The sequence below is a fragment of the Geodermatophilus sp. SYSU D00684 genome (assembly GCF_054050455.1).
The window spans coordinates 110762-167434 of record NZ_JBJGZI010000008.1 but is presented as its reverse complement, the minus strand read 5'-3'; the positions used below and the strand labels follow the sequence as shown (position 1 = coordinate 167434).

At 76.6% G+C, this 56673-nt stretch carries 56 protein-coding genes and 1 tRNA gene (2 of these 57 only partly in view); 35 read left to right on the top strand and 22 right to left on the bottom strand.

Going from position 1 to position 56673, the window contains the following annotated elements; all coding sequences use genetic code 11:
- The 7 genes from pknB to ACI79L_RS08005 form a co-directional block, all read right to left on the bottom strand.
- Positions 1 to 879, bottom strand: the beginning of a protein-coding gene (gene pknB / locus ACI79L_RS08035) for a Stk1 family PASTA domain-containing Ser/Thr kinase (protein WP_456936271.1). It extends 1077 nt beyond the left edge of the window; only the first 879 of its 1956 coding nucleotides appear in the window; the start codon lies at positions 877 to 879; the stop codon falls past the left edge of the window.
- Between the two features lie 136 nt (positions 880 to 1015).
- Positions 1016 to 2830 (bottom strand): protein kinase domain-containing protein, encoded by a 1815-nt coding sequence (locus ACI79L_RS08030; protein ID WP_456936270.1) that lies wholly within the window; start codon positions 2828 to 2830, stop codon positions 1016 to 1018.
- A complete protein-coding gene (locus tag ACI79L_RS08025; RefSeq protein ID WP_456936269.1) occupies positions 2830 to 4272 on the bottom strand; it encodes a peptidoglycan D,D-transpeptidase FtsI family protein in 1443 nt (480 codons plus the stop codon). Before ACI79L_RS08025 ends, ACI79L_RS08030 begins: the two co-directional genes overlap by 1 nt.
- Complete coding sequence (locus tag ACI79L_RS08020; RefSeq protein WP_456936268.1) at positions 4269 to 5681, bottom strand: FtsW/RodA/SpoVE family cell cycle protein; 1413 nt, start codon at positions 5679 to 5681, stop codon at positions 4269 to 4271. Before ACI79L_RS08020 ends, ACI79L_RS08025 begins: the two co-directional genes overlap by 4 nt.
- Positions 5681 to 7102 carry a PP2C family protein-serine/threonine phosphatase gene (locus ACI79L_RS08015; RefSeq protein ID WP_456936267.1) on the bottom strand — a complete coding sequence of 474 codons (1422 nt, stop codon included), beginning with the start codon at positions 7100 to 7102 and terminating at the stop codon, positions 5681 to 5683. The genes ACI79L_RS08020 and ACI79L_RS08015 overlap by 1 nt, the downstream gene beginning before the upstream one ends.
- A 67-nt stretch (positions 7103 to 7169) precedes the next feature.
- Positions 7170 to 7631 carry an FHA domain-containing protein FhaB/FipA gene (locus tag ACI79L_RS08010; protein ID WP_387988658.1) on the bottom strand — a complete coding sequence of 154 codons (462 nt, stop codon included), beginning with the start codon at positions 7629 to 7631 and terminating at the stop codon, positions 7170 to 7172.
- A 13-nt stretch (positions 7632 to 7644) separates the two neighbouring features.
- Positions 7645 to 8466 (bottom strand): FhaA domain-containing protein, encoded by an 822-nt coding sequence (locus ACI79L_RS08005; protein WP_456936266.1) that lies wholly within the window; start codon positions 8464 to 8466, stop codon positions 7645 to 7647.
- A gap of 176 nt (positions 8467 to 8642) precedes the next feature.
- Between ACI79L_RS08005 and ACI79L_RS08000 the strand changes: the two genes are divergently transcribed.
- Positions 8643 to 8725: transfer RNA gene (locus ACI79L_RS08000), tRNA-Leu, on the top strand.
- A gap of 61 nt (positions 8726 to 8786) precedes the next feature.
- Here the strand turns inward: ACI79L_RS08000 and ACI79L_RS07995 are convergent.
- From ACI79L_RS07995 to ACI79L_RS07985, 3 genes are read right to left on the bottom strand one after another with little or no spacing between them, the layout of a single operon-like run.
- The gene (locus tag ACI79L_RS07995) at positions 8787 to 9425 is read right to left on the bottom strand and encodes a response regulator (protein WP_456936265.1); all 639 of its coding nucleotides are present in this window, start codon (positions 9423 to 9425) and stop codon (positions 8787 to 8789) included.
- 15 nt (positions 9426 to 9440) lie between these two features.
- Complete coding sequence (locus tag ACI79L_RS07990; protein WP_456936264.1) at positions 9441 to 11369, bottom strand: histidine kinase; 1929 nt, start codon at positions 11367 to 11369, stop codon at positions 9441 to 9443.
- Positions 11370 to 11404: 35 nt separating this feature from the next.
- Positions 11405 to 12121, bottom strand: coding sequence for a hypothetical protein (locus ACI79L_RS07985; protein WP_456936263.1), 717 nt, complete (start codon positions 12119 to 12121; stop codon positions 11405 to 11407).
- A 128-nt stretch (positions 12122 to 12249) separates the two neighbouring features.
- Here ACI79L_RS07985 and ACI79L_RS07980 point away from each other — a divergent pair, with 128 nt between their 5' ends.
- Entirely contained in the window at positions 12250 to 12468 is a 219-nt protein-coding gene (locus ACI79L_RS07980) for a hypothetical protein (protein WP_456936262.1), read from the top strand.
- Between the two features lie 18 nt (positions 12469 to 12486).
- On the opposite strand, the gene ACI79L_RS07975 is transcribed toward ACI79L_RS07980, so the two are convergent.
- The 3 genes from ACI79L_RS07975 to ACI79L_RS07965 form a co-directional block, all read right to left on the bottom strand.
- Positions 12487 to 12882 carry a nuclear transport factor 2 family protein gene (locus ACI79L_RS07975; protein WP_456936261.1) on the bottom strand — a complete coding sequence of 132 codons (396 nt, stop codon included), beginning with the start codon at positions 12880 to 12882 and terminating at the stop codon, positions 12487 to 12489.
- A gap of 71 nt (positions 12883 to 12953) precedes the next feature.
- Complete coding sequence (locus tag ACI79L_RS07970; RefSeq protein WP_456936260.1) at positions 12954 to 13391, bottom strand: DUF1707 SHOCT-like domain-containing protein; 438 nt, start codon at positions 13389 to 13391, stop codon at positions 12954 to 12956.
- Between the two features lie 96 nt (positions 13392 to 13487).
- Positions 13488 to 14651: an acyl-CoA dehydrogenase family protein gene (locus ACI79L_RS07965; RefSeq protein ID WP_456936259.1), complete on the bottom strand. Its 1164-nt coding sequence runs from the start codon at positions 14649 to 14651 to the stop codon at positions 13488 to 13490.
- Positions 14652 to 14749: 98 nt separating this feature from the next.
- Here ACI79L_RS07965 and ACI79L_RS07960 point away from each other — a divergent pair, with 98 nt between their 5' ends.
- Both ACI79L_RS07960 and ACI79L_RS07955 read left to right on the top strand, forming a co-directional pair.
- On the top strand, positions 14750 to 15337 hold the full coding sequence (locus ACI79L_RS07960; RefSeq protein WP_456936258.1) for a TetR/AcrR family transcriptional regulator: 588 nt from the start codon (positions 14750 to 14752) through the stop codon (positions 15335 to 15337).
- Positions 15334 to 15807 (top strand): GNAT family N-acetyltransferase, encoded by a 474-nt coding sequence (locus ACI79L_RS07955; protein WP_456936257.1) that lies wholly within the window; start codon positions 15334 to 15336, stop codon positions 15805 to 15807. The genes ACI79L_RS07960 and ACI79L_RS07955 overlap by 4 nt, the downstream gene beginning before the upstream one ends.
- A 357-nt stretch (positions 15808 to 16164) precedes the next feature.
- Here the strand turns inward: ACI79L_RS07955 and ACI79L_RS07950 are convergent, their stop codons facing one another.
- Entirely contained in the window at positions 16165 to 17343 is a 1179-nt protein-coding gene (locus tag ACI79L_RS07950; protein WP_456936256.1) for a DUF222 domain-containing protein, read from the bottom strand.
- A gap of 225 nt (positions 17344 to 17568) precedes the next feature.
- Here ACI79L_RS07950 and ACI79L_RS07945 point away from each other — a divergent pair, with 225 nt between their 5' ends.
- Positions 17569 to 18492 (top strand): aldose epimerase family protein, encoded by a 924-nt coding sequence (locus ACI79L_RS07945; protein WP_456936255.1) that lies wholly within the window; start codon positions 17569 to 17571, stop codon positions 18490 to 18492.
- A gap of 7 nt (positions 18493 to 18499) precedes the next feature.
- Positions 18500 to 19204, top strand: coding sequence for an MOSC domain-containing protein (locus ACI79L_RS07940; RefSeq protein ID WP_456936254.1), 705 nt, complete (start codon positions 18500 to 18502; stop codon positions 19202 to 19204).
- A gap of 26 nt (positions 19205 to 19230) precedes the next feature.
- Here ACI79L_RS07940 and ACI79L_RS07935 read toward each other — a convergent pair whose 3' ends face one another.
- On the bottom strand, positions 19231 to 19647 hold the full coding sequence (locus ACI79L_RS07935) for a hypothetical protein (RefSeq protein ID WP_456936253.1): 417 nt from the start codon (positions 19645 to 19647) through the stop codon (positions 19231 to 19233).
- 175 nt (positions 19648 to 19822) lie between these two features.
- Here ACI79L_RS07935 and ACI79L_RS07930 point away from each other — a divergent pair, with 175 nt between their 5' ends.
- From ACI79L_RS07930 to ACI79L_RS07915, 4 genes are read left to right on the top strand one after another with little or no spacing between them, the layout of a single operon-like run.
- Complete coding sequence (locus ACI79L_RS07930) at positions 19823 to 20038, top strand: RNA-binding S4 domain-containing protein (protein WP_456927759.1); 216 nt, start codon at positions 19823 to 19825, stop codon at positions 20036 to 20038.
- Positions 20035 to 21489: an RNB domain-containing ribonuclease gene (locus ACI79L_RS07925; protein WP_456936252.1), complete on the top strand. Its 1455-nt coding sequence runs from the start codon at positions 20035 to 20037 to the stop codon at positions 21487 to 21489. Before ACI79L_RS07930 ends, ACI79L_RS07925 begins: the two co-directional genes overlap by 4 nt.
- The gene (locus tag ACI79L_RS07920) at positions 21486 to 22682 is read left to right on the top strand and encodes a pyridoxal phosphate-dependent aminotransferase (protein WP_456936251.1); all 1197 of its coding nucleotides are present in this window, start codon (positions 21486 to 21488) and stop codon (positions 22680 to 22682) included. Before ACI79L_RS07925 ends, ACI79L_RS07920 begins: the two co-directional genes overlap by 4 nt.
- A 22-nt stretch (positions 22683 to 22704) precedes the next feature.
- Positions 22705 to 23466, top strand: a complete 762-nt coding sequence (locus tag ACI79L_RS07915; protein ID WP_456936250.1) for a nitrilase-related carbon-nitrogen hydrolase — start codon at positions 22705 to 22707, stop codon at positions 23464 to 23466.
- On the opposite strand, the gene ACI79L_RS07910 is transcribed toward ACI79L_RS07915, so the two are convergent.
- On the bottom strand, positions 23463 to 24413 hold the full coding sequence (locus ACI79L_RS07910) for a DUF2382 domain-containing protein (protein ID WP_456936249.1): 951 nt from the start codon (positions 24411 to 24413) through the stop codon (positions 23463 to 23465). The two genes, ACI79L_RS07915 and ACI79L_RS07910, sit on opposite strands and share 4 nt — an antisense overlap.
- Before the next feature lie 125 nt (positions 24414 to 24538).
- On the opposite strand from ACI79L_RS07910, the gene ACI79L_RS07905 reads away from it, so the two are divergent.
- The 6 genes from ACI79L_RS07905 (at position 24539) to ACI79L_RS07880 (ending at position 30401) form a co-directional block, all read left to right on the top strand.
- Positions 24539 to 26143, top strand: coding sequence for a CYTH and CHAD domain-containing protein (locus tag ACI79L_RS07905; protein WP_456936248.1), 1605 nt, complete (start codon positions 24539 to 24541; stop codon positions 26141 to 26143).
- A gap of 231 nt (positions 26144 to 26374) precedes the next feature.
- Entirely contained in the window at positions 26375 to 27496 is a 1122-nt protein-coding gene (locus ACI79L_RS07900) for a metallophosphoesterase (RefSeq protein ID WP_456936247.1), read from the top strand.
- 78 nt (positions 27497 to 27574) lie between these two features.
- The gene (locus ACI79L_RS07895) at positions 27575 to 28315 is read left to right on the top strand and encodes a GntR family transcriptional regulator (RefSeq protein WP_456936246.1); all 741 of its coding nucleotides are present in this window, start codon (positions 27575 to 27577) and stop codon (positions 28313 to 28315) included.
- A 43-nt stretch (positions 28316 to 28358) separates the two neighbouring features.
- Positions 28359 to 29273 carry an RNA polymerase sigma factor SigJ gene (sigJ, locus tag ACI79L_RS07890; RefSeq protein ID WP_456936245.1) on the top strand — a complete coding sequence of 305 codons (915 nt, stop codon included), beginning with the start codon at positions 28359 to 28361 and terminating at the stop codon, positions 29271 to 29273.
- A gap of 17 nt (positions 29274 to 29290) precedes the next feature.
- Positions 29291 to 30058 carry an SDR family oxidoreductase gene (locus tag ACI79L_RS07885; protein WP_456936244.1) on the top strand — a complete coding sequence of 256 codons (768 nt, stop codon included), beginning with the start codon at positions 29291 to 29293 and terminating at the stop codon, positions 30056 to 30058.
- A 10-nt stretch (positions 30059 to 30068) separates the two neighbouring features.
- Positions 30069 to 30401 (top strand): hypothetical protein, encoded by a 333-nt coding sequence (locus ACI79L_RS07880; RefSeq protein ID WP_456936243.1) that lies wholly within the window; start codon positions 30069 to 30071, stop codon positions 30399 to 30401.
- Between the two features lie 8 nt (positions 30402 to 30409).
- Here ACI79L_RS07880 and ACI79L_RS07875 read toward each other — a convergent pair whose 3' ends face one another.
- On the bottom strand, positions 30410 to 31543 hold the full coding sequence (locus ACI79L_RS07875; RefSeq protein WP_456936242.1) for a hypothetical protein: 1134 nt from the start codon (positions 31541 to 31543) through the stop codon (positions 30410 to 30412).
- A gap of 143 nt (positions 31544 to 31686) precedes the next feature.
- On the opposite strand from ACI79L_RS07875, the gene ACI79L_RS07870 reads away from it, so the two are divergent.
- The 3 genes from ACI79L_RS07870 to ACI79L_RS07860 all read left to right on the top strand — a co-directional run bounded on the left by ACI79L_RS07870 (position 31687) and on the right by ACI79L_RS07860 (position 32978).
- A complete protein-coding gene (locus tag ACI79L_RS07870) occupies positions 31687 to 32151 on the top strand; it encodes a MarR family winged helix-turn-helix transcriptional regulator (protein ID WP_456936241.1) in 465 nt (154 codons plus the stop codon).
- Complete coding sequence (locus tag ACI79L_RS07865; protein WP_456936240.1) at positions 32148 to 32612, top strand: SRPBCC family protein; 465 nt, start codon at positions 32148 to 32150, stop codon at positions 32610 to 32612. The genes ACI79L_RS07870 and ACI79L_RS07865 overlap by 4 nt, the downstream gene beginning before the upstream one ends.
- Positions 32613 to 32708: 96 nt before the next feature.
- Positions 32709 to 32978 (top strand): GlsB/YeaQ/YmgE family stress response membrane protein, encoded by a 270-nt coding sequence (locus ACI79L_RS07860; protein ID WP_456936239.1) that lies wholly within the window; start codon positions 32709 to 32711, stop codon positions 32976 to 32978.
- A 25-nt stretch (positions 32979 to 33003) separates the two neighbouring features.
- On the opposite strand, the gene ACI79L_RS07855 is transcribed toward ACI79L_RS07860, so the two are convergent.
- Positions 33004 to 33642, bottom strand: a complete 639-nt coding sequence (locus ACI79L_RS07855; protein ID WP_456936238.1) for an MBL fold metallo-hydrolase — start codon at positions 33640 to 33642, stop codon at positions 33004 to 33006.
- Between the two features lie 105 nt (positions 33643 to 33747).
- Between ACI79L_RS07855 and ACI79L_RS07850 the strand changes: the two genes are divergently transcribed.
- Positions 33748 to 33999, top strand: coding sequence for a hypothetical protein (locus ACI79L_RS07850; protein WP_456936237.1), 252 nt, complete (start codon positions 33748 to 33750; stop codon positions 33997 to 33999).
- Positions 34000 to 34092: 93 nt separating this feature from the next.
- Here ACI79L_RS07850 and ACI79L_RS07845 read toward each other — a convergent pair whose 3' ends face one another.
- Positions 34093 to 34884 (bottom strand): enoyl-CoA hydratase-related protein, encoded by a 792-nt coding sequence (locus ACI79L_RS07845; RefSeq protein WP_456936236.1) that lies wholly within the window; start codon positions 34882 to 34884, stop codon positions 34093 to 34095.
- 141 nt (positions 34885 to 35025) lie between these two features.
- Here ACI79L_RS07845 and efeU point away from each other — a divergent pair, with 141 nt between their 5' ends.
- The 5 genes from efeU (at position 35026) to ACI79L_RS07820 (ending at position 42086) form a co-directional block, all read left to right on the top strand.
- Complete coding sequence (gene efeU, locus ACI79L_RS07840; protein ID WP_456936235.1) at positions 35026 to 35970, top strand: iron uptake transporter permease EfeU; 945 nt, start codon at positions 35026 to 35028, stop codon at positions 35968 to 35970.
- Positions 35957 to 37111, top strand: coding sequence for an iron uptake system protein EfeO (efeO, locus tag ACI79L_RS07835; protein WP_456936234.1), 1155 nt, complete (start codon positions 35957 to 35959; stop codon positions 37109 to 37111). The genes efeU and efeO overlap by 14 nt, the downstream gene beginning before the upstream one ends.
- An 82-nt stretch (positions 37112 to 37193) precedes the next feature.
- Positions 37194 to 38513 carry an iron uptake transporter deferrochelatase/peroxidase subunit gene (gene efeB / locus ACI79L_RS07830; RefSeq protein WP_456936233.1) on the top strand — a complete coding sequence of 440 codons (1320 nt, stop codon included), beginning with the start codon at positions 37194 to 37196 and terminating at the stop codon, positions 38511 to 38513.
- 208 nt (positions 38514 to 38721) lie between these two features.
- Positions 38722 to 40476, top strand: coding sequence for a serine/threonine protein kinase (locus ACI79L_RS07825; RefSeq protein ID WP_456936232.1), 1755 nt, complete (start codon positions 38722 to 38724; stop codon positions 40474 to 40476).
- A gap of 20 nt (positions 40477 to 40496) precedes the next feature.
- A complete protein-coding gene (locus ACI79L_RS07820) occupies positions 40497 to 42086 on the top strand; it encodes a serine/threonine protein kinase (protein WP_456936231.1) in 1590 nt (529 codons plus the stop codon).
- A gap of 15 nt (positions 42087 to 42101) precedes the next feature.
- Here the strand turns inward: ACI79L_RS07820 and ACI79L_RS07815 are convergent, their stop codons facing one another.
- Positions 42102 to 42923, bottom strand: coding sequence for a hypothetical protein (locus ACI79L_RS07815; protein ID WP_456936230.1), 822 nt, complete (start codon positions 42921 to 42923; stop codon positions 42102 to 42104).
- A 166-nt stretch (positions 42924 to 43089) separates the two neighbouring features.
- Here ACI79L_RS07815 and ACI79L_RS07810 point away from each other — a divergent pair, with 166 nt between their 5' ends.
- From ACI79L_RS07810 to ACI79L_RS07780, 7 genes are all read left to right on the top strand, one after another.
- Positions 43090 to 44373, top strand: coding sequence for a competence/damage-inducible protein A (locus ACI79L_RS07810; protein ID WP_456936229.1), 1284 nt, complete (start codon positions 43090 to 43092; stop codon positions 44371 to 44373).
- Between the two features lie 55 nt (positions 44374 to 44428).
- Positions 44429 to 44848: an SRPBCC family protein gene (locus tag ACI79L_RS07805; RefSeq protein ID WP_456936228.1), complete on the top strand. Its 420-nt coding sequence runs from the start codon at positions 44429 to 44431 to the stop codon at positions 44846 to 44848.
- Between the two features lie 40 nt (positions 44849 to 44888).
- Positions 44889 to 46415, top strand: coding sequence for a DUF222 domain-containing protein (locus ACI79L_RS07800; protein ID WP_456936227.1), 1527 nt, complete (start codon positions 44889 to 44891; stop codon positions 46413 to 46415).
- A 122-nt stretch (positions 46416 to 46537) separates the two neighbouring features.
- Positions 46538 to 48166, top strand: coding sequence for an acyl-CoA dehydrogenase family protein (locus tag ACI79L_RS07795; protein ID WP_456936226.1), 1629 nt, complete (start codon positions 46538 to 46540; stop codon positions 48164 to 48166).
- A 123-nt stretch (positions 48167 to 48289) separates the two neighbouring features.
- Complete coding sequence (locus ACI79L_RS07790) at positions 48290 to 50389, top strand: putative bifunctional diguanylate cyclase/phosphodiesterase (protein ID WP_456936225.1); 2100 nt, start codon at positions 48290 to 48292, stop codon at positions 50387 to 50389.
- 219 nt (positions 50390 to 50608) lie between these two features.
- Positions 50609 to 51298 carry an NYN domain-containing protein gene (locus ACI79L_RS07785; protein WP_456927790.1) on the top strand — a complete coding sequence of 230 codons (690 nt, stop codon included), beginning with the start codon at positions 50609 to 50611 and terminating at the stop codon, positions 51296 to 51298.
- Between the two features lie 44 nt (positions 51299 to 51342).
- Positions 51343 to 51579 (top strand): hypothetical protein, encoded by a 237-nt coding sequence (locus ACI79L_RS07780; RefSeq protein WP_387988703.1) that lies wholly within the window; start codon positions 51343 to 51345, stop codon positions 51577 to 51579.
- Positions 51580 to 51589: 10 nt separating this feature from the next.
- Here the strand turns inward: ACI79L_RS07780 and ACI79L_RS07775 are convergent, their stop codons facing one another.
- Positions 51590 to 52048 (bottom strand): ATP-binding protein, encoded by a 459-nt coding sequence (locus tag ACI79L_RS07775; protein ID WP_456936224.1) that lies wholly within the window; start codon positions 52046 to 52048, stop codon positions 51590 to 51592.
- Between the two features lie 184 nt (positions 52049 to 52232).
- Here ACI79L_RS07775 and ACI79L_RS07770 point away from each other — a divergent pair, with 184 nt between their 5' ends.
- Positions 52233 to 52928: an ANTAR domain-containing protein gene (locus ACI79L_RS07770; RefSeq protein ID WP_456936223.1), complete on the top strand. Its 696-nt coding sequence runs from the start codon at positions 52233 to 52235 to the stop codon at positions 52926 to 52928.
- A gap of 21 nt (positions 52929 to 52949) precedes the next feature.
- On the opposite strand, the gene ACI79L_RS07765 is transcribed toward ACI79L_RS07770, so the two are convergent.
- The gene (locus tag ACI79L_RS07765) at positions 52950 to 53909 is read right to left on the bottom strand and encodes a nucleoside hydrolase (RefSeq protein ID WP_456936222.1); all 960 of its coding nucleotides are present in this window, start codon (positions 53907 to 53909) and stop codon (positions 52950 to 52952) included.
- A 505-nt stretch (positions 53910 to 54414) separates the two neighbouring features.
- On the opposite strand from ACI79L_RS07765, the gene ACI79L_RS07760 reads away from it, so the two are divergent.
- Positions 54415 to 55230: a hypothetical protein gene (locus ACI79L_RS07760; RefSeq protein ID WP_456936221.1), complete on the top strand. Its 816-nt coding sequence runs from the start codon at positions 54415 to 54417 to the stop codon at positions 55228 to 55230.
- Positions 55231 to 56048: 818 nt separating this feature from the next.
- A protein-coding gene (locus ACI79L_RS07755) for a trypsin-like serine protease (protein WP_456936220.1) crosses the window boundary here: on the top strand, positions 56049 to 56673 show its 5' portion. Its footprint extends 245 nt past the window's final position; the window shows 625 of its 870 coding nt (coding positions 1-625); it begins with the start codon at positions 56049 to 56051; its stop codon lies beyond the right edge, outside the window.

Here is a 56673-nt window from a genome sequence, read left to right as displayed (position 1 = left end):
CTTCTCCTCGTCGCCCATGACCGGGGTGGCCTCGACCCGCTGACCGGCCAGGGCCCGGAGCAGGTCGTTGCGCATCTCGGCGGCCGACTGGTACCGGTTCGCCGGGTTCTTGCTCATCGCCTTCATGAGGATGGCGTCGAGCTCCGGCGGCACGGCCGGGTTGATCGAGGACGGCAGCCGCGGGTCCTCGCGCACGTGCTGGTAGGCGACCGAGACCGGCGAGTCGCCGGTGAACGGCGGTGCGCCGCAGACCAGCTCGTAGAGCAGGCAGCCCAGGGAGTAGACGTCCGAGCGGGCGTCGACGGCCTCGCCGCGGGCCTGCTCGGGGGAGAGGTACTGCGCGGTGCCGATGACCGCGGCGGTCGAGGTCATCGTGGCGGCCGAGTCCGACACCGCCCGGGCGATGCCGAAGTCCATCACCTTGACGGTCCCCTGGGGCGTGATCATGACGTTCCCGGGCTTCACGTCGCGGTGCACGATGCCGTTGCGGTGGCTGAAGTCCAGGGCGGCGCAGATGTCGGCGGCCAGGCTCATCGCCCGCTCCGGCTGCAGCACACCCTCGCGGCGCAGCACGTCGCGCAGCGTCTCGCCCTCGACGTACTCCATGACGATGTACGGCGTCGCGCCGCTGGTCGTCCGGTCCTCGCCGGTGTCGTACACCGCGACGATCGACGGGTGGTTCAGCGAGGCCGCCGCCTGCGCCTCCCGCCGGAAGCGCACCTGGAACGAGGGGTCGCGGGCCAGGTCGCTGCGCAGCACCTTGACCGCCACCTCGCGGCCCAGCCGCAGGTCGCGCCCGCGGTGCACCTCCGCCATCCCGCCGCGGCCGAGCACCCCGCCGATCTCGTAGCGCTCGCCGAGCACCTGGGGGGTGGTCATGCGTGGTCCTCTCGGGCGGTGCTCTGGTGGGTCGCGGGCGTCCCCGGGCAGCAGGGAACGCCGGGAGCGCGCCCGGTTCCGGCGGTCACCCTAACGGGCGACGCCGCCCGGTCCCGGGCGGCGCGAGGGAGCGGCGTCACGCCGGCGGGTCCTGGGCGACCACGTTCGCGGCGCCGGGCGGCTGCAGGCCCTGCCCGTTCGTCGAGGCCCCGGCCTCCTCGCTGACCGTCGGCTCGGTCACCGGCGGCGGCGGTGCGGTGGTGCCGGGCTGGGTCACCGGCGGGCTGTCCGTCGTCGGCTCGGGCGCCTGCGTCGTGGTGGTCGGTGCGGGCGCCTGGGTGGTGGTGGTCGGTGCGGGCGCCTGGGTGGTGGTGGTCGGCGCGGGGGTGTCCTCGTCGCCGGAGCCGCCGTCGTCCTGGCCGCCGGAGTCGTCGCCGGTGTCCTCGGGCTCCTGCTCCGGGGTGTAGTCCTCCTGAGCCACGTACAGGGTGACGGTGGAGCCGCGGGGGACCGGGATGCCGTTGGGGTCGACGGCGGCGACGTCGCCGGCGCGGAGCTCGACGCCCGCGGCCGCCAGCTGGTCGGCGTCGGCGTCGGCCCGGGTCACCTCGAGGCCGGCCTCCTCCAGCTCGGCCTGCACGTCGTCGGCATCCGCGCCGATGTACTGCGACGCGGCGGGGATGTTGACCAGCTGCTGCGTCGCGCTGGCCGAGCCGCTGGCCGAGGACGTGCTCGCGGAGGGACCGGCGGTGGTGCCGTCGCGGTCGTCCCCGCCGCCCAGCAGCAGCCAGGCGCCGGTGACCAGCCCGGCGACCACCAGCAGGGAGACCAGCACCCACACCCACCGGCGGCTGCCCCGGCGCGACGCGGCGCCGTCGTCCCACCGCTGCTCGTCGCCGTCGACGGGCGGGCCCTGCAGCGGGGGCATGCTGCGCGCACCGGCCGCGTGCCGGCCCCCGGTGCGCGGGCCGGCGGCCGCGGCGCCGAGCGCGGCGCCCGCGGCCGCCCCGGTGAGCGGGCCGCCGAGGACGCGGGTGCCCTCGCCGTCGACCTCGGGGATGACCTCGGTCCGCGCCGCGGCCATCGTCCCGGTGGCCGACGTCCCGGGCGCCGAGCCGCCGGAGGCGACCGAGCGGATCGCCGCGCCGAAGGCGGCGCCGTCGGTGAACCGGTCGGCCGGGTCCTTGGCCAGCGCGCGCTCGACGAGCAGCCGCACCGGCGGCGGGATGTCCCCGGGCAGGGGCGGCGGCGGGCGGTTGATGTGCGCCAGCGCGATGGCCACCTGCGAGGTGCCGTCGAACGGCCGCACGCCGGTGAGGCACTCGTAGCCGACGACGCCGAGGGAGTAGACGTCGGAGGCGGCGGTGACCTCCATGCCCTGGGCCTGCTCCGGCGACAGGTACTGCGCGGTGCCGACCACCATGCCCGTGCGGGTCAGCGGCGTGGTGTCGCGGGCGCGGGCGATGCCGAAGTCGGTCAGCTTCACCACGCCGTCGGGCCGGACGATGAGGTTGCCCGGCTTGATGTCGCGGTGCACCACCCCGGCGGCGTGCGCGGCCGACAGGCCGTCGGCGGCCTGGCCGAGGACGTGCAGCGTCCAGTCGACCGGCAGCCGCCCCTCCTCGTGGAGGATCGTCACCAGCGGCTTGCCCTCGACCAGCTCCATGACGAGGAAGGCCAACTGGCCGTTGCCGCCGTCGGCGCTGGTCTCGCCGTAGTCGTAGACCGAGGCGATGTTGGGGTGCGACAGGGCCGCGGTGTGCCGCGCCTCGTTGCGGAACCGGGCGACGAAGCTCGGGTCGCCCATGTACTCGCTGCGCAGCACCTTGGCGGCGACGACGCGGTCCAGGACACGGTCGCGCGCCCGCCAGACCTCACCCATGCCGCCCGTGGCGATCGGCTCGGTGATCTCGTAGCGGCCGGCCAGGATGGTGCCGGTGGACAGGGCCATCAGCCCCCCTGACCCTCGAGGTAGGCCTCGATCACGTCGCGCGCGATCGGGGCGGAGACGTCGCCGCCGGTACCCCCGCCGTTCGCCACGAACACCGCGACGGCGATCCGCGGGTCGTCGGCCGGGGCGAACCCGATGAACCAGTTGTGGTCGGGCCCGGCGTTCTGCGCCGTCCCGGTCTTGCCCGCGACCTCGACACCCGGCACCTGCGCGCGCCGGCCGCTGCCGTTCTCCACGACGCTGACCATCATCTCGGTGAGCTGGTCGGCGACCTCGGGCGTGACCGGCTGGGAGAACTCCTCCGGGTCCGACCGGTCGATGACGGTGAGGTCGGGGGCGCGCACCTGGTCGACGAGGTAGGGGGTCATCAGGGTCCCGTCGTTGGCCACGGCCGCGGCGATCATCGCCGCCTGCAGCGGGGTGGTCCGGACGTCGCGCTGGCCGATCGAGCTCTGGCCCAGCGCCGCCTCGCTCTCGATGTCGCCGACGCTGCTGCCGGCGACCTCCAGCGGGATCTCGATGCCGTCCCCGGTCATCCCGAACGCCTCGGCCATCTCCCGCACGCGGTCCTCGCCGAGGTCGATGCCCAGCTGCGCGAAGGCGGTGTTGCAGGAGATGGTCAGTGCGTCGATCAGCGACTGCTCCTGGCTGCTGCTGCAGGAGGACCCGTTGAAGTTCTCCAGCGTCGTCGACGTGTCCGGCAGGGTGAGCAGGTCGGGGGCGGGGACGACGGTGTCCGGGGTGTACTCGCCGGTCGCCAGCGCGGCCGCCGAGACGATCACCTTGAAGATCGAGCCGGGCGGGTAGTTGTCCTGGGTCGCCCGGTTCAGCCGCGGGTCGGTCTCCATCGCGTCCAGCTGGTCGGCGTAGGCGCGGATGGCGGCGGGGTCGTGGCTGGACAGCTGCCCGGGGTCGTAGGTGGGCGTGCTGGCCATGCCGAGCACCGCGCCGGTGGACGGGTCGAGCGCGACGACCGCGCCGGTCACGCCCTCGAGCCCGGCCATCGCGGCCTCCTGGACGGGGGCGTCCAGGGTGAGGACGACGTCGCCGCCGGCCGGGTCGCGGCCGGTGAACAGGTCGGCCAGCCGCCGGGTGAACAGCCGGGCGTCGGAGCCGGTGAGCACGTCGTTGGCCGCGCGCTCCATCTGGGCGCTGTTGTAGAGCAGCGAGTAGTAGCCGGTGACCGCGGCGTACGTGCCTCCCTGCGGGTACTGCCGCAGGTACTCGAGCGTGTCCTGGGTGGGGACCGACAGGGCCACCTCGGTGCCGTCGACGACGATCGAGCCGCGCTCGCGCGAGTACTCCTCGGTGAGCACGCGGGTGTTGCCCGGGTCCTCGCGCAGCTCGTCGGAGCGCACGACCTGGATGTAGTTGACGTTGACGATGAGCAGGGTGAACAGCACCAGGACGCTGATCGCCACCCGGCGCAGCGGCGCGTTCACGTGGACACCACCTCGGTCGGGGCGTCGCCGAAGGCGGCCTTGGGGGGAGCGGGCGGGGTGGCCGGCCGGCGGGCGGCGTCGCTGATCCGCACCAGGATCGCGACCAGCCCGAAGTTGGCGACCAGCGAGGACCCGCCGTAGGCGACGAACGGGGTCGTCAGCCCGGTCAGCGGCAGCAGGCCGGTGACCCCGCCGAGGACCACGAACAGCTGCCAGGCGACGGCGAAGGCCAGGCCGCCGGCCAGGAGCTTGCCGAAGGCGTCGCGCACGATCAGGGAGGTGCGCAGGCCGCGCTCGACGAGCACCAGGTAGATGACGATGACGGCGACCAGGCCGAACAGGCCCAGCTCCTCGCCGAGCGCCGAGGCGATGAAGTCGCTCTTGGCCACCGGCACCTGGTCGGGGCGGCCGCCGCCGAGCCCGGCGCCGAACAGCCCGCCGGTGCCCAGGCCGAACAGCGACTGGACCAGCTGGTAGCCGCCCTCGTCGCGGTAGGCGAAGGGATCCAGCCAGGTGTCCACGCGGACCCGCACGTGGCCGAAGAGCTGGTAGGCGAGGAACGCGCCGCCGGCGAACAGGCCCAGGCCGATGAGCAGCCAGCTCGCCCGCTCGGTGGCGATGTAGAGCATCACCACGAAGATGCCGAACAGCAGCAGCGAGCTGCCCAGGTCGCGCTCGAAGACGAGCACGAGGATCGACACGACCCAGACGACCAGCACCGGGCCGAGGTCGCGGCCGCGCGGCAGCTCCAGGCCCATCACCCGGCGGCTGGCCAGCGCCAGCACGTCGCGCTTGTCGACCAGGTAGGCGGCGAAGAAGACGATCAGGCAGATCTTGGCGAACTCACCGGGCTGGATGCTGAAGCCCGCGACCCGGATCCAGATCTTGGCGCCGTAGACCTCGGAGACCGACGCGGGCAGCACCGCGGGCAGCGCGAGCAGCACCAGGCCGATCAGGCCGAGGGTGTAGGCGAAGCGGGACAGCAGCCGGTGGTCGCGCAGCACGACGACGACGGCGACGAACAGCGCCACGCCCAGGGTCGCCCACAGCAGCTGGACCGGGGCGTCCTCGCGGGTGGCCTCGCCGTCCTGCAGGCCGGCGAGGTCGAGCCGGTGGATCATCGTCAGCCCGAGGCCGGTGAGCACCGCCACCGCGGGCAGCAGCAGCGGGTCGGCGTAGGGCGCGAACCGGCGGACGACGAGGTGCACGACCAGCCAGAGGGCGGTGAACCAGCCGCCGAAGGTCAGCAGGTCCGCGCGCAGCGAGCCGGTGACAGTGACGTCGACGATGCACTGCGCCGCGAGGGTGATGAGGACGGCGAACCCGAGCAGTGCGAGCTCGGTGTTGCGCCGCCGGGGCGGGACCGTGCCCGGCGCGGGGGCGCGCGGGTCGGTCGAGGGGCCGCCCATCACTCCGCCTCCCGGCAGTCCACCCCCGGCTCGGGCGACGACGACGGGGAGCCCGACGTCGGCGCGGCCTCGGTGCTGCTGCCCGTCGCCGACCCGGAGGGCAGGGCCCCGGCGTCCGGGGAGGGCAGCGCGCCGTCAGGGAGCGGCGACAGCGAGGCCTCGGCCGACGGGGGAGCGTCGTCCGAGGGGGTGGGGGGTTCGGCGTCGCAGGGCGGCAGGGTCGCGTCGTGCAGGTCGCCCACGATGCGCTGCGCGTCGTCGGCGTCGCTGGCCTCGATGCCCTGCCGCACGCTGTTCTGGTCGTAGGAGGACAGGTCGTCGAGCGCGATGTCGGTGACGTCGTCGACCCGGTAGAGGTCCAGGCCGAGCAGGGCGGTGTCGAAGCCGCGGTAGACCGCGACCCGCTCGCCGCCGTCGGCGGCCGCGACGCCCACGAACCAGTGGGTGAGCACCCACAGCCAGGTGGCGATCGCGCCGGCCGCCAGGACCAGAACCGTCCCCACAGCGACGAACAGCCGCCGCCGAGGGCGGCGGCGGTCGGGGGGAGCGGCGGCCGTGGAGCTGTTCGTCGGTGGTGGCGGAGGAGGGGGCGGGGGGTCGGCGAGCGCCGCCCGGCCGGCCGCCGAGCGGGGGTCGACCTCGCGCTGGCCGCGGTTGTTGCCGGCCGCGCCGTCGACCACCGGCTCCATGGAGGTGCCCGTGCCGGAGTCCTCGACGACGTCGGCCACGATCACGGTGATGTTGTCCGGGCCGCCGCTGCGCAGCGCCAGCTCGACGAGCCGGTCGGCGGTCGACTGCGGGTCGGGGTCCTTGAGCGCCTCGGCCAGCGTCTCCTCGCTGACCACGCCGGACAGGCCGTCGGAGCACAGCAGGTAGCGGTCGCCGGCGCGGGCCTCGCGCATCGACAGGTCGGGGTCGACGTCCTGGCCGTTGAGCGCCCGCAGCAGCAGCGAGCGCTGCGGGTGGTGGTTGGCCTCCTCGGGCGTGATCCGCCCGTCGTCGATGAGGGTCTGCACGAACGTGTCGTCGTGCGTGATCTGGGTGAGGACGCCGTCGCGCAGCAGGTAGGCGCGGGAGTCGCCGACGTGGCACAGCGCCAGCCGGCCGCCGGCGAACAGGACGGCGGTGAGCGTGGTGCCCATGCCCTCCAGCTGCGGCGACTCGCGGATGACCTCGCGGAGGTGCTCGCTGCCGTCGAAGACCGCCTCGCGCAGCGCCTGCAGCATGTCGCCGCTGGGCGCGTCGTCGTCGAGGTGCTCGAGCGCGGCGATCACGACCTTGCTGGCGACGTCGCCCGCGGCGTGCCCGCCCATGCCGTCGGCCACGGCCAGCAGCCGGGGCCCGGCGTAGACCGAGTCCTGGTTGTTGCCGCGGACCAGGCCGCGGTCGGAGCGGGCGGCGTAGCGCAGCGCGAGGCTCATCGGGACCTGCTCACGTCTGGTCTGCCGCTCCCCGTGGTCGTCTGCGTGCTCGTGTGGAGGGTGCCCATCAGCGCAGCTCCAGGGCGGTCTGGCCGATGCGGATCGGCTGGCCGGGAGCCACGAGCAGCGGCCCCTGCACCCGCTGCTGGTCGAGGTAGGTGCCGTTGGTCGACCCGAGGTCCTCGACGTACCACTGCCCGCTGCGGTTGGTCAGCCGGGCGTGCCGGGAACTGGCGAAGTCGTCGGTGAGGACGAGCGTCGAGTCGTCGGCGCGGCCGATGAGGATGGGCTGCTCCCCGAGGGTGATCTTCGTCCCGGTCAGCGGACCGGCGGTCACCACGAGTGTCCTGGGGCCGCGTCCGCGCTTGCGGGCGGGGGTCGCCGCGGCCCGGGGCGGGACCGAGGCGACCCGCCCCGTCCGGCCGCCGAACAGGTCGGCGCGGACCACGCGGAACGCGGCGAAGATGAACAGCCAGAGCAGCAGCAGGAACCCGAAGCGGAAGACCTGCAGCACGATCTCGGCGGTCACGGCCGGCTCCCGTTCACGCGCCGTCCTGCCGGTAGACCAGCACCGAGTGGCCGATGCGGATGACGTCGCCGTCGGACAGCGCCTGCCGGCTCACCCGGCGGCCGTTGACCAGCGTGCCGTTGGTCGACCCGAGGTCCTCGACGACGGCGGTCCCGTTCTCCAGGACGCAGTCGGCGTGCTTGCGGCTGACGCCGGTGTCGGGCAGCCGGATGTCGGCGTCGGTGCCGCGGCCGATGACATTGCGGCCGGTGCTGAGCTCGTGCCGGGTGCCGGGCCCGTCGACGACGAGCACGTGCGTGACGCCCGGGCGGGAGCCCGCGCGGCCGGTCACCGAGGGGTGCTGCCGCCCGGTGTCGGTGGCGACGCGGCCGTGCAGCGGCGGCAGCGGGGGGACCGCGCCGGAGCCGTGCAGCGGCGGCGCCGGCGGGACGGCGGCGGAGTCGGCGCGCGAGCCCGGGCGGGCGGGGTCGGCGACGTGCGAGCTGACCTCGAACACGCCGGTCGGCAGGGCGTCGTCGCGCTCGAGGCGGACCTGAACCTGGCCGAAGACCTGCCAGCCCTCGTCGTCGATGTGCTCGGAGACCATGTCGGCGAGCTCGGAGGCCAGCTGGCCGGACCACTCGGCGAGGTTGTCGTAGTCGGTGGGGCCCAGGCGGACGTCGTAGACGTTGGGCGCTAGCACGCGGCCCTCGCCCATGACCGACTTCTGCTCGTCGGCCTCCCGCTGCAGGGCCTTGGCGATCTCGGCGGGGTGGACCTTGCCCTTGAAGATCCGGGCGAAGGCGAAGCCGACCATCCCCTCGAGCCGTCGCTCGAAGCGCTGCAGCACGCCCACAGTCGCTCCTCCACGCTCGCCCGTACAGGTGATCCTCGACTGATCGTAGCCGGGTGGTTGCGTCGCGACCGGCCAGGAACGCGTGACACCCCCGGGTCCGGCCGGCGCCGCCGGGCCCGGGGGCGGGACCCCTCCGCCGGGTCCCGTCGGTGGGCTGCTACTGTCTCTCCTCGCCAGGGCAAGTGGCGGAATGGCAGACGCGCACGGTTCAGGTCCGTGTGTCCGGAAGGACGTGGGGGTTCAACTCCCCCCTTGCCCACCCAGTCGAACGGCCCCCGGGATCCCCGGGGGCCGTTCCGCGTTCCGGGGCGGAACGCCGGTCAGCGGGGCCGGCCCAGGCCGGCCTCGCGTGCCCGGACCACCGCCTCGGCGCGGTCCCGCACCGCCAGCTTCGCGAAGATCGACGTCACGTTGTTGCGGATGGTCTTCTCCGACAGGTACAGCCGGTGGGCGATCGCGGTGTTCGGCAGCCCGGCGGCGATGAGGTCGAGGACCTCCCGCTCGCGGTCGGACAGCTCCGGGAACGGCTTGGCGACCACCCCCGACCCGGCGGTGAAGAAGGCCCGCAGCCGCCGCGCCACCTCGGCCCCGTACACGCCCTGACCGGCGGCGACCGACTCCAGCGCCCGCCCGATCTCGGCCTGGCCGGCGCCCTTGAGCACGTACCCCAGCGCGCCGGCCTGCACGGCCGCGAACACGGCCTCGTCGTCGGCGACCATCGTGAGCACCAGCACCCGGGCCTCCGGCCACTGCTCCACCAGCCGCCGGGTCGCCTCGATCCCCGACAGGCCCGGCATCTGCACGTCCATCAGGACGACGTCCGGGCGCTCCCGCAGGGCCGCCGCGACGGCCTCGGTCCCGTCGGGTGCCTCGGCCACGACGTCGACGCCGAGGTCCTCGAGCAGGACCCGCAGGCCCTGGCGGAACACGGGGTGGTCGTCGGCGACGACGGCGCGCACGGTCTCCTCCTCGGATCAGGTGTGCAGCTGGCGGGGCAGGACGGCGCAGACGCGGGTGCCCGACGGCTCGGCCGGACCCACGGAGCAGGAGCCGCCCAGCTCGGCGGCCCGCTCCCGCATCGAGGACAGGCCGACGCCGGGGACCGGCCGCTCGGGCAGGCCGCGGCCGTCGTCGGTGACGGCCACCTCGACGGTGTTCCCGGTGACCCGGACGTGGACGGCGACGGTCTGCGCCGCCGCGTGGCGGACGGCGTTGTGCAGCGCCTCCTGGGCGATGCGCAGCGCGGCGACCTCGAGCGCGGCGGGCAACCCGGTCAGGTCCCCCTCGCCGGTCACGGTCACCCGCGGGCCGCCCTCAGCGAGCGGCGCCGCGCCGGCGCGCAGCGCACCGAGCAGCCCCAGGTCGTCGAGGGTCGGCGGGCGCAGGCCGTGCACCAGGCGCCGGACGTCGGCGACGGCGTCGGCGGCCTGGGTGCCGGCCGCGGCGACCAGCGTGGCGGCCCGGGCGGCGTCGTCGCGGCGCAGCGCGGACCCGGCGGTGTCCAGGGTCATCACCACCGCCGACAGCTGCGGGCCCAGGCCGTCGTGCAGGTCGCGCCGCAGGCGGCGGCGCTCCTCCTCGCGGGCGGTGACCAGCCGTTCCCGGGACTCGGCGAGGTCGCCGCTGAGCCGCACCGCGTACGCGGCCGCCGCCAGCCGCCCGGCGAGGTCGGCGAGCACCCGGTCGTCGGCGGGCTCGAACCCGGCCGCGGCCGCCCGCGGGGCCACGAGCAGCTCACCCACGGGCTCGCCGTGCAGCGCGAGCGGCACCCGGCGGGCACCACGGGGCACCTGCCCGGCCTCCTCGCGGACGACGGCGCCGCCGGGCAGCGGCACCTCGACCGCCGCCCCGCGCAGCCGCAGCCCCGTGGCCACCGCCTCCGCGCCCGCGTGCAGCGCCTGCCGGGGCGACGCGGCGGCGCCGAGGGCGGCGTCGACCCGGGTGAGCAGCGTGTAGGGGTCCCCGCGGTCGCCGTAGAGCAGCCGGTCAACCAGCCGCTGCACGTGCAGCCGGGCGGGGTGGAAGGCCAGCGCCACGGCGAAGGCGGCGAGGAAGGGAGCCCATCCCCGCCGGTCACCGAGCAGGGCGCCGGCCCAGCCCACCACCGCCGCGTACACCAGCGCGGTCAGCCCGAGCAGCACGCCGCCGACGACGGTGCGGTTGACCAGCAGGTCGATGTCGTAGAGCCGGTAGCGGAACGCGGCGACGGCGAGCCCGGCCGGCACGAGGAGCACGGCCAGCGACACGCCCCACCACGGCGCGAGGAACGTGGCCGCGATCGCGACCACGACGCCGTAGCCGGCCCAGGCCAGCTGCCGCCGCTGCACGCCGTCGGCCCGGCGCACCCGGACCACGAGCGAGGCGACGCCGGCGGCCACCAGCGCGCCCAGCAGCACGGGGAAGACGGGGACGCCGAACGGGTCGCCGATGCCGAGGGGCAGGGCCACGGCGGCGGTGGCGAGGACCGTCAGGGCCAGTGCCGCCGCGTGCGGGAGACGCCACCAGCCGGGCAGCGGCCGGCCGTGGGGGAGCACCTGCGGCAGCACCGTGGTGACCAGCAGCAGCGCGGGCACCCACACCCAGCTGCGGACCCAGCCGGCCGGCCCGGTCTGGCCCGCCGCGGCCCACCAGGACGTCGCGAGGACGTACGCCGAGGCCGAGCAGCCGATGGCCAGCAGCAGCCAGCCCAGCCGCCGGGCCTGCGGCAGCCCGGCGAGCAGGGCCCCGGCGACGGCGAAGCTCGGCCCGGCCACCGGCTCCGGGGTCCGGAAGAGCTGCGACAGCCAGTCCCCGCCGCGCAGGACGGGCAGGACCAGCGCGACGGCGGTGGCGACGACCGCGGCGACGGCGAGCAGCCGGGCCGCCGGGAGGGCGACCCGGCTGCCGCGCCGGTTCCGGTACATGTCCGGTGGACCGTAGGGGTCGGGGTCCCCGCGGGTCAGGAGGCGAGGCCGCGCCGTTCGCCCGAGCGGGCGAGGTGACCGGCGCGGGCGATGTGCACCGCGAGCCCCAGGGCGCCGGCCAGCCACAGCCAGTGCGGGTCGACCGGGCCGACCGCGCCGACGGAGAAGTCGAGCACGATGAACGCCAGCCAGGCCGCCGGGATCCACCGCGGGACGACGCCGGAGCGCAGCAGGCCCACCGTCAGCGTGACCATGCCCAGCGTCGTGCCGAGCAGGAAGGGCGCGAGGAACAGCGCCAGGAACACCGGGTGCGCCTCGGCGGCGTACAGCAGCGCCGCCGCGCCGTCGAGGTCGGCGGCCTGCGCGGCCGGCAGTTGCAGGTAGCCCGTGAGGTGGATGCCCACGAACCCCCACATGCCGGCCAGCAGCAGGGTGCCGGCGGCGATCGCGGTCCGCCGCATGCGGGTGGCCAGCAGGCCGGCGGCGGCGAGGAAGGCGATCGCCATGAACGGGATGGCGAGCGTGCCGGCGACCAGGCGGGTGGTGAACAGGGCGGTGTTCTCCCCGACCAGCGCGAGCTGGTCGACGATCGCCTCGGGGCGCTCCGGCAGGAACTGCACGAGGGCGGCCTCGGCGGTGTTGAGGACGCCGCCGACGACGAGGCCGGTGACGGCGAGCCGGCGGCCGACGGGGCCGAGGGAGCGCGCCGGGGCCGGCGCGGCGGGGACGGGGACGGGAGCGGTGGTGTGCACGCGAGGGACCTCCGGGTTCGGTGCGGCGGGTCGTTCCCGCCGGTGTGCACCCACCGTCTGCTCGGACACGTCCCGGCCACCCGGGAGCCAGGTCCCCTCCTGACCGGGACGCCTCCACGGCGTTCGTCGTGGCCCACGAGGCGGCGCTGCTGCGGACCGCCTACCTGCTCACCGGCGCCCGCGGCCACGCCGAGGACCTGGTTCAGACGGCGCCGGTCGGATGCACCGGGACGTTCACCCACCCGGTCCTCGAGGGACAGCGCAGCGACGTCGAGCTCGCGCAGGTCCACGCCGGCTGGACCGCGACCCTCGCCGACTGCACGGAGCGCGCGGTCGGCGAGGGGTGAGCGTCGCTCCGGCGGTGCTCAGGCGGTGCCGGCGGTCTCCTGCAGGAAGGCGGCGGAGTCGTAGTAGGTGCGGACGCCGGTGAGCAGGCCGTCGTCGGACCCGTCGCCCTCGATCACGGTGATTCCGCGGTAGGTGAACGGCTTCCCGTTGCGCAGCGTGCCGCGCGACTCCCACTCCAGCGCGGCCGTCTTCTCGCCGACCGTGCTCGAGGTGAACGTCGTCTCCAGGTCGCCGAAGACGGTGCGGTAGTCCTCCCAGAACCGGCGGGCGCCGTCGCGGCCGCGCGCCTCGTGGTCCTGGTTGAGCTTCACCAGCTCGGCGTCGTCGCCGGTGAGGTCGACCAGCGGCTGCGGGTCGCGCTCGGCGTCGAGGTGGTGCAGGGCGTCGGTGAAGCGCTCGGTGAGCGTGTGCACGGTGGTCCTCCGGGCTCTCGGCTGCGGTCCTTCGGGGCTACCCGGCCGGTACCGGACGGACCCGCACCGGTTCAGGCGGCCGGCCGCCGTCCGCAGCGCCGCTCGCCGAGGGTGCGGGCGAGCAGGACGACGCCCCACGGGCCGACGACCCACACCGGCCACGGGTAGACGAGGTCGCCGCTGCCCACCACGGACACCAGCCAGATGCCGACGACGATCACGCCGGTCACCAGCCAGCTCGTCCAGGCCGCGCGCAGGTCGTGCCCCCAGGCGCCGTGCCAGGCGCCGCCGTACGCGGCCGCGACGACCGGGCGGGGCGCCGGGCGGGCCGGGCCGGGCAGGTCCGTGGTCAGCTCGGCCAGCTCGCCGTAGGTCCGGGCGGCGTGTGCGCGGGCCGACCGGTCCTCGTACTCGGCCAGGGTCAGCCGGCCGTCGGCCAGCGACTCGTCGAGGCGGGTGACGACGGCGGCGCGGTCGGCGTCGGCGGCGAGCAGGTGCGGCTCGGGCATCTCGGGGCTCCTCGTCAGCGGGTGACCCGAGTCTTTCCCGGTGCGGCGGCCGTCACCATTGACAGACGTCACGAGTCGGCCGTGCGTCCTACACGGTCAGCCGTTCGCGGGCACGGCCTCCCGGGCCAGGTGCTTGCCGATCACCATCCGCTGGATCTGGTTGGTGCCCTCGAAGATCTGCATGACCTTCGCCTCGCGCATGTACCGCTCGGCGGGGTGGTCACGGGTGTAGCCGGCCCCGCCGAGCACCTGGACGGCGTCGGTGGTGACCTTCATGGCGGCGTCGGTGGCGACGAGCTTGGCGATGCTGGCCTGCCGCGAGTACGGCCGGCCGGCGTCCTTGCGACGGGCGGCGACCAGGTAGGTGGCGCGGGCGGACTCGACGGCGGCGGCCATGTCGGCCAGCAGGAACGCCACGCCCTGGTGGTCGACGATGCGCCGGCCGAAGGCCTCCCGCTCGAGGGCGTAGGCGACGGCGACGTCGAGCGCGGACTGGGCCAGCCCGACGGCGACCGCGCTGACGCCCAGGCGGCCGGAGTCCAGCGCGCCCAGGGCGATCGCCAGGCCGCGGCCGGGCTCGCCGACCATCCGGTCGCCGGGCACCGCGACGTCGTCGAGCCGGATCGCCGCGGTGGTGGAGCCCGTGAGCCCCATCTTCTGCTCGGGCGGCGCGGCGGACAGGCCGGGCAGGTCGGGGGTGAGGTGGAAGCAGGAGATGGCGCGGTCGCCGTCGTCGGGGGTGCGCAGGAAGGTCGTGTAGAAGTCCGCCTGCCCGCCGTGGGTGACCCAGGCCTTCTCGCCGGTGGCCACCCAGCCGTCCTCGGTGGTCTTGGCGGCGGCGCGCATGGCCGCGGGGTCGGAGCCGGCGTGCGCCTCGGACAGGCAGTAGGCGCCGAGCAGCCGGCCGCCGACCATCTCCGGCAGCCACTCCTCGCGCTGGGCCGGGGTGCCGAGCCGGTCGACCGGGCCGCAGGCGAGGGTGTGCACGCTGACCCCCAGGGCGACGCTGGCCCACCGCATCGCCAGCTCCTCGACCACCTGCAGGTAGACGGCGTACGGCTGACCGCCGCCGCCGACGTCCTCGCCGAAGGGCAGGCCGAGCAGGCCCGCCTCGCCGAGCAGGGCGAACACCTCCCGCGGGAAGCGCTCCTCGCGCTCGTACGCGGCCGCCTTCGGCGCCAGCTCGGCGTCGGCGATCTCGCGGGTGAGCGCGATCAGGTCGGCGGCCTCCTGGGTGGGCAGCTCTCGGTCGACGGCCACGGGGTCCCCCTCGTCGCGGATCAGCGGCAGTACCGAGGACGATACGCGGGTACTGCTGGGAGGTCAGGAGGCATGCTCTCCCGCCGGATGGAGGTGCCGTGACGACGACCGAGACCGGTGAGCGGCGGCTGACCGCGCGCCAGGCGCAGCTGCTCGACCAGCTCACCGAGGTGTTCCTCGCCGAGGGCTTCGCCGGGTTCACCCTGGAGGACCTCGCCGTCCGGCTGCACTGCTCCAAGACGACGCTGTACGCGCTGGCCGACAGCAAGGAGCAGCTCGCCGTGCGGGTGGTGCGGCACTTCTTCCGCCGGGCGACGGCCGCCGTCGAGGCGCGGACCGCCGGGGAGACCGACCCGGCGCGGCGGGTCACCGCGTACCTGGAGGCGGTGGCGGGGGAGCTGACCCCGGCGTCGCGGGCGTTCTACCGCGACCTCGAGGCGTTCCCGCCCGGGCGGGCGGTGTACGAGCACAACACCGCCGTCGCCGCCGAGCGGGTGACCGCGATGATCGCCGACGGCGTCGCGGCCGGCCGGTTCCGCGAGGTGCACCCGGCGCTGGTGGCCGACACCGTCACCACGCTGATGTCGCGCATCGGCCGCGGCGACACCGCCCGCGCCACCGGCCTGGACGACGCCGCCGCCTACCGGGAGCTCGCCGCGCTGCTGCTGCACGGGATCAGCCGGTGACGGTCGTGCTCGAGCCCGCCGCCTGGGACGACGACGAGGTGCGGCGGCTGACCTCCGCGCAGCAGGCCGAGCTGCGGGCCCGCTACGACGGTGACAGCGAGCCGGGGACGCCGCCGTCGGCCGCGGACGTCAGCGTCGTCCTGGTCGCGCGGGCTCCCGACGGGACGGCGGTCGGCTGCGGCGCGCTGCGCGCCCTGGGCGATGACGTGGCCGAGGTCAAGCGCATGTACGTGGCGCCGGAGGCCCGCGGGCGGGGCGTGTCCAAGGTGGTGCTGGCCGGGCTGGAGGCCGCGGCCCGCGAGCGCGGCTGGACGACGCTGCGGCTGGAGACCGGCCCGCGCCAGCCCGAGGCGATCGCGCTGTACGAGGGGGCGGGCTACCGTCCGATCCCCGCGTTCGGCGCCTACGTGGACGCCCCGGGCGCCGGGTGCTCGCTGTACTACGAACGGGACCTCGCCGGCCGCGCGTGAACCCGATCCGGCGCACCGGACATGGAGGGGTGTGGCCGCCTCACCGCCCGCGTCCGGCTCACCACCGGTCGTCACCGCCCTCGCCGCGCACCGGCCGGCCGGCCCGCCGCCGGACGCCGTCCCGCTGCACGCGCTGCCGTCGTCGCTGCCGACCGGCGACGGGGGGGGGGGCAGCCGCCGTTCTGGACGCTGATGGGGCAGCTCCCGGACGGCCGGTTCTTCCGCCTGCTCGCCCCGCAGGCGCTGACCCGCGAGCAGGTGCTGCAGATCGGTGAGCGGGTGACCGCAGCGCCCTGACGGCGCGCAGCCCGGCACGGCCGTCCGCTCGCAGCGGGCGGCCGTGTCCGGGCGCGGAGGTCAGGCAGCGGGCGCCAGCGGTGGTGGCCGCAGTGGTGCCGGCACGGTGATCTCAGTGCCGTCGGGGCGCCAGGTGCGCCATCGGCCGTCCGGTTGTCGCTCGACGCGGAAGCCGTGGTGGACCTCGGTGTGGTGGCGTTCGCACAAGAGCGCCGACTTCTCCAGCGAGGTCTCGCCGCCGTCGAGCCAGTGCACCAGGTGGTGGGCGTCGCACCACCAGGTCGGGGCGTCACAGCCGGCGAAGACGCAGCCGCCGTCCCGGACCTCTGCGGCGCGGCGGATGCCCCGGGTGGCCAGCCGGTGGTCCCGGCCCACGTCGAGCGGCACGCCGTCGGGCCCCATGACCACCCGGGCGATCGCACCGTCGCAGGCCGGCCAGCGGGCCCGGGCGGCCGAGACGAGCGTGCCGGAGCCGAGCTCCGCGCTGCCCGCCCCGGCCACGAGGTCCTCGGCATCGACCTTCACGACGACCTGCGGCTTCACCCCACGCAGCACCGGCACCCCACCGGGGGCCAGCGCGTTGTCGGCGACCTGGACGAGAGCATCGCCCAGCCGCTGGGCGCGGGTGCGCTCGTCACCGGCGGGCCGGTCGGCCTGCACGTGGGCCTCGAGGGCGGTCTGCAGCTTCTCCCCGCCCACGGCGTCCAAATGGCCGCGGATGCTCAGCGACCCGTCGGCGTGCCGGGACAGCGTCAGCGACCGGCCCTCGGTCGGATCGGGCTCCGGCCCGTCGGGGTCGAGGTCGTTGACGTAGTGCTGCACCACCTGGACTAGATCGGCGTGCGCGCGTTCGACCGCGACTCCGGTGAGCACCGCGTCGATGACGGCCAGGTCCACGCCCTGCTCGAGAGCTGAGGCCAGCCGCTCGGGGGTCACGGCGCGGGCAGCTACCGCGACCTGCTCGGCCGACACCAGCCCGGCGGCGTGGGCCTCGGCCAGCGCCGGCAGATGCTCCAGCGCGCGGCCGTTGCGCACGAGCCGGGAGGCCTCCGCCGTCGACAGCCGGCAGTGCCCGCGCAGCCACGAGGCCATCGACTTCTGCCCGTCCCGCTCGGGCGCCTGCTGGTTCTCCGCGGTCCGCACCGCGCGGGCCAGCCGGGCGTCGATCCGGTTGCGCTCGGCGACCAGCGCGGCGACGTCGTCGAGGACGTCACCACTGCTCAGTTCACCCGAACACATGATCGAAGTCCAGTGGATCCGATGGCCTCGTGCAGTGCGAATCCCCAGGTCAGGAGGCTGTCCACAGATCTGGCGAGACCCTCGACAGAGCGGGAAGGGCGACCCGCGTGAGCGACAGGCCGGGCCGGGTCCGCCCGACCCGCCGCCGCCCCGTGCGGAGGGACGCCGCCCGACGCAGGACGAGGACCGCTGGGCCCGGCTGCCGGGATGTGGTGGGGTGAGCCGGTGAGCGTGCCGCCGATGACCGCCTGGCCGCAGACGGAACCGGCGGAGGTGGAGCTCGTCCGCGGCGACGCCCGCCTCGCCGTCGACCTGCGCGGCGGCGGGCTGCGCGCCCTCACCGCCGGCGGCTGGGACGTCCTCGACGGCTATCCCGCCGGCACGGTGCCCGTCGGACGGCGCGGCGGTGTCCTGCTGCCCTGGCCCAACCGGCTGCGCGACGGGCAGTGGACCTGGCAGGGGCAGCGGCTGCAGCTCGACGTCGCCGCGCCGGGCAAGCCCGCCGCGCACGGCCTGGTCACCTGGCAGCGGTGGGAGGTGCTGGCCCGCCACTCCGACGCGGTCACCGTCGGCACCGTCGTCGAGGCCCGCCCCGGCTACCCGTTCCGCCTCGCGGCCGCCGTCGACCACCTCCTCGCCGAGGACCGGCTCACCGTCACCGTCCGGGTCCGCAACGCCGGGGACCGGCCCGCGCCGTTCGGCGCCGGCATGCACCCCTACCTGTCGGTCGGGGCGGACGCCGACGGCGGCATCGGCGACGCCGAGCTCACCGTCCCGGCGCGCACCGCCCTCGACCTCGACGGCGGCCTGCCCACCGGCACCCGCCGGCCCTTCGACGGCGCGGTCGGCCGGATCGGCGAGCGCGCCCTCGACGACGCCGTCACCGACCTCGACCGCGACGACGACGGCTGGGCGCGGGTCCGGCTGCGCGGCGCCGCGGGCACGCTCGAGCTCGCCGTCGACCGGGCCTGGCCGTGGCTGCAGGTCTACAGCGGCGACACGCTGCCCGAGGGCCAGCGCCGGCGCAGCCTCGCCGTCGAGCCGATGACCTGCCCGCCGAACGCGCTGGCCGACGACGCCGACCTCGTCGTCCTCGACCCGGGGGAGACCTGGTCGGGCACGTGGACGCTGTCCTGGACGGCGGCCTGAGGTGCGGGTGCAGGAGCTCTGGCGCTACCCGGTGAAGTCGCTGCAGGGCGAGCGGCTCGACGCCGTCGACGTCGGTCCCGAGGGGCTGGCCGGCGACCGCCGGTGGGCGCTGTTCGACCGGTCCACCGGCTTCGGCCTCACCGCCCGCCGCGTCCCGGACCTGCTGTTCGCCTCCGGCCGGCTGCGCGCCGACGGCGGCGTGGAGGTGGTCCTGCCCGACGGCACGGTCACCGCCGACGACGCGGTCCTCTCCGACTGGCTCGGGAAGCCGGTGGCCCTGCGCACGGCGGAGGCCGTCCGGGGCCCGCGGCAGTACGAGGACCCGGTCGACGACGAGGACGGCGGCCCGTGGGACGCCTGGGAGGGTGCCTCCGGCGCCTTCCACGACAGCTCGCGGATCCGCGTCTCCCTGGTGTCCACCGGCACGCTCGGCACCTGGGACCGGCGGCGGTTCCGCGCCAACGTGCTGCTCGACGGCGCGGGCGAGGACGACCTGGTCGGGTCCACGGTGCGGCTGGGCACCGCGGTGCTCGACGTGCTCAAGCCGGTCAGCCGCTGCGTCATGGTGACCCGGCCGCAGCCGGGCGGCATCGGCCGCGACACCGGCGTCCTCAAGACCGTGCACCGCGAGCACGGCGGCACCCTGGCGGTCGGCGCCCTGGTCCCCGTGCCCGGCCGGGTGGCCGTCGGCGACGCGCTCGTCCCGGCCTGAGCCCGGGAGCCGGCGCGGCGGGCGGCCTACGAGGACGCCATCTGCCCCGGCAGCTCGATCCCGCGTTCCCGCGCGAACCGCACGATGTTCGGCATCATCACCGCCATCTGCTCCCGCGCCTCCTCGGTGCGGGTGAAGGCGACGTACTCCGTCCCGGCCGACGCGAACGGCGTGTGCCCGGGCTCGATGACGAACGCGTCCCCGGCCTCGAAGACCTCCTCGGTCCCGTCGGCCCTCCGGATCCCGAACCGTCCGGAGAGCACGTAGCCCACGTGGCTCGCCTGGCACATGTCGTCCGGCGCGCCCTGGAAGAACGGCGCGTAGTCCATGTCGGTGAGGTCGCGCTCGATGGTGACCGTCCAGTCCCCGGCCTCCTGCTCGTGGGCGTCCACGTAGCCCGGGAAGGTCTGGTGGGGCGCGGTCGACCTCGACACCTTCGGCATGTCCTGCTCCCTCCTCGTGGCGGCCGGCGCCGCGTCGGTCCGGCAGGGCTCCGATGCTGGACGGGGCCGGGCCGCCTCCCCAGGGGCCGACGGCCCGCGCCGGTACCGCCCTTGATCCCGGCCCGGCGGGCCGTCGGTGACGCGCCCGTCCCCGCCTGAGGGCACGATCGACGTCGTGCGCACCGTCGAACTGCGTCCCGGTGAGGACTCCATCCGCCTCGGTCAGCTGCTCAAACTCGTCGACGCCGTGCCGACCGGCGCCCAGGTCAAGGACGTGCTGGTCACCGGCGCGGTCCGCGTGAACGGCGAGCCCGAGGACCGCCGCGGCCGGCAGGTGCGCCGGGGCGACGTCGTCTCGATCGAGGGTGCCGAGGACGTGCGCATCGCATGACCGACGGCGCCGGTTCCACGTGGAACCGCTTCCCGCTGGCGCTGCCGCGGTGGCCCGACGCCGCCCCCGCCGGGCCGGACTTCGCCGCGATCCGCGCGGAGCACGACGTCCCCGAGTCCTTCCCGGCCGCCGTGCTCGCCGAGGCCGAGCGGGTCGCGGCGGCCCTCCCGCTGCCGGACGAGGACGCCACCGCCCTCCCGCTGGTCACCGTCGACCCGCCGGGCAGCCGCGACCTCGACCAGGCGGTGCACCTGGCGCGGGAGGACGGCGGCTACGTCGTCCGCTACGCGATCGCCGACGTCGGCTCGGTGGTGGCCTCCGGCGGGGCGCTCGACGTCGAGGCGCGGCGCCGCGGCCAGACCCTCTACAGCCCCGACCGGCGCACCCCGCTGCACCCGCCGGTGCTCGGCGAGGACGCGGCCAGCCTGCTGCCGGGACAGGACCGCGCCGCGGCGCTGTGGACGATCCGGCTCGACGCCGACGGCGAGGTGCGCGGCGTCGACCTGCGGCGGGCCCGCGTCCGCAGCCGCGCGCAGCTGGCCTACCCCGACGTCCAGGCGCAGGCCGACGCCGGTACCCTCCCCGACCCGATCGCCCTGCTGCCCGAGGTCGGCCGGCTGCTCGAGCGGCGCGCGGCCGACCGCGGCGCCATCGAGCTCGGCAGCCCGGAGCAGCAGGTGGTGCGCGGCCCGGACGGCGGCTGGACGCTGGTCGCCCGCGCGGATCTGCCGGTCGAGGGCTGGAACGCGCAGGTCTCGCTGCTCACCGGCCGGGTCGCGGCCCGGCTCATGCTCGACGGGGGCGTCGGCGTGCTGCGCACCCTGCCGCCCGCCCGGCCGGAGGACGTCGCGCGGCTGCGCCGGCTGGCCCCCGCGCTCGGCGTGCGGTGGCCGGGCGGCGCCGGGCCGGGGGAGGTCCTCGCCGGGCTCGACGTCACCGACCCCCGGCACGCGGCCTTCCTCGAGGAGGCGGCCGCCCTGCTCCGCGGCGCGGCCTACACACCCTTCGACGGCGCCCCGCCCAGGCAGACCGGCCACGCCGGCGTCGGCGCCCCGTACGCGCACGTCACCGCCCCGCTGCGCCGGCTGGTCGACCGGTTCGCCACCGAGGTCTGCCTCGCCCTGGCCGCCGGGCGCGAGCCCGACCCCGCGGTGCGCGCCGCGCTGCCGGAGCTGCCCGGCCTCATGGCCGCCTCCGACCGGCGCACCCGGGCGGTCGAGCGGGCCGCCGTCGACGCCACCGAGGCCTGGCTGCTCGCCGGCCGGGAGGGCGCCCTGTTCGACGCCGTCGTGGTCGACGCCGACGGCGACCGCGGCACCGTCGTCCTCGCCGAGCCCGCGATCCGGGCGCGCTGCACCGGCACCGCCCCGTCCGCCGGCTCCCGGGTGCGGGTCCGGCTCACCGAGGCCGACGTCGCCCGCCGCTCGGTCCGCTTCGAGGTGGCCCGGTGAGCCGCGAGCCGTACCTCGCCGACCGCCTGCAGGGTTTCGGGACGACGGTGTTCGCCGAGATGAGCGCGCTCGCCGTCGCCACCGGGTCGATCAACCTCGGCCAGGGCTTCCCCGACACCCCCGGCCCCGCCGAGGTGCTCGACGTCGCCCGCGCCGCCATCGGCACCACGGCCGACCAGTACCCGCCCGGCCCCGGCACCCCGGAGCTGCGGACGGCGATCGCCGCGCACGTGCAGCGCTTCCGCGGGCTCACGTACGACCCCGACACCGAGGTGCTGGTGACCGCCGGCGCCACCGAGGCGCTGACCGCCGCGATGCTGGCGCTGGTCGAGCCCGGCGACGAGGTGGTCCTGTTCGAGCCGGTCTACGACAGCTACGCCGCGGCGGTGGCCATGGCCGGCGGCGTCCTCCGGCCGGTCCCGCTGAGCCCGCCGCCGGCCGACACCGAGGGCGGGGTCTGGACGTTCGACCCCGCCGACCTGCGCGCCGCCGTCACCCCGCGGGCCAAGCTGCTGCTGCTCAACACCCCGCACAACCCCACCGGCAAGGTGTTCAGCCGCGCCGAGCTGGACCTGGTCGCCGAGGTGGTCCTCGGGGCGGGCCTGCTGCTGGTCACCGACGAGGTCTACGAGCACCTGGTGTTCGACGGCGCCGGGCACGTCTCCGCGGCGACCCTCCCGGGGCTGCGCGAGCGGACGCTGGTGGTCGGCAGCGGCGGCAAGACGTTCAGCACGACCGGCTGGAAGGTGGGCTGGGCCTGCGGGCCGGCGCCGCTGGTGGCCGCCGTCCGCACCGCCAAGCAGTTCCTCACCTACGTCAACGCCGGGCCCTTCCAGCCCGCGATCGCCGCCGGGCTGGCGCTGCCCGACGACTACTTCACCGGCATCGCCCGCGACCTGCAGCGCCGCCGCGACGTCCTGGTCGCCGGGCTGCGCGCGGCGGGCCTGCCCACGATCAGCCCGCAGGCCACCTACTTCGCGATGGTCGACGTCCGCGGGGTGCAGCCCGACGGCGACGGCCTGGCCTTCTGCCGCGCGCTGCCCGAGCGGGCGGGGGTGGTGGCGGTGCCCGCCGGCGTCTTCTGGACGGCGGGACACGCCGACCTCGGCCGCCACCTCGTGCGGTTCGCCTTCTGCAAGCGCGACGAGGTGCTCACCGAGGCGGTGGCCCGCCTGGGCAGGATGTCCCCATGAGGTCCGGCCGGGGAGGCGCAGCGTGAGGTTCGGCATCGTCCAGCACGACATCGTCTGGGAGGACCGGGAGGCCAACTACGCCCGGCTGGCGCCGCAGGTCGCCCGCGCGGCGGCCGCCGGGGCGGAGTTCGTGCTGCTCAGCGAGACGTTCTCCACCGGCTTCTCGATGACGCCGGGCATCGGCGAGCCCGAGGACGGCCCGTCGGCGTCCTTCCTGTGCGCGCAGGCCGCCGAGCACGGCGTCTGGGTGGCCGGCACCTGCCCGGAGGTCGCCCCGGGCGCGGACCTGCCGTACAACTCGTTCGTGCTCGCCGGCCCCGACGGCACGGTGCACCGCTACCGCAAGCTGCACCCGTTCACCCACGGCGGCGAGGCCGAGCGCTACCGCGCCGGCGACGGCCCGGTGACGGTGACCGTCGGCGACCTGCGGATCACGCCGTTCGTCTGCTACGACCTGCGCTTCGCGGACGTGTTCTGGGCCGCCGCCGAGACCACCGACGTCTACCTGGTGACGGCGAACTGGCCCTCGACCCGCCGGCACCACTGGACGGCGCTGCTGCAGGCGCGCGCCATCGAGAACCAGGCCTACGTGGTCGCCTGCAACCGGGTCGGCACCGGCGGCGACGGCCTGCACCACGCCGGCGACAGCCGGGTCGTGGACCCGATGGGCGAGGTGCTGGCCGCCGCCGCGGGTGGCGAGACGCTCGTGCTGGCCGACGTCGACCCCGCCGAGGTCACCGCCACCCGCAAGCGGTTCGCCTTCCTCGCCGACCGCCGCGGCTAGCGGACCTGCGGCAATCGCGTCTGGTCGACGACGATCTGCTCCCGCTGCACCTGCTCGCTGACCCGCTCCCTGCCCTGCACCACCTCGGTGGCGAGCCGGACCCGCTCGACCGGCACGACCTCGACCGACACCACCGGCCGCTCGGCGTGCAGCACGATCTCCGCGGGCAGGCCCCCGGTGCCGAGGCCGGTGCCGGTGCCGGCCCCCGGCGCCCCGGCGACGGGCGCCGTCCCGCCGGCGGGCTGCAGCGACTCGCCGGGGAGGTCGGGGGCGTCGAGGGGCACGTGCTCGACGCGGATCTCCTCGCGGCGGATCGGCACGGTCACCTGCACCTCCTCGGTGACCACGTACTTGACCAGCCGCACCCGCGTGGCGGCCACCTGCTCGGTGCCCACGCGCAGCTGCTCCTCGCTGCGGGTCATCGCGCCGTCGGCGGGCGGCGCGGCGTACCCGGCGGCGGGCTCCCCCTGTGGCGGCGGGGCGGCCTGCTCGGTGGTGGTCCGCGCCGTGGTGGCCGGCGGGGGGACCGGCCGGGTGGGCGTGTCCGCCACCGCCGCGCCGGTGACCGGCAGGCCGGTCGCGGGCCCGGTCGCCGCGGGCGTCCCCGGCTGCCCGGCCGCGACGTCGGGCGCCGCGCCGGCCGTCAGCCCGTAGTGCTGCCGCAGCGCGGCCTCCTCCTCCGGGCCGAGGTGGTCGCCGCCCAGGTGCGGGGCGGACCGGACGGCGTCCTTGTGCACGGGCACGCTCAGCACGCCGTCGTCGAAGGTCGCCTGCGTGGCCGGGACGATCGAGTGCCGGGTGCCGAACAGGCCGGTGCTCACGGCCACCCAGGTGGGCGCGCCGGTGCGGTCGTCGACGAAGAAGCTCTCGACGGTGCCGATCTTCTCCCCGTCGGGGCCCTGGACCGTGCTCCCGATCGCCGCGGACAGGTCTCGCTCGCTCAACACGGTGCTCGCCTCCTCCGTCGACACCCCGGCTGGCGTCGTTTCCGCGGGGGAGTGCCCGTACCGGTGCCTTCCGACACCCGGACGCCTACGGTCGTGCGCGGAGGGTCATCCAGGAGGAGGACGACGTGGGCAGCGGACAGCTCGAGGTCGAGCGCAAGTTCGAGACGGGGCCGGACGTCGTCCTCCCCGACCTGACGACCGTGGACGGCGTGGCGTCGACGGGGGACCCGGTCACCCACGACCTGGACGCCACCTACTACGACACCCCGGACCTGCGGCTGGCCCGCGCGCGGATCACGCTGCGCCGGCGGACCGGCGGCACCGACGCGGGCTGGCACCTCAAGCTGCCCACCGCCGTCGCGGGCTCGCGCCGGGAGGTGCACGCCCCGCTGGGCACCCGGCGCACGGTCGTGCCGCGGGCGGTGACCGAGCCGGTGACCGCCGTGCTGCGCGGCGCGAGGCCGGGGCCGGTCGCCACCCTGCAGACGACGCGGCAGGTCACGCACCTGCTCGACGACGGGGGCCGCGTCCTCGCCGAGGTCGCCGCCGACACCGTCACCGGCACCGCGCTCGCCCCCGACCCCGAGAGCCCGGCGACCGTCATGACCTGGCGCGAGCTGGAGGTGGAGCTCGTCGAGGGCGACCGGGCGCTGCTCGACGGCGTCACCGAGGCGCTGGCCGCGGCGGGCATCGAGCCCTCCGCCCTGCCGTCCAAGCTCTCCCGCGTGCTGGCCGACCGGCTCGCCGCGCTCGCCCCGGCGCGTCCGCCGGCCGCCACGGAGGACGGGGACGGCGGCAAGGAGGGGAAGAAGAAGCGGAAGCAGAACGGGCCGACGGCGGGCGAGGTGGTGCTCGGCGCGCTGCGGACCCAGGCCGAGGCGCTGCAGACCGCCGACATCGGGGTCCGCACCGGCGACCCCGAGGGCGTGCACGACCTGCGCGTGGCCTGCCGCCGGCTGCGCAGCATCCTGGCCGCGTTCCGGCCGGTGCTCGACCGCACCACCACCGACCCGGTCCGCGACGAGCTGCAGTGGATCGGCGCCGCGCTCTCCGGCGCCCGCGACGGCGAGGTGGCCCTCGAGCACCTCAAGTCCGTCGTCGCGGCGCAGCCGGTCGAGCTGGTCCGCGGGCCGGTGGCCGCCCGGCTGCAGTCCACCGAGATCGCCGACGTCGAGCGGGGCCGCAAGGCGGCGGTCCGGGCGCTGTCGGACCGGCGGCACCTGGCGCTGCTCGACGCCCTCGACGCGCTGCTCGCCGACCCGCCGCTCCTCGAGGCGGCCGGTGAGCCCGCGCACGCCGTCCTCGTCGACGCGGTCCGGCGCACCGGCAAGCGGATGCAGGCCCGCATCGACGAGGCCCGCGAGCGCGAGGCCGAGGACCCGGGCGCGCACGAGGACGAGACCGAGCACGCTCTCCACGAGGTCCGCAAGGCGGCCAAGCGGGTCCGCTACACCGCCGAGGTCGCCGCGCCGGTGCTCGGGGCGCCCGCCGAGGCCCTGGTCGCCTGCATGAAGGAGGTGCAGGACGTGCTCGGCGAGGCCCAGGACACCGTCGTCGCCCGGCAGTGGTGCCTGCGGCTGGCGGCGGCCGCCGTCGGGGCGGGGGAGGACACCTTCGCCTACGGCCGGCTGCACGCGCTGGAGGAGTTGCGCGCCGAGCACGCCGACCAGCGGTTCTGGGCGCTCGAGCCCTCCCTGCGCGCCGCGGTGAAGGCGGCCGTCAAGGCCTGAGCGGGCGGGGCGCCGGCCCGGGGCGGGAACACCCCGGGCCGCCCGCACGTCTCCTGCCGTGGTGTCTCCCGCACAGCCGAAGCGAGGTCCGTCCTGTCCCTGATCGGTCTGCTCGGTTTCGGGACGGTCGTCCTGCTCGCCCTGCTCCTCCTGCACGGCTACCTCTGGTGGCGCCTGGTCAGGAGCACCACCCGGCCCGGCCGGGCGCGGCGGCGGCTCACCGCCCTCACCGTGGTGCTCGCCCTGCTGCCCGCCGCCGCGGTGCTGCTGCGCCGCACGCTGCCCCTGGACGCCGCCGCTCCGCTGGACTGGGTCGCCTACACCTGGCTCGGGATCGCCTTCTACGCGTTCCTCGCGCTGCTCGTCCTGGAGCCGGTCCGCCTGGTGCTGCGCCGCTGGACCCGCCGGCCCGCCGTCCCCGCCGCCGCCGCGGCCGTGCCGGCCCCCGTCCCCTCCGTCGGCCCGGACCCGGAGCCGGCCCCGCGGCCGGAGGACCGCGCGGTCGTCGCCGACCCCTCTCGCCGGCTGTTCCTCGCCCGCTCGCTGGCCGTCACCGCCGGCGCGGTGGCGCTGGGCACCGCGGGCACGGGCGTGTACCTCGCGAACTCCGCGCCCGTCGTCCGCCGGGTGCCGGTCACCCTGCCGCGGCTGGACCCCGCGCTCGACGGCCTGCGGATCGTCACCTTCTCCGACGGTCACCTGTCGGCCACCTACGGCGGGCGGCGCTTCGAGCGGCTGGTCGAGATCGTCAACTCCCAGCGCCCTGACGTCGTGGCGATCGTCGGCGACCTGGTCGACGGCGAGGTCGACGAGCTGCGCGAGGAGGTCGCGCCGCTGGCCGACCTGGTCAGCGAGCAGGGCGTCTTCTTCGTCACCGGCAACCACGAGTACTTCGTCGACACCACCGCCTGGCTCCGGCACCTGCCGACCCTCGGCGTCGAGGTGCTGCGCAACGAGCGGGTGCCGATCACCCGCGGCGGCGCGTCGTTCGACCTGGCCGGCATCGACGACCGCACCGCGGCCGGCTCGGGCGTCCCCGGGCACGGAGCGGACCTCGACGCCGCCCTCGACGGCCGCGACGACGCGACGCCGGTGGTGCTGCTCGCCCACCAGCCGTACATGGTCGACCAGGCGCGGGCTGCCGGTGTGGACCTGCAGCTGTCCGGGCACACCCACGGCGGGCAGCTGTGGCCGTTCGACCACGCCATCCGGCTCGACCAGCCCGCGGTCGAGGGCTGGTCGAGGCACGGCGACACGCAGCTGTACGTCACGACCGGCGCCGGGTACTGGGGACCGCCCATGCGGATCGGCGCGCGGCCCGAGGTGACCGTGGTGGAACTCCGGGCACCGTAGAGGTGGATGTCACCCGAGCGAGAGACGTCTCATACGACATGACGTCCTCAGACGTCTTCCCCGCATAGTCTGGCGCCCGTGACAGCGGCGACGGCGGGACCGAAGTACCTCTCGGTCCGTGAGCACCTGCGGCGCCGGGTCGCCGCGATGCCCGAGGGGGCCCTGCTGCCCCCGGAGCCCACGCTGTGCGCCGAGTACGGCGTCAGCCGGATCACCCTGCGCCGCGCCGTCGACGGGCTGGTCGCCGACGGCCACCTCGTGCGCGAGCAGGGCCGGGGCACCTACGTCACCCGCCCGGCGATCCGGCACGAGTACCGCGAGAGCTTCGTCCACCGCATCGCCGGGTGGAGCTCGGTGATGGCCGAGCAGGGCGCCCAGGTGGGGACGACGGTGCTCACCCAGCGGGTCGTACCGGCGCCGTCGTCGGTGGCCGCCGAGCTGTCCCTCGACGTCGCCGAGGACGTCGTCGAGCTGGAGCGGTTGCGCAGCGTCGACGGCGCGCCCAACCACGTGGCGCACAGCTTCCTGCCCGCCGCGCTCTACCCGCTGGCCGCGGAGGAGGACTTCAGCGAGGGCTCGCTGTACGACTTCCTGCGCCGGGAGTACGGCGCCGACCTGGCGCACGCCCGCATCGTCGTCGACGTCGGCACCGCCGCCCCGGACGAGGCCGACCTGCTGCGGATCGCCGCCGGCTCCCCTCTGCTGGTCGTCCGCACCACCGTGCGCGACAGCGCCGGGCACCCGCTGGTGCACAGCTTCTCCCGGCTGCGGCCGGACGTGAGCCAGGTCGAGTTCGAGGTCTCGGTCACCGGCCGCTGAGCACGGAGGGGGACGCGGCCGGCCCGCCTGACAGGATCCGCCCGTGACTGGGACGGCGGCGCTGGACGACTTCCAGGCCCATCGCGCGCGGCTGTCCGGCATCGCCTACCGGATGCTCGGCTCGGCCACCGACGCCGAGGACGTGCTGCAGGACGCCTGGTTGCGCTGGCAGGGCGTCGACCGGACGCGGGTGACCGACCCCGCGGCGTTCCTGGCCCGGACGGTCACCAACCTGTGCCTCACCGCGCTCACCTCCGCCCGTGCCCGGCGCGAGGTCTACGCCGGGCCGTGGCTGCCCGAGCCCGTGCTGACCGGCCCGGGCGGGGACCTCGGCCCGCTGGAGGGGGCGGTGCAGCGGGAGAGCGTCTCCTTCGCGCTGCTGGCCCTGCTGGAGCGGCTGTCCCCGGCCGAGCGGGCCGCCTACGTGCTGCGCGAGGCGTTCGCCTACAGCCCCCGCGAGGTGGCCGAGCTGATCGGCACCTCCGAGGCGAACGTCCGGCAGCTGCACTCGCGGGCCCGGCGGCACCTCGCCGGCGCCGGGACCCGGGAGGTCGACCCGGCCCGCTGGCAGGAGCTGACCGCCCGCTTCCTCGCCGCGGCCGCCGACGGGGACCTCGCCGGGCTGGAGGCCCTGCTGACCGCCGACGTCGTGGCGCGCGCCGACGGCGGCGGCGTCGTCAACGCGGCCCGCCGGCCGGTGCGGGGGCGGGAGGCCGTGGCCCGCTACGTCGCCGGGGTCGTCGCCCGTTTCGGCGCAGGGCTGCTGCCGGCGTTCGTCGAGGTCAACGGCGCCCCCGCGGTGGCCCTCACCGACGGCACGGCCCTGCACGGCGTCCTGGTGCTGCACACCGACGGCGAGCGGCTGAGCGCGCTCGACCTGGTCGTCAACCCGGAGAAGCTGGCCCACGCGAACGCGCAGCTGTCACGGATCGGGGGGCTGTCCGGTCTCGGTGGGTGAGGAAGGGAGACCCACCCATGACGACCACCCTGGTCACCGGTGCCACCGGCACCCTCGGCACCCCCACCACCGCCCGCCTGCGCGCGGCCGGACACGACGTCCGCGCGCTCAGCCGGCGCCGCGGCCCGGGCCTGACGACCGGCGACCTGCTCACCGGCGCCGGCCTGCGCGAGGCGCTCACCGGTGTCGACACCGTGCTGCACCTGGCCACCGGCCCGCGCGGGAAGGGCGATGTCGAGGCGGCCCGCACGCTGCTCCGGGCCGCCGGCGACGCGGGCGTGCGGCACCTGGTGGTCGTCTCCATCGTCGGGATCGACGACGTCCCGCTGGGCTACTACCGCGACAAGGTCGTCGTCGAGGGCCTGGTCCGGGAGTCGGGCCTGCCGTTCAGCCTGCTGCGGGCCACCCAGTTCCACTCCTTCGTCGCGGCGCTGTTCACCGCGCAGCGGCTGTCCCCGGTCGTCGCGGCGCCCGACGTCCCGCTGCAGCCGGTCGCCGTCGAGGAGGTCGCCGACCGGCTGGTCGAGCTGGCCGGTGCCGCACCGGCCGGCCGGGTCGCCGACGTCGGCGGCCCAGAGCAGCTCGCCGTCCCCGAACTGGCCCGGCAGTGGGCACGGGCCACCGGCACCCGGCGTCCGGTCGTGCCCCTGCGGCTGCCGGGGCGGCTGTTCGCCGCCTACGGCGCGGGCTCGGCGCTCGTGCCCGGCCCGGCCCACGGCCGGCGGACCTTCGCCGGGCACCTGGCCGCCCGATGTGCGCTCGACCGGGAGACGAGTCCCCTGTAAGGCTCCCGGCGTGCCGCCCGACGTCGCAGCCGCACTGCGCGCCCGCTTCCTGGCGACCGCGGAGGCGGTCGCGCGGGCGCGGCCCGAGGTGGACGCCGAGGCGGCCCGCGAGGTGCTCCTCGAGGCGGCGACGCTCCTCCACGACGGCCTCGTCCTCGACGACCTGGACGAGCACGACTCCCTCGCCGTGGTCGCCGGGCTCGCCGAGGACCTCGTCGCCGGTGACCCCGGGGCCGCGGTGCGCGCGCGGTCCCGGGCGGTGTCGGAGGACCCGGGGGACCTGCACGACCCGGAGGCCGTGTCCGCGGCCTACCTGCTCGCCGCGGCGACCCTGCAGCTCTGAGGGCGGCGTCAGCGGCCGCTGAGCGCGGCCAGCCGCGGCTCGAGGTCGAGCACCATCCGGACGAAGGCCGCCCGCCGCGCCGCGTGGCCGAGCACCTCGCCGGTCACCGGCTCGAACAGCAGGTGCAGCGGCAGGCCGGTGCACGGGTAGCGCAGCAGCGCGGCCAGCAGCACCCCGGCCTCCAGGTCGGCGGGGGACACGTCGACGCCCTCGGCCGCCAGCCCGCGCGCGTGGGCGGCGACCGCCGGGCCGAGCAGGGCGGGCACCTCGTCGGGTGGGCCGGCCCCGCACTCCGCCCGGCCGAACAGCAGCGGCACGAGGTCGAAGCCGGCCGGCGCCGGGCCCGCCATCGCCCAGTCGACCAGCACGAACGTGTCCGGCGCCGCGGCGGGCCGGAGCAGGTTCATCGGCGTCGCGTCCCCGTGGGCGGGCAGCACCGGCAGCGCGGCGAGGCGGGCGTGGACGTCGTCGACGCGGGAGGCCAGCGCGCACACCTCCTCCCGCAGGGCCACGACCTCGGGCACCCGCATGACCGGCGCGGCCCAGGTGGCGTCGTCGCGCAGCCAGGGGACCGCCCAGGCGCCCAGCTGCTCGTCCCGGTAGACGGTGAGGAAGTCCCCGCCCGGCATCGGCGGCCAGGGCCGGCCGCGGCGGCGGGCGGCCAGCCGGCCGAGGGCCTCCGCGGCGCGGAGGGTGTCGTCCGCCGTCCACGAGGTGTCGACCGGCTCGGCGTCCTCGAGCCAGAGGGTCAGCCGGTCGCCGGGCTGCTCGTGCACCGCCACGACGTCCGGCGGGCGGAGCCCGGGCGGGGCGCACCCGGCGACGCCGGCGGCCAGGACGTCGGCCTCCAGCCGCCACGGGATGACCTCGTCCAGGTGCGCCCGGGCGTCGTCGGGCATCTGCGGCGGCAGGCCGTACCGGGCGGCCTGCAGCTCCTTGGCGACCAGGCGCAGCACCACCCGGCCGCCGGACCCCCGGCCCTCGACGGCGACCCGGGTCAGCGCCCGCGTCGACGGCGCGCTGGCGTCGTGCTCCAGCGGGCGGCAGGTCACCGCCTCGACCTCGAGCGCCGGGTCGCCCGACCGGAGGCGCAGCGCGGGCAGCAGCTCGGCGACGCTCGTCCCGCCGGGCAGGCCGGTCACCGCGGACGCCGCGGGCCGCGGCGCGGCGGGAGGTGGAGGTGCACGGGGCGGAACAGCGCCAGCCAGGGCGAGGTCGTCATCGCGGGCTCCCGTGGGAAGATGGTCAAGCCGCTTGTCTGACGGTGGGTGGATGGTGAAGCCGCTTGTCCGATCCCGTCAACCGAGAACGCCCCGTCCTGGTCACCACGCTGCTCGAGCAGGCGATGACCCTGATCCGGGACGACCTCTACGCCCTCAGCGACGCGCGCTACCCGGGCCTGCGCATGCGGCACTACCGGCTGCTGGCGATGCTGCCGCCCGAGGGGGAGCGGCTGAGCCGGCTGGCCGCCGACAGCGGGCACACCAAGCAGGCGCTGGCCCAGGCGCTCGCGCCGCTGCAGGCCGGCGGGTACGTCGAGGTGCTCCCCGACCCCTCCGACGGGCGGGCCCGGCTGGTCCGGCGCACCGGCCGCGGCCAGGAGGTCGACGAGGCGGTGCGCCGGCGCCTGGCCGACGTCGAGCGGGACTGGGCGCGCCGGGTGGGGGAGGAGCGCTGGGCCGTCGCCCGGGCCGTGCTCGCCGACCTCGCCCCGGCACCCGGCCGGCCCCCGTCTACCGTCGGGACGTGACCACGGCCAGCGGGACCCGGGAGGTGGCCGCGCCGCGCCGCCGGGTGTGGCGGGCACTGGCCGTGCTGGAGCCCTACTGCGCCGTCTGCGACGTCTCCTACGTCGTCGAGGGCGGCCGGTCCGGGAAGGGCGCCCGGTTCGTCTGCGTCCCCGGCCGCCTCCCCGCCGACGGGACCCCCCGCGAGGGCGCCCCGCGCGGGGAGATCGTCGAGTGGGAGCCCGAGCGGGTGGTCGCCACCCGGCTCGAGCTCACCCCCGAGACGTGGACGACGCGCATCGAGCTCGACGACGCCGCCGACGGCGCCACCCGGGTGACCATCACGCTCACCCACGAGCCGCGCCGTCCCCGGCTGGCCGACCGGCTGGTCCGCCGCGCCGTGCAGCAGTTCGTGCAGCGCACGGTCGACGAGGAGCTGGACAAGCTCCCGGCGCACGTGGAGCAGGTCCCCGCGGACCGGTGACGAACGGCCCGGGTGTGCGCCGTGATCATGCGGGTAGATGACCTGCAGGCGCGCCCGGCGACCGGCCGGGCGCCACGCACCCACCGGAGGATCGTCGTGATCGGTTTCCTCGTGGCCGGCCTGATCATCGGGGCCCTGGCCCGCCTCATCGTCCCGGGCAAGCAGCACCTGGGCATCCTCGCCACCCTGGCCCTCGGCGTGGTCGGCTCGCTCATCGGCGGGCTCATCGCCCAGTTCTTCGGCACCGGCAGCATCTGGGAGCTCAACGTCCTGGGCTTCGTCCTGGCCGTCGTCGCCGCCGTCCTGCTGATCGGCGTCGCCGAGGGCATCTCGGCCCGCTCGCGCCGCGGCGCCGTCCGCCGCTGACCTCCGCTGGGGGAGGCGGCGGGCCTCAGAGCTCGACCGCCTCCCCCGGGGCCAGCCGGCCGTAGGGGGTGGGCGTGCCCGGGCCGCGCTCGCCCAGCAGGCCGGCCATCAGGCCCAGCCCGGTGTCGTTGAGCAGGCCGTCGTGCACGGCGAAGGCCTGGTCGGCGTCCACCGCCCGCAGATAGTCGATCACCTCGGCCGCCTTGGACCACGGCGCGTGCAGCGGCACCAGCAGCGTGGGCACGGGGGTCCCCGGCACGGTGAACGCGTCGCCGGGGTGGAACACCTGCCCCTCGACCAGGAAGCCGACGTTGCGCACGCGGGGCAGGTCCGGGTGGATCACCGCGTGCCACTCGCCGTGGACCTGCACGTCGAAACCCGCGACGGTCAGCGCGTCGCCGTCGCCCACCGCGTGCACCCGGTTCCCGGGGCCGTCCAGCTGCTCCGCGACGGACGGGTTCGTCCACACCTCCAGCGCGGGGTCGGCCTCCAGCGCCGCACGCAGCCGGTCGCCGACGAAGTGGTCGGGGTGCTCGTGCGTCACCAGCACCGCGGTCGCCCCCTCGAGCGCCGCCGGGTCGGTGAAGGCGCCCGGGTCGACGACCAGCCGCCGGTCGCCGTCACTGATCACGACGCAGGCGTGCCCGTGCTTCGTCAGCTCCACGGGGACATCCTGCCGTCGCCCCCGCGGGCCCGCCGTCTCACCCGGGTGGGTGACACCGCGGCGGCCCCGCTCCCGGGGGCCGGGCGCCCTGTCGACCCTCCCTGCATGGCCCCCACCGCCGCCCCGACCGTCCCCACCGCGTTCGCCGCGACCGCCTACGTCGCCGCCCGCAGCCGCGCCCACGGCCCGACCGCCGCCCTGTGGCACGCCGTCGAGCTGCACCGCCCGGCGTCCGAGGTCGACGGCGCCTGCGAGCTCACCCTCTGCGGCACGCTGGCCCGCATCACCCTCGACGAGGACTGGCCGACGTCGGCCCGCGACGTCTGCGGCCCCTGCACCACCCTCAGCCGGGCCTGAGGGCCGCGGCGGAGGGCCTTGCTCCAGCTCCCCCGGCCCCGTCCCGGGTCCCACCCCGAGCCTGCGAGGGGTGGGGGGGACGGGGTCCTCCGGTCAGCGGCCCGTGAACCGCGGCGGGCGCTTGGCGAGGAACGCCTCGACCGCCTCGGCGTGGTCGGCGGTGCCGCCGAGCTCGGTCTGCAGCCGCGCCTCCAGCGCCAGCGTCTCCTCCAGCGAGGCGGTGGGCGCGCCCGCCAGCACCGTCTTCACCGCCCGGTAGGCCGCCGTCGGCCCCGAGGCCAGCCGCTCGGCCAGCGCCCGGGACTCGTCCGCCACCCGGTCGGCCTCGACGACCCGGTGCACCAGGCCCCACTGCAGCGCCGTCTCGGCCGGGAAGGCGTCGGGGAGCAGCAGCAGCTCGGTGGCGCGGGCGACGCCCACGCTGTGCACCAGCCGCGCGGCCAGGGCCGAGTCGCTGGACAGCCCGATGCCGGTGAACGCCGTCGTGAACTTCGCGCCCGCGGCGGCCACCCGCAGGTCGCCGGCCATCGCGAGCCCCAGGCCTGCGCCGGCGCAGGCGCCGTTGATCCCGACGACGACCGGCACCCGCAGCCCGGCCAGCGCCAGGACCAGCGGGTTGTACTCGTCCTCGACGACCGACAGCGAGGTCCCGGCGTCCCCGCGCAGCGACTCGACGTGCTCGGCGAGGTCCTGGCCCACGCAGAACGCCCGGCCGGTGCCGGTGAACAGCACCGCCCGCACCGACCCGTCGCCGGCGATCCCCTGCACCACCTCGAGCAGCTCCCGCCGCATCGCCCGGGAGATCCCGGGCCGCTGCAGGGTGACGGTCGCGACGCCGCCGGCGTCCTCGCGGGTCACGGTCGTGGTGGCGGTCGTCTCTGACATGCCGGTCACCCTGCCACGCCCGCGCGCGGCCGAGGGGGCCCTCCCGCGGACGGGGACCGATCGATCCCCCGCCCGCGAGTAAGGTGTGCCTGCCCTCAGTACGGACCCGGGGGTTCCCGAACCCCGACAGAGGTGTCAGCCATGGGCCAGGCGTTCCTCGCCAGCTACCTCATCGGCCTGCGCGAGGGCCTCGAGGCCACCCTCGTGGTCAGCATCCTCGTCGCCTACCTGGTCAAGTCCGGCCGGCGCCGCCAGCTGCTGCCCCTGTGGGCGGGCGTCGCCGCCGCGGTCGCCCTGTCGGTGCTCTTCGGCGCGCTGCTCACCTACACCGAGACGACGCTGCTGGCCGACTACCGCTCGCGCGAGCTGTTCGAGGCGATCACCTCGGTGCTCGCGGTCGCGCTGGTCACCTGGATGGTCTTCTGGATGCGCCGGACCGCCCGGAAGCTCAAGGGCGAGCTCAGCGGGCAGCTGGAGCAGGCGCTGGGCACGGGCACGCTCGCCGTCGCCGGCGTCGCCTTCCTCTCCGTGGTCCGCGAGGGCCTGGAGACGACGCTGCTCTTCTACGCCGCCGCCCAGGGCGCCACGACGACGGCGACGCCGCTGGTGGCCATCTCCGCGGGCGTCCTCACCGCCGTCGTCATCGGCATCGGCCTCTACGCGGGCGCCGTCCGGATCGACCTGTCGCGGTTCTTCACCGTCAGCGGCGTGCTGCTGGTCTTCGTCGCGGCCGGGATCCTCAAGTACGGCGTCCACGACTTCCAGGAGGCCGGCGTCCTGCCCGGCCTGGACGTCCTCGCCTTCGACATCTCGGGCGTCCTCGACCCGAACAGCTGGTACGGCGCGGCGATCGCCGGGACCTTCAACGTCACCGCCGCGCCCACGGTGATCGAGACGATCGCCTACGTCGCCTACCTGGTGCCGGTGCTCGTCGCCTTCCTCTGGCCCGCCCGCACGCCCGCGCCTGCCGCCCCCGCACCCGCCGCCCCCGCGCCGAACGTGGTGGCCGCCCCGCAGCCCTCCGGCGCCGACCCGGCCCGGACCCCCTCCCAGCCGTCGGAGACCACCCAGCATGTCCGTGCGTGACCGCCGCCTCCCCCTGCTCACGGCCGGCCTGCTGGCCGCGCTGACCACCGCCGCGTGCGGCAGCGCCGACACCGGCTCCGGCGCGGCGTCCGGCGGCGGGGAGGCCGCCGACACCGTCGCCGTCGCCGCCACCGACGACGCCTGCGACGTCGCCAGCAGCGAGCTGCCGGCCGGGACGCACAGCTTCCAGGTCACCAACTCCGGCGACCAGGTCACCGAGTTCTACGTCTACGCCGAGGGCGACCGGGTGATGGGCGAGGTGGAGAACATCGCCCCGGGCCTCACCCGCGAGCTGCTCGTCGAGCTGCCCGCCGGCAGCTACGAGACCGCCTGCAAGCCCGGCATGGTCGGCGACGGCATCCGCAGCGACCTCACCGTCACCGGCGAGGCGCAGTCGCTGTCGGAGGACGAGACCCTCGCCCGGGCGAGCGCGGACTACCAGCGCTACGTGCAGAGCCAGACCGGCGCGCTGCTCGAGCAGACCACGGCGTTCGTCGACGCGGTCAAGGCCGGCGACGTCGAGGGTGCCAAGGCGCTCTACCCGCTGGCGCGCACCTACTGGGAACGGATCGAGCCGGTGGCCGAGGTCTTCGGCGACCTCGACCCGCTCATCGACGGCCGCGAGGGCGACCAGGCCGAGGGCGAGGACTTCACCGGCTACCACCGCATCGAGCAGGCGCTGTGGGTCGGCGGCACCACCGAGGGTATGACCCCCTACGCCGACCAGCTGCTCGAGAACGTGCAGCAGGTCGTCGACCTCGCCGACGACACGACGCTGGAGCCGCTGCAGCTGGCCAACGGCGCCAAGGCCCTCCTCGACGAGATCGCCACCGGCAAGATCACCGGCGAGGAGGACCGCTACTCGCACACCGACCTGTGGGACTTCGCCGCCAACCTCGAGGGCTCGGAGGCCGCCGTCCAGGCGCTGCGCCCCTACCTGGAGGAGGCCGACGCCGAGCTGGTCGCCGAGATCGACGAGCGGTTCGCCGCCACCGAGGCCGAGCTCGAGCAGTACCGCACCGACGGCGGCTGGACGCCGCACGACCGGCTCTCCGAGGACCAGCTCCGCGGCCTGTCCGACAGGATCACCGCGCTGTCGGAGTCGGTCAGCCAGGTCGCGGCGGTCGTCGCGGACCAGTGACCCGCGGAACACCGGCGCCGGGGACGCGCCGGTGTCCGCGGGGCGTTGCGCCCTGCGAGACCGTCCCCGTCCCGAGGAAGCCATGACGGAGCCCACCGCCGACCAGCCGGCCGCGCCGCAGCGGCCGGGCCTGTCCCGCCGCCGCCTGCTCGGCACCCTCGGCGTCGGCACCGCCGGCGTCCTCGCCGCGGGCGCGGCCGGCGGGGTCATCGGCCGGGCGACCGCCGACGAGGCCCCGGCCGCCGGGCCGGCCCCGACCGACGCGGTGCCCTTCCACGGCGAGCACCAGGCCGGGATCGTCACGCCCGCCCAGGACCGGCTGCACTTCGTCGCCCTCGACGTCACCACCGACAGCCGCGACGACCTGGTCGCGCTCCTGCAGGACTGGACCGAGGCCGCGCGGCGCATGACCGCGGGCCGGGACGCCGGGCCCGTGGGTGCCGTCGACGGCGAGCGGTACGCGCCGCCGGACGACACCGGCGAGGCGCTCGGCCTGCCGCCGTCCGGGCTGACCATCACGGTCGGCTTCGGGCCCACGCTGTTCACCACCGCCGATGGCCGCGACCGCTTCGGCCTCGCCGCCCGCCGGCCCGCGCCGCTGGCCGAGCTGCCGGCGTTCCCCGGCGACCAGATCGACCCCGCGATCAGCGGCGGGGACCTGTGCATCCAGGCCTGCGCCAACGACCCGCAGGTCGCCGTCCACGCGGTCCGCAACCTGGTCCGCACCGGCGCCGGCGTGGTGAGCGTGCGCTGGTCGCAGCTGGGCTTCGGCCGGACGTCGTCGACCAGCACCGGCCAGGCCACCCCGCGCAACCTGTTCGGGTTCAAGGACGGCACCGACAACCTCAAGGCCGAGAACGGCAGTGCCCTCGACCGGTTCGTCTGGGTCGGCGACGACGACCGCGAGGGGGGCAGGGCGGACTGGCTGCGCGGCGGCTCGTACCTGGTCACCCGGCGGATCCGGATGCTCGTCGAGCCGTGGGACAGCTCCTCGCTGGACGAGCAGCAGCGCACCATCGGCCGCACCAAGGGCACCGGCGCGCCGCTCGGCCAGCGCGCGGAGTTCGACCCCGTCGACTTCACGAAGCAGGTCGACGGCGAGTTCGCGATCCCCGAGACCAGCCACGTCTTCCTCGCCCACCCGACCAACGCGGGGACGGCGATCCTGCGCCGCGGCTACAGCTTCGTCGACGGCTCCGACGGCCTGGGCCGGCTCGACGCCGGGCTGTTCTTCATCGCCTTCCAGCGGAACCCGGAGACCGGCTTCGTGCAGGTGCAGCGCAACCTGCGGCTGGACGCGATGAACGAGTACGTCCGGCACACCTCCTCGGCGGTGTTCGCCTGCCCGCCCGGCGTCCGCGACGACGCCGACTGGTGGGGCCGCGCCCTCTTCACCGGCTGAGCCGCCGTTCCCCGGCCGTTCCCCGGCGTGTCGCCGGGGTGTCGCGGAGTCGATGCCGAGCCGTGACGCACGGGACTCCCCGGACGGGTGGGACTGCTGGGAGGATGTGTGGTCTCGGAAGGACCGGGCACCTCTGCGGACGAGAGGCGGTGCGCCGGGGGTGGACGGCGTCGGCAGCAGGGCCGGCAGGGATGGGAGAGGTCCCGTGGTGGAACCGGGTCGCCGCATGCTCGGTGACCGCTACGAACTCTCCCAGCTGATCGCCGCCGGGGGCATGGGCCAGGTGTGGCGCGGCACCGACGTGCTGCTGCACCGCCCGGTCGCGGTCAAGGTCCTCCGCAGCGAGTACACCGGCGACCCGACCTTCCTCGCCCGCTTCCGCGCCGAGGCCCAGCACGCCGCCGCGCTGAACCACCCGAACATCGCCGCGGTCTACGACTACGGCGAGACCGAGGCCGGGGACACCGGCGAGACGCTCGCCTACCTGGTCATGGAGCTGGTCGAGGGCCAGCCGCTGTCGGCGCTGCTGCGCCGCGAGGGACGGCTGGACACCTCCACCACCCTGTCGGTGCTCGGCCAGACCGCCGCCGCGCTGTCCGAGGCCCACCGCGCCGGGCTGGTGCACCGCGACGTCAAGCCGGGCAACATCCTGGTCCGCGCCGACGGCAGCGTGAAGATCACCGACTTCGGCATCGCCTGGTCGGCCGGCAGCGTCCCGCTCACCCAGACCGGCCAGGTCATCGGCACGCCCCAGTACCTCTCGCCGGAGCAGGCCGAGGGGCACCTGGCCACCCCGGCCAGCGACGTCTACGCCCTCGGCCTGGTCGGCTACGAGTGCCTCACCGGGCACCCCGCCTTCGACGGCGACAACGCGGTCACCATCGCGCTCAAGCAGCTGCGCTCGGACCCCGAGCCGCTGCCGGACACGCTGCCCCGCGACGTCCGCACCCTCATCCGCCGCGCGCTGGCCAAGGACCCGGCGGCCCGCATGCCCGACGGCGCCGCGTTCGTCACCGCGGTCGAGGACGCCCGCGCCGGGCGGCTGCCGGACCTCGAGCCGCCGGCGCCGCCCGCGCCCGTCCCGGCCGCCGCGCCGGCCGCGGTGGCGGTGGCCGCCCCGGTCGACGCCGCCCCGGTCAGCGCCGCCCCGGTCGCCGTCGACGCCGGCCCGCCCACCCAGGCCGCGCCCGGCCCGTCCGGGGCGCTGCCCGGCCCGCACGGGCCGCGGCGACCCGGCCCCCCGCCGCCGCCCCGCCGCCGGGTCGCGGCGGTCCTGGTGCCGCTGCTGGCGCTGCTGCTGGGCGCCGGGCTGGCCGGCGTCGTCTTCACCGCCCTGGTCGACGACCCCGCCTCCCCGACGGTCGTCGCCGCGCAGACCCGCGACGGCGAGGACGGCGTGGTGCTGGAGGCCGGCGACTACGTCGGCCGGCCGATCGACGACGTCGCCACCCAGCTGTCCGCGCTGGGCCTGGGCGTGGAGCGGCGCGAGCAGGTGACCGGGTCCGCGGTCCCGGGCCGGGTGCTCGGGGTGTCGCCCGAGGGCGTGCGCCTGGAGCCCGGCGACGACGTCGTCGTCACCTTCGCCGTGGCGCCGAGCGGTGGCCGCCGGTCCGGGGCGTCGTCCACGGGGCAGGGCGGCGACGGCGGTGTCTCGGCCGTGACCGGCGACAGCGCGCCCGGCACGGTCGTCGAGCCGCCCCCGCCCGTGACGGAACCGGCCCCGGGGACGACGGTCCCGGAGCCGACCGAGGCCGCGACCCCCACCACCGCGAACGCACCGGGCTCGTCCACGACCGGCTCGCCGACGACCGGCGCCACCAGTTCGTCGGCCACGCCCACGGGCACCACCGCCACGAGTTCCAGCACCAGCACGAGCACCTCGCCGTCACCCTCACCGGTGACCAGCCCCGCCGGGACGCCGAGCGGGACCACCTCCGCCGCGGGAGACTTCCCCGACGACTGATACGGAACCGAGGAGGTGCGATGGACGGCAGTCCCGTGCGTCGCGTCGTCGGCGGCCGCTACGAGCTGCTCGGCCTCCTCGCCACCGGCGGCATGGGCCAGGTCTGGCGCGGCCGGGACGCGCTGCTCGACCGGCCGGTGGCGGTCAAGCTGCTGCGCAGCGAGTACGTCGAGGACGAGACCGTCCGCACCCGGTTCCGCACCGAGGCGCGCCTGGCCGGCCGGCTGCTGCACCGCAACATCGCCGCGCTGCACGACTACGGCGAGGTGGTGACCGAGGACGGCGAGGTCTGCGCCCACCTGGTCATGGAGCTCGTCGACGGCGAGCCGCTGTCGGCGCTGGTGGCCCGTGAGGGGCGGCTGCCGGCCGAGCGGGTGCTGGACCTGGTCGGGCAGACCGCCGCCGCCCTGGCCGCCGCGCACGCCGCCGGGGTGGTGCACCGCGACGTCAAGCCGGGCAACGTGCTGGTCGGCTCCGACGGCGTCGTCCGGATCACCGACTTCGGCATCGCCTGGTCGGCGGGCAGCGCCCCGCTGACGCGCACCGGCCAGGTGGTCGGCACCGCCCACTACCTCTCGCCCGAGCAGGCGGCCGGGGGCAAGGCCGGGCCCGCCAGCGACGTCTACGCGCTCGGGATGGTCGCCTACGAGTGCCTGGCCGGGCGGCGCGCCTTCGACGGCGAGCACCCGGTGCAGATCGCGCTGCGCCAGCTCCGCGACGAGCCCGACCCGCTGCCCCACGACGTGCCGGAGCCGGTGCGGGAGCTGGTGGCGCGGATGCTGGCCAAGGACCCCGCCGGCCGGCTCGCCGACGGCGCGGCGGTGTGCCGGGCGGTGGAGACCGTCCGCGCCGGCCGCCCGCTGCCGCCGGCGCCGCCCCCGGTCACCGCGCCGCTGCCGCCCGCCGTGTCCGCCTTCTCGCCGGCCGTGGCCCCACCCGTCCCCGCGCCGCGTCGCCGACGCGCAGGTCGGGTCCTCACCGGGGTGGCGACCCTCGCGGTCGGTGCCGCGCTCGGCGTGGGCGTGCTGGAGATGACCGCGCCGGGGGCGGCGCCCGTGCCGGCGGCCGAGGCGGTGTCCCCGGCGGACGCGGGCACCGACGTGCGGCGGGCGGACCTGGTCGGCCGGTCCGCCGACGAGGTGGAGGAGCAGCTGGTCGCGGCCGGGCTGCGGGTGCTCCGGGTCGGGGCGGAGACCGCGGACGCGACCCCGGGCACCGTCACCGGGGTGACCCCGGTCGGGCGGCTGACGCCGGGGGAGACGGTCACGCTGACGGTGGCTGCGGCGCTGCCGGCGCCCCCGTCCACGCCGTCGCCCCCGCCGTGGTGGACGGAGTCCACCGCGCCGCCCTGGGCGGGGGACGGGGGCCCGGCCACGCAGGTGGCCGCGCCGGAGACCCCTGCCGCGCCGGAGCCGGACCCCGTCCCGGTGCCGGACCCCGCCCCGGTGCCGCTGCCGACGGCCGGGGACGAGGACGACGACGGGGACGCCGCGGGCCCCGGCGACGGCGCCGCGGACGGCGCCGCCGAGGCGGACGAGAACGGCGAGGGCGAGGCGAACGGGAACGCCGGCGGCAACGGGCGCGGCAACGGCTGGGGCCGCGCCGGCTGAGCCGCCGGCGTCCGGTCAGCGACGGCGGCCGGGCACCAGCCAGGCGGCGAGGGCGACGGCGCCGAGCGCGGCGGTGAGCAGGAAGCCGCGGTCGGTGTCGGCGTGGGGGAGGACGACGAGCACCCAGAAGACCGCCAGCCCGGCGGCCCCGCCGAGGGCCAGCCGCTCGGCGGTCAGAGGCCGCAGGCGCAGCGCCGGCACCAGCCGCGACAGCGCGGCCGCGCCGCCGAGCAGGGCGCAGACGGTGGCGAACGCCGCCCACGCCGGGACCTGGCCCCACAGGCGCGGCCCGTCCAGGCGCAGCGCGAGCCCGAGCTCGAGCAGCACGAGGCCGAGGCCGGCCAGGCCGGCGCCGATCAGCGCGGCCCGGTCGCGAGGCCGGCGCGGCGCCCGGGGGCGCGCCGGCTTCTCGGGCCGGGCGGCCGGGGCCTCCTGCGCGACGGCGGCCGGCGGGGGCACCGGCGGGGCGCCGAGCAGCGAGTCCAGGGGGCCGGTGGGCTGGGGCCCCGTCTGCTGGTAGCCGGCCGGCTCGTGGGGGAGCGGCGCGTGGTGGGCGGGCTCGTGGTGGGCCGGTGCGGGGTGGGCCGGGGCGAAGTAGGCGGGCTCGTGGTGGGCCGGCTCGTGGTGAGGCGGCTGGTGGTGGGCCGGCGGGGAGTGGTGCGCGGGTTCCGGCGTCGTCGCGGGCTGGGGCGTGGTCACCGGGTACGCGGGCGCCGGCAGGACCGACGGCGGCACGGCGGGCGCGCCCGGGTGTCCGGCCAGGCCGGCGGCCGTCGCGCCCTCCCCCGTGGGGATCTGCTGGGTGCGCGGGCCGGCCGGCGGGGGCGAGGTGGTCACGGGTGCTCTCCTCCTGGGACGCGGGCGACCGGTCCCGCACGGGGTGGGACCGGTCCTCCCCGCACGCTAGCGGCGGTCCGCGCCCGGCCCGGGGAGGCGGGGCGGCGGGTCCGGCGGACCGCCTCGCACCCGGCGGGGAGGACGACGTCCTCCTAGGGTCGGGCGGGTGGGTACGCGCGCGGGCATCGTCGTCACCGGCACCGAGGTCCTGACCGGCCGGGTCGCGGACCGCAACGGGCCGTGGCTCGCCGAGGAGCTGCGCCGGGCGGGCGTCGACGTGGGGTCGGTCCTCGTCGTGGGCGACCGGCCCGACGACGTGCGCGCCGCGCTGGCCTGGTTCGCCTCCTCCGGTGTCGAGCTGGTGGTCACCACCGGGGGCCTCGGGCCCACCGCCGACGACCTCACCGCCGCCGTCGTGGGCGAGGTGCAGGGCCGGCCGCTGGACGTCGACCCGGAGCTGGAGCAGCGCGTCGCCGCCGTCGTGGAGCGGCTGATGGCCCGCCGCGGCTGGCGGTCGGACCCGGAGGCGACGGCGGCCGGCGTCCGCAAGCAGGCGCTGGTGCCCGCCGGCGCCACGGTGCTCGAGCCGGTGGGGACGGCGCCGGGCCTCGTCGTCCCGCCCGCCGACGGCCGCGGCGGGCCGGTCGTCGTCGTCCTGCCCGGGCCGCCGTCGGAGCTGCAGGGGATGTGGCCGGCGGCGCTGGCGGCCGGGCCGGTGCAGGAGGTGCTGGCGGGGGCGGGAGAGCTGCGCCAGGAGACGATCCGGCTCTGGGGGACGCTGGAGGCCCAGCTGGCCGCCACCCTCCGGGAGCACGAGCAGGAGCTCGGCGGGCTGGAGGTCACCACCTGCCTGCGCGAGGGCGAGCTGGAGATCGTCACGCGCTTCGCCCCCGAGGCGCAGCCGGCCTACGACCGGCTGGCCGCCGTGCTCACCGAGACGTTCGCGGCGACGCTGCTCTCGACCGGGCCCACCCTCGACGAGCTGGTGGCCGGCGCGCTCTCGGACCAGGGGCTGACGATCGCCACCGCCGAGTCGTGCACCGGCGGGCTGCTGGTGGCCCGGCTGATCGAGCGGGCCGGGTCCTCGGCGTACGTGCTCGGCGGGATCACCTCGTACGCGAACTCGGCCAAGGAGCAGCTGGTCGGGGTGCCGGGGGAGATGCTGGCCGAGTACGGCGCAGTGAGCCCGCAGGTGGCGCTGGCGCTGGCCGAGGGGGCGCGGGCGCGGTTCGGGGCCGACGTCGGGGTCGGGGTCACCGGCATCGCCGGGCCCGGCGGCGGGACGCCGGACAAGCCCGTGGGCACCGTGCACCTGTGCGCCGTCGGTCCCATGGGTCAGCAGGCGCGGTCGGTGCGACTGCCCGGCTCGCGGACGGCGGTGCGCGAGCGCTCCGTCGTCCTCGCCATGCACATGCTGCGGGAGCTGCTGCTCGGCGGCCCGCCGGCCTGACCGCGCCGCCGTCCGCGGTGCGTGAGGCGGGCCCGCGGCGGGCAGGGAGGGCGGCATGACGACCGTGACGCTGCACGCCTCCGGCCCGGTGCCGCCCGCGGAGGCGTGGGAGCGCTACGCCCGGCCCGCGCGGTGGCCGGAGTGGGCGCCGCAGATCACCGGTGTCGACGTGCCGGGCCCCCGGCTGGTCGCCGGGCTGAGCGGGCGCGTGCGCGGGCCGGTGGGGGTGACGCTGCCGTTCGTCGTCGAGTCGGTGGACGAGGCGGCGCGGCAGTGGGCGTGGACGGTGAGCGCCGGCCCGGTGCGGCTGCACCTGCTGCACTGGGTCGCCGACGGTCCCGACGGCGGCAGCACCACCGGTCTCCGCGTCTCCGGCCCGGCGCCGGTCGTCGTGGGCTACGCGCCGCTGGCGCAGCTCGCGATCGGCCGCCTCGTCCGTCCGCTCGACCGGCGGAGGACCGGACAGGCGGTCTGACCTGCGGGAACTGTCGTACCCCGGTCGTAGCGTGCGGGGTGTGGAGGAGGTCGCCGGGGACGTGTCGCCGCTGGAGCGCGCGCTCGCCGGCTGGCTGCTCCAGCGGCCGGTGTCGATCCCCCGGCTGCCGGTGGCGCTGCTGTCGGACGAGCAGGCCGCCGCCGAGCTGCAGCGGGTGCAGGTGCGCAAGGCGATGGAGGCCGCCTACGAGGCGGAGCTGGTGCTCCGCCTGGCCGAGGCCCGCCCGGCCGACACCGACCCCGCGCCCGGCAGCCCCGGTGCCCGCTCCGGGACCTGGCAGCCGGACACCGAACTACCGGGCGTCTCGGAGTTCTTCACCGCCGAGCTCGCGGTGGTCCTCAACGTCGGCCGGGGCACCGCCTCCCACCTGGCGCACCGCGCCTGGACCTACCGCAGCCACCTGCCGGCGACCTGGGCGGCGCTGGCCGCCGGCACGCTGGACGAGGCGCGTGCCAAGGCGCTGGTCGACGTGCTCGAGCACACCACCGCGGCCACCGCCCGCCGCCTGGAGTCCCAGCTCCTGCCGGAGGCCACCGACCTGACCGTGCGCAGATTGAAGGCCCGCGCGCTGGCACTGCTGCAGGAGGCCGACGCCGACGCCATCGACGCCCGCCGGGAGACCGCGCAGCGGCACGCCGACGTGCGGCTGTTCGACGGCCCGTTCGACGGCATGGCCACTCTGGCTGCCGACCTCCCGGCCGACGTCGCCGCCGTCTGCCACGCGGTCGTCGATGCCCTCGCCCGGATGCTGAAGGCCGACGGGGATCCCCGGCCGATCGGGCAGCTGCGCACCCTGGTCTACGCGGATCTGCTGCAGCGGCCGTGGGAGACCGGTCGCTCCGCGGTGACCGCGCACCTGCAGGTCATCGCCACCCTCAGCGCCCTGACCGGTCGGTCGCAGGAAGCGGGGCAGGTCAACGGGCTGCCGATCACCGCCGGCCACCTGCGCGAACTGCTGCGGCAACTGGACGGGCTCGGCGTCCGCGCGCCGGAGGGCGGGTCGGTCACGCTGGCGCTGGTCGACGACGGCACCCTCCGCGCCACCACCACGCTGGACCAGCTCCGCCGGCTCGCCGGACGCGGCTGCCCCGACCACCCGGCCGACGCTGACGTCGAGCAGTCGGCTGGCGCCGGCGACGACTGCGAGTGCGCGGTGCTCGACCGGCCGGCCGAGACGGAGAGCTACGCGCCCTCCGCGCCGCAGCAGCGGTTCGTGCACACCCGCGACCGCACCTGCCGGTTCCCCACCTGTGGTCAGCGGGTCGGCTGGGCCGATGCCGACCATGTCATCCCGCACGCCCACGGCGGCGCCACCGACTGCGCCAACCTGTGCTGCCTGTGCCGCAGCCACCACCGCCTCAAGACCTTCGCGAAGGGGTGGCGCTTCCAGATGACCCCGGACGGGGTGCTGACGGTGACGACCCCCTCCGGGATCACCAGGACGACCCGCCCACCGGGCATGAGCCCGCCATCGGCGGAACCCGACCCGCCACCCGACACGGAACCATCACCGCCCGATCCGGCCGACGAACCGCCGCCCTTCTGAGCGTCGCCGTCCCCTGCCGTTCCACGTGGAACGGCGGGAGGAGGACGCCGTCCTCACACGGGTCGGGCCGCCGAGCAGGAGGGGTGTGACGACCGCTACACGCAGGTCGTACGGTGCGCGGCGTGGGTGCGACGCACGAGGTCCTGAACCAGGCCCCGCCGCTGGTCGGGTACGACCCGATCGCCGGGGACGCGGCACTGCGGGAGGCCTGCCTCAGGCACGCCGACGAGGCGACGCTCGCCTCGCTGGCCGAGCTCGGCGCGCTGGCCGGCAGCGAGCAGGCCCGTGAGTGGGGCCGGCTGGCCGACGAGAACCGCCCGGTGCTGCGCACCCACGACCGGTACGGCCACCGGGTGGACGAGGTGGAGTTCCACCCGGCCTGGCACGAGCTCATGCGGACGGCGTTCGAGCACGGGCTGGCCGGCGCGCCCTGGGCGGCGGCCGACGCCGGCTACCGGCACGCCCACGTGCGCCGCGCCGTCGGCTACCTCGGCTGGACGCAGGTCGAGGCCGGACACGGCTGCCCGGTGACCATGACCTACGCCGCCGTGCCGGCGCTCCGGGCGGCGCCCGACCTCGCCGCCCGCTACGAGCCCGGGCTCACCGCGACCGGCTACCGCTTCGGGCTGGCCGACCCCGTCGCCAAGCCGGGCCTCGTCGCCGGCATGGGCATGACCGAGAAGCAGGGCGGCTCCGACGTCCGGGCCAACACCACGCGCGCCGTCGCGAACGCCGACGGCAGCTACGCGCTCACCGGGCACAAGTGGTTCACGAGCGCCCCGATGAGCGACCTGTTCCTGGTGCTGGCCCAGCTCGACGAGGGCGTCTCCTGCTTCCTCGTCCCGCGGGTGCTCCCGGACGGCAGCCGCAACGTCTTCCGCCTGCAGCGCCTCAAGGACAAGCTCGGCGACCGCGCCAACGCCTCCAGCGAGGTCGAGTTCGACGGCACCACCGGGTGGCTGGTCGGCGCTCCCGGCCGCGGCGTCCCGACGATCATCGAGATGGTCAACACCACCCGGCTGGACTGCGTCATCGGCTCGGCCGCGACGGTGCGGGCGGCCCTCACCCAGGCCGTCCACCACGCCCGGCACCGCTCCGCCTTCGGCGCGCTCCTGGCCGACCAGCCGCTCATGCAGAACGTGCTGGCCGACCTCGCCGTCGAGAGCGAGGCCGCGACCGCGCTGGCGATCCGGCTGGCCGCCGCGGTCGACGCCGGCGAGACGGCGTTCCTGCGGCTGGCCGGCGCCGCCGCCAAGTTCCTCGTCTGCAAGCGGACGCCGGCCGTCGTCGGCGAGGCGCTCGAGGTGCTCGGCGGCAACGGGTACGTCGAGGAGTCGGGCATGCCGCGGCTCTACCGGCAGGCGCCGCTCAACTCGATCTGGGAGGGCTCCGGCAACGTCATCGCGCTCGACGTGCTGCGGGCCCTGGGCCGCAGCAGCGAGTCGCTGGCCGCCGTCACCGACGAGATCGAGCTCGCCCGCGGCGCCGACGCCCGCTTCGACGACGCCGTGAAGCGGCTGGCCGCCGAACTCGGCGACCCGGACGCGCTGCCGCTGCGCGCCCGTCGCGTCGCCGGCCTGCTCGCCCAGTGCCTGCAGGGCTCGCTGCTGCTGCGGTACGCCCCGCCCGAGGTCGCCGACGCGTTCTGCGCCACCCGTCTCGGCGGGGACTGGGGATCGGTGCTGGGCACGCTGCCGTCCGCGGTGCCCGCAGCGCGGATCGTGGAACGGTCAACCGTTGCCCCTGCCTGAGACCCCGCGGCTCCACTACCCTCGGGTACACGTCGCGCACGGACCGACTTCCCATCCCGTCCCGGTCCGGTACCGGTGACCCGCCCAGCGGGGTCCGGCGTGCGGCAGGGGGAGAGAGAAGGCGTGCACCCATCCGACCGTGCGGGCGCGGCGGCACCGCCGAACCTGCTGGCCAGCGTCCCCGACGCGGTCTGCCACCTCGACCGGGAGTGGCGCTTCACCTGGCTCAACGCCGCCCTGGAGGACCTGCTCGGGCGGCCGGCCGACACGCTGCTCGGGCAGACGGTCCTCGACTGCATCCCCGACCTCCGCGACACCGAGTTCGTGGCCGAGCTCGCCGGCGCCCTCGACGACGGCCGCCCGCGCGTCTTCGAGTACCTGCACAGGCCGCGGGACCGCTGGTTCGAGGTCCGCGCCTCCGGCGACAGCACCGGCCTGGTGGTGTTCATCCGCGACGTCGACTCGCGGCACCGCGCGCACGCCGCCCAGGCGCACGCCCTCCGGCAGACCACCGCCGTCCTCGACGCGTTCCCCACCCCCACCGTGCTGCTCGACCGCGGCGGCCGGGTCCGCAGCGTCAACCGCAGCTGGGCGGACGCCGCCGAGCTCGTGCGCGCGGGGGGCTGGGAGATCGCCGAGGTGGGCGACGACTACCTCGCGCGGATCGGCCAGGGCGTGCCCCCCGACGACCTGGCCCGGATCGCCGGCGGGCTGGCCGAGCTGCGGGCGGCGCCGTCCGGGGGACCGACGCGCACCTTCTCCTGCGAGTACTCCATCCAGGGCCCCGGCGGCCCCCTGTGGTGGCGCCTGCAGGCGGCCCGGGTGGAGGGCGACGGCCAGCTCGTCGTGACCCACATCGACATCACCGATCGGGTCCGCGACCAGGAGCGGCTGGCCTGGCAGGCCACCCACGACGACCTCACCGGGCTGGCCAACCGCGCCCGGCTGCTCGAGCTCGTGGGCGAGGCGCTGGCCGACGACCGCACCCGCACCGCCCTGCTCTTCCTCGACATCGACGGCTTCAAGACCATCAACGACTCGCTCGGCTCCGAGGTCGGTGACGAGCTGCTGCGCCAGGTGGGCACCCGGCTGGCCGCCCAGATCCGTCCCGGCGACGCCGTGGGCCGGCTCGGCGGGGACCAGTTCGTCGTGCTGGCCCGCTCGTGCGACACCCCGGAGGCGGCGTCGCTGGCGTTCCGGCTGCAGCGCTCCTTCGCCCGTCCGTTCGTCGCCCTCGGGGTCTCGGTGCCCGTCTCGGCGAGCATCGGGGTCGCCGTCGCCCAGCCCGGGCTGCGGCACGCCCACCAGCTGCTCAGCGACGCCGACGCCGCGAGCTACGCGGCGAAGGCGGCCGGCCGCGACCGCGTCCACCTTTTCTCCCCGGGCCTGCGCGACGCCGCCCGCTGGCGGATGGACGTGGCGACCCGGCTGCGCGACGGCGCGCTCGACCAGTTCGTCGTCCACTACCAACCGGTGGTGCGCCTGGACACCGGCGAGGTCGAGGGGGTCGAGGCGCTGCTGCGCTGGCAGCACCCCGAGCGCGGCCTGCTCTCGCCCGACGCCTTCCTCTCCGTGGCCGAGGAGACCGGCCAGCTCATCCCGATCACCCGGTGGCTGCTGCACGAGACCACCCGCCAGGCCGCCGAGTGGGCCGAGCAGGGCCTGTCGCTGCGGATGGCGGTCAACATCAGCGCCCGCCACTTCTCCGCCGAGACGCTGGTCCGCGACGTCCGGACGGCGCTGCACGAGTCGGGATTGGCGCCCGAGCAGCTGATGCTCGAGCTGACCGAGACCAGCGTCGCCGAGGACCCCACCCGCGCCGAGGACCAGCTCGCCGTCCTGCGCGGCTTCGGCGTGCGGGTGGCCATCGACGACTTCGGCACCGGCTGGTCCTCGCTGGCCCAGCTCATGGCGCTGCCCATCGGGACGCTGAAGATCGACCGCTCGCTGATCAACGCCGCCGAGCGGCTGGCCTCCGGCGGCACCGGCGCGGTGCTCGGGGCGATCGTCGAGCTCGCGCACACCCTGGGCATCCGGTCGGTCGCCGAGGGCGTGGAGACCGCCGAGCACCTGCGGATGGTCCGCGAGGCCGGCTGCGACTCCGCGCAGGGCTACCTGCTCGCCCACCCCATGAGCGCCGAGGACGTCGAGCGCTGGGCGGACCGGGTGCGGGCCGGCGGCGGTGACTCCTGCGCGCTGGCCCTCGCCGGCCGGCTGCGCTGAGGGGGCTGCCCTGAGCGGACAGGGGGGAGTGGTCCGGCGGTGACCGGTCCCGTCCGCCGGCGCGCCGTCCGCCGGGCGACCGCCCCGGCCGGCCCGCCGCCCGTCGCCGTCCCGCCCGTCGCCGTCCCACCCGTCGCCGTCCCGGCCGTCGTCCCGCCGGTGCCGGACACGTCGGGTGGCCCCGGTCCGGACGCGACGGCGACCGGGCAGACTGCCCCCGTGACCGCGACCAGCGACGAGACGCCCCTGGCCGAGCCCCGGACCGACGGCGGCCGCGGGCGACCCGCGCTGGACCTGCTCATCTGGGATGCGCCGAACATCGACATGACCCTGTCGACGGTCATCGGCGCCCGCCCCACCGCCGCCTCCCGGCCGCGCTTCGACGCGATCGCCGCCTGGTTCGTCGACGGCGCCGGCGACGCCGCCGCGCCGGACGCACCCGAGGTCGAGGCCTGCGTCTTCGCCAACATCCCGCCGGTCGTCGGCTCGCTGCAGCGCTGGGTGGAGGCGCTGCGCGGCTTCGGCTACGCCGTCTTCGCCCGGCCCAAGAGCCAGCCCGACGACGACATCGACCAGGCGATGCTCGACCACATCGAGGTCCGCGCGCACAGCCACCGGCTGCGGCGGCTGGTCGTGTTCTCCGGCGACGGGCGCAACTTCGCCGAGCCGCTCGAGGAGCTCGCGCGGACCGGCACCCAGGTCGTCGTCGTCGCCTTCAGCGAGGTCGCGGGCTACGCCATCGGCTCGGACCTGCTGGAGTTCATCGACATCGAGGACGTCCCCGGCGCCTTCGCCGCGCCGCTGGACCGCGTCCGGCTCGACGCCCTGCCGCCGGACGGCGCGTGGCTGCGGCCCACCCGCAGCCTGCGGGACTTCGTCTCGAACTGGACCGCCCGCCGCAGCAGCTGACCCGGCCCCGTGTCCCCCGGCCCCGTCCGGGGAAGGGAGGGGCCATGGCGGTCTGCGAGGTCTGCGGCAACGACTACGACATGAGCTTCGAGGTGGTGGCCCAGGGGGCCCGGCACACCTTCGACAGCTTCGAGTGCGCCATCCACCGCATGGCGCCCATCTGCGAGCACTGCGGCGTCAAGGTGGTGGGCCACGGCGTCGTCGTGGAGGGGCAGTTCTACTGCTGCGCGCACTGCGCCCGCGCCGAGCACGACGGCGCGGCGGTGGCCGACTCGGCCTGAGGCCCGGGGCTCAGTCCCGGGGGATCTCCGGCGCGCGCGGCTCGGGGACCTGGCTGCCGAAGCCCTCGACCGGCTCCAGGCCCGAGGGCAGCCGCGCCCACACGTGCTTGCGGCCGGGGCGCTTCTCCCAGCCGTAGTCGACCGACAGCTGCGCGACCAGGTGCAGGCCCATCCCGCCCAGGGACGGGTCGCGGTCGACGGCGGGCACCGGCGGCCGCTCGGGCGCCTCGTCGCTGAGGTCGAGCAGCCACCCGGCGGGGCTGGCCACCACCAGCGCGCGGACGTCGCCGCCGCCGTGCCGCAGGGCGTTGGAGGCCAGCTCCTCGAACACCAGCAGCAGCCCGTCGCGGGCGTCCTCGGTCGACGACGTGCTCACCGACGGGTGGGCGATGCGCGCCCGCAGGTCCGCACGGACCCGGGAGACGACGTGCATGGCCTCCAGCTGCCAGTGCCAGACGTCGCCGGCCACGGAGGGCACCGGAGTGCACGGCCACGCCTCCTGGCCCATGTCCCACCCCTCGCGTCTGCTCCGCCGACCGGCGTCCATCCTGACCGAAAGCGCCCTGGCCCGCAGCGGCGGGCCCGCGTGTCCCCCGCCCGTGGGGTGATCACCCGGCTCCACGGCAGCGGCCGGCACGGGCAGGATGTGCCCCGTGGAGGACCTCTGGCGAGCGCTGAGCCGGCTGCAGCTGGCCGACCGGGCACTGGACGACGTGCTCGGCGAGGTCACCCGGATCGCCGCCGAGAACATCCCCGGCGCCGAGTCGACGTCGATCACCCTCGTCCGCGGCGACGTGGCCACCACCGCTGCCCACCACGGCGACATGGCGCTGGCGGCCGACGAGCTGCAGTACGAGCGGGGCTACGGCCCCTGCCTGGACGCCGGCCGCGGCGGCGTGGTGCTGCGCATCGACGACACGCACACCGAGACCCGCTGGCCGGACTACGTCGCCCGGGTGGTGGAGGTCGGCGTCCGCAGCTCGCTGTCGACGCCGCTGCCCTACCAGGGCACGATGATCGGGGCGCTGAACAACTACTCGACGAAGCCTGCCGCGTTCGCCTCCGCGGCGTCGACGGAGGTCGCCCGCGCGGTGGCGGAGGCGGTCGCGGTCGCCGTCGCCAACGCCGACGCGCACGCCCAGCTCGGCGAGCACGCCCGCAACATGGAGCTGGCGATGCAGTCCCGCGCGGTCATCGAGCAGGCCAAGGGCGTGCTGATGGCGCAGCGGCACGTCGACGCCGAGGCCGCCTTCGAGCTGCTGCGCACGGCCTCCCAGCGCTACAACCGCAAGCTGCGCGACATCGCGACCGGCATCGTCGCCTCCGTGGCGGAGCCGCCGCAGCAGTGACGCCCGGCCCACCCGGGCGGCTCAGCCCACCCGGGTCGCCAGGCCGGCCAGCCGGCTGACCAGGAACTCGACGGCGGCCGGGCTGTCCACGGTCTCGGCGACGTCGACCGCGGTGGGGGAGTGCGAGACCGTCCGCCGGTCGACCAGTGTCTGCCCGCGGGCCGGCCCCGCGGTGGTGTCGACGACGACGTCGCGGCGGACGGTGCCCAGCGTCCCCGGCACGATCGCCTCGGTGAGCGCCAGCGCGTCGTGCACCACCACGCCGGTCGTGCCGTAGGAGGTGCGGGCGTGGTCCAGGTATCGCTGCAGGATCGCCGCCGCCGTCTTGCCGACCGGCCCGGCCGCGGCGAACCGGGCGATGCCGTCCTCGTCGAGGACCGTGGGCAGGGTGACGTCGAGGCCGACGAGCACGGTGGGCACCGTCGAGCCGAGCACCCGGGCGGCGGCCTCCGGGTCGGACCACACGTTGAACTCCGCGGCGGCGGTGACGTTGCCGCCGCGGCCGGCCGAGCCGCCCATGAGCACCAGCCGGTCGATCCGCCGCGCCGCCTCGGGGTAGGTGGCCAGCAGCAGCGCGACATTGGTCCACGGCCCGATGGCGGCCACCGTCACCGGCTCCTCCGCCGCCAGGAGCAGCTCGGCGAGCGCGACGACGGCCGGGCGGGGGTCGACGGCGGCCGGGGACGGCGGCAGCTCGACGCCGCCCAGACCCGCGGCGCCGTGGACGTGCCCGGCCCGCTCGGGCTGGGGGAGCACCAGCGACTCCGCGGCGCCCGCGGCCACGGGGACGTCGGAGCGACCGGCCAGGTGCAGCACCCGCAGCGCGTTCTCGGTCGTCTGCGCGAGGTCGACGTTGCCGTGCGTGGTGGTGACCAGGCGGAGGTCGACCTCGGGGCTGGCCAGCGCCAGCAGGATCGCCAGCGCGTCGTCGATGCCGGGGTCGGTGTCGATCACCAGGGGCCGCGGTGCGGGAGGAGCCACCCGGCCATCCTCGCAACCGGGCCCGGGGGCGCCTGCGCCGCGGTCAGCCCCCGGCCCGGCGCCGCGGCAGCGCGCTCACCAGGTACAGCACCACCCGTGCCGCCGGGGTCCGGTCGGGTGCCGCCGTCGCGGGCTGCTCTCTCACCGGTCGAGTCTCGGCAGGCCCGGAACCCCCGGCAACCGGACCGCACCGTCCGGGACGCGGGGACGGGAGGTGGGCGCGGGCCGCGGGGACGCGCCCCGACACGCCGGGCGCGCCGGGGCGTGTCCGGGCGTGACCGGAGGCCCCGCGGGGGCCTCCCACGCTCGCGGGCAGTCGACGGGTCGACAAGTGATCGTCGGCAGCACCGGGTGATCAACGCCCTGGTCAGGGCGTCACAACGGTTGCGTCACGGGGCCTCCAGGACGTGTCCCGATCGGCCGTTCGCGAGGCCCGCCGTCCCTACCGTTCTCCCTGTCCGCAGCACCTTCCCCGGCTGCGGACCAAGACCCCCAGGAGGACGGCATGGCGATCGACCGGGCACCCGCCCCGTCGTCGGCGACCCTGCCGGACGACCTGTCCCTGGCCGGCCTGTTCGGCCTGCTCGACCGGGCACACGAGCTGCCGCGGCGGCCCCGGCCGCGCCGCGCGGTGTCGACCCGCTCGCCGGGCGCCTCCCGGGCGCTGCGCCCGCTGCCGGTGGCCCGCCCGGTGCCGGTGCCGCGGCCGCGCCCGGTCCCGCCGGCGGCGACGCCGGTCCCCGCGGCTCCGGCCGCCCCGCTCCCGGTGCCGGCGGCCGGCCCGCGCTGGCGCGCCCGGCTGCGGGCCTCGGTCCGGCGGCTGGCGATGTGGGGCGCCGGCCCCGACGGCGCCCACGCCGCGTGGCCGACCGCGCCCGTCGTCGTCCCGCCGCCCGGTCCCGGCCTGGTCCGGCGGCTGGCGCTCTGGGGCGCCGGCCCCGACGGCGCGCACCTGGCCTGGGGCCGCCCCCGCCCGGCCGCACCGGCCGCACCGGCCGCCGCGTGGCCTCGCGTCCCGAACGGCCCCGTGGTGCTCACCGAGCTGCCGAGCACCCCCACGATCCGGCCCGCGGCGCCTTCCCCCGCCGTGGCGTCGCTCCCGCCCGGCTCCGGCCGGCCGGTCCCGCCCCGTCCCGCCGCCCCCCGCTCCGCGGGCCCGGCGCTGGCCCCGGCCGGCTGGCCGGCGCGGCCCGCCGCCGGGCGGCCGACGGCGCGGGCGCCCGACCCGCCGCGCACCGCCGGTGCGGTGCGCACCCGGGGCGACCCGGGCGGGCACCCGGCGCGGGGTTCGCCCCGACCGCCGCCACCGGCTCCCGACTGATCCGCAGCGCGCCCCCTCCCCGGGGACGTGCGTCCGCCCCTCGTCGACGTGCTCGACGGGCCCGGCCGCCCCCTTCCCCCCGCGGGTGGCCGGACCGCCGGCCCGCTCCCCGAGCAGATCCACCTCCCGGCCGACCACGGCCGCCCCTGGCCCTCCTCCGCGGCACCCCGCCGCCGGGCAGACGCCTCCGCACGACGATCCGGCCTCGACCCCCCGCCGACTCACCCCCGGGTGCAGCGCGCGGACCCTCCAGGGAGGCCCCGGACCGCACCGCGGAGCGGCGCCCGGCAGCAGGAGTCCCCGCCGCCCGACAGACGCTCCCGCACGACGATCCGGCCTCGACCCCCCGCCGACTCACCCCCGGGTGCAGCGCGCGGACCCTCCCGGGAGGCCCGGACGAGCGCGGCGCGGCCTGTCCGGCGACGGCCGCCGCGGCGGGAGGACCGGGTCCCGCCGGTGCCCGGCGGGGGACGACCCGCCCCGTCGTCCCCCCGGGTCTCTGACCGAGCGCGACCCGGCCAGGCAGGCGCCCGGCCCGCCGGAGGAGGTGGACGCCCGCGGGACCCGGCCACGGTCACCGGCCCGGCGCCGCGAGGAGGACGGCGGACGCGGCCCCGCCCCGGGGCGCGCGAGGACGAGACGACACGACGGGCGCTCCCGGGCGGCCGGACCGGCACCGCCGCCGGCCCGCGCCGCCGGGAGCGCCCGTCCCGCGTCCGGCACCGGTCCTGACGAGTTGCGTATCCCCTCCGTGCACGGTTCGTTCCCCTCGGTGGAGCCGCCGCCCGGCGGTCCACGGACACCCGAGGGGACGAGGGATGCACGCACGCACCAAGGCGGTGCTCGCCGGGGCGGCCGCCCTGCTCACCGCCGGCCTGGTCGCACCGGCACCGGCCGGAGCCGTCACCGGCGGCATCGAGGACCGCACCAACGTCTACGACAACGTGGGCCTGCTGGTCTTCTACGACGCGACCGGCCGCTACCGCTGCTCGGGGACGCTCGTCACGGAGACCGTGGTCCTCACCGCGGCGCACTGCACGGCCGGCACCGTGGGCGACACGATCGTCACCTTCGAGCCGGTGGTCGACGAGGAGGCACCCTCCGACCTGCCGACCGCCGCTGTCCCGGCCGAGGGCTTCGGCTCCGGGGAGACCCTCCCCGACGGCTGGTACTCGGGTACGGCGTCCACCCACCCGGAGTACTCGGACTTCACCGACACGGACAACTGGAACGACGTCGGCGTCGTCGTCCTCGACGCGCCGGTCACCGGCATCGAGCCGGCCCAGCTCGCCGCGCCGAACGAGCTGGACCGGTACGCCCAGCCGCGGCTGAACCGCACGACCTTCACCGCGGTCGGCTACGGCACCGAGGTCCGGCAGGCCGACTCCGGCCCGCAGAAGCCGACCCCGCAGAGCTTCCCGATCCTGCGCCGCTACACCGACG

Excerpts from the sequence above, each read along its gene's own strand:
- ACI79L_RS08030 (WP_456936270.1), bottom strand. The coding sequence starts at position 2,830 with ATGGCCCTGTCCACCGGCACCATCCTGGCCGGCCGCTACGAGATCACC.
- ACI79L_RS08020 (WP_456936268.1), bottom strand. The coding sequence starts at position 5,681 with ATGGGCGGCCCCTCGACCGACCCGCGCGCCCCCGCGCCGGGCACGGTC.
- ACI79L_RS08015 (WP_456936267.1), bottom strand. The coding sequence starts at position 7,102 with ATGAGCCTCGCGCTGCGCTACGCCGCCCGCTCCGACCGCGGCCTGGTC.
- ACI79L_RS07990 (WP_456936264.1), bottom strand. The coding sequence starts at position 11,369 with ATGTACCGGAACCGGCGCGGCAGCCGGGTCGCCCTCCCGGCGGCCCGG.
- ACI79L_RS07970 (WP_456936260.1), bottom strand. The coding sequence starts at position 13,391 with ATGCCCGAGCCGCACCTGCTCGCCGCCGACGCCGACCGCGCCGCCGTC.
- ACI79L_RS07950 (WP_456936256.1), bottom strand. The coding sequence starts at position 17,343 with ATGTGTTCGGGTGAACTGAGCAGTGGTGACGTCCTCGACGACGTCGCC.
- ACI79L_RS07935 (WP_456936253.1), bottom strand. The coding sequence starts at position 19,647 with ATGCCGAAGGTGTCGAGGTCGACCGCGCCCCACCAGACCTTCCCGGGC.
- ACI79L_RS07925 (WP_456936252.1), top strand. The coding sequence starts at position 20,035 with ATGACCGACGGCGCCGGTTCCACGTGGAACCGCTTCCCGCTGGCGCTG.
- ACI79L_RS07885 (WP_456936244.1), top strand. The coding sequence starts at position 29,291 with ATGACGACCACCCTGGTCACCGGTGCCACCGGCACCCTCGGCACCCCC.
- ACI79L_RS07850 (WP_456936237.1), top strand. The coding sequence starts at position 33,748 with ATGGCCCCCACCGCCGCCCCGACCGTCCCCACCGCGTTCGCCGCGACC.
- ACI79L_RS07845 (WP_456936236.1), bottom strand. The coding sequence starts at position 34,884 with ATGTCAGAGACGACCGCCACCACGACCGTGACCCGCGAGGACGCCGGC.
- efeU (WP_456936235.1), top strand. The coding sequence starts at position 35,026 with ATGGGCCAGGCGTTCCTCGCCAGCTACCTCATCGGCCTGCGCGAGGGC.
- efeO (WP_456936234.1), top strand. The coding sequence starts at position 35,957 with ATGTCCGTGCGTGACCGCCGCCTCCCCCTGCTCACGGCCGGCCTGCTG.
- efeB (WP_456936233.1), top strand. The coding sequence starts at position 37,194 with ATGACGGAGCCCACCGCCGACCAGCCGGCCGCGCCGCAGCGGCCGGGC.
- ACI79L_RS07820 (WP_456936231.1), top strand. The coding sequence starts at position 40,497 with ATGGACGGCAGTCCCGTGCGTCGCGTCGTCGGCGGCCGCTACGAGCTG.
- ACI79L_RS07805 (WP_456936228.1), top strand. The coding sequence starts at position 44,429 with ATGACGACCGTGACGCTGCACGCCTCCGGCCCGGTGCCGCCCGCGGAG.
- ACI79L_RS07780 (WP_387988703.1), top strand. The coding sequence starts at position 51,343 with ATGGCGGTCTGCGAGGTCTGCGGCAACGACTACGACATGAGCTTCGAG.
- ACI79L_RS07760 (WP_456936221.1), top strand. The coding sequence starts at position 54,415 with ATGGCGATCGACCGGGCACCCGCCCCGTCGTCGGCGACCCTGCCGGAC.